Source organism: Nonomuraea sp. NPDC004580, from assembly GCF_040609855.1.
Classification (GTDB): Bacteria; Actinomycetota; Actinomycetes; order Streptosporangiales; family Streptosporangiaceae; genus Nonomuraea; species Nonomuraea salmonea.
On record NZ_JBEXLH010000054.1, the window covers coordinates 1 to 56,402 of the forward strand.

54 protein-coding genes are annotated in these 56,402 nt (G+C 72.5%); 32 read left to right on the forward strand and 22 right to left on the reverse strand.

What is annotated here, in order from left to right; genetic code table 11:
- Positions 1–126: 126 nt before the first annotated feature.
- The 10 genes from ABZW11_RS36020 to ABZW11_RS36065 all read right to left on the reverse strand — a co-directional run bounded on the left by ABZW11_RS36020 (position 127) and on the right by ABZW11_RS36065 (position 7,032).
- Positions 127–1,104: an MsnO8 family LLM class oxidoreductase gene (locus ABZW11_RS36020; RefSeq protein WP_355427346.1), complete on the reverse strand. Its 978-nt coding sequence runs from the start codon at positions 1,102–1,104 to the stop codon at positions 127–129.
- A gap of 29 nt (positions 1,105–1,133) precedes the next feature.
- Positions 1,134–1,889, reverse strand: coding sequence for an aminotransferase class IV (locus ABZW11_RS36025; RefSeq protein ID WP_355427349.1), 756 nt, complete (start codon positions 1,887–1,889; stop codon positions 1,134–1,136).
- 52 nt (positions 1,890–1,941) lie between these two features.
- Positions 1,942–2,070: a hypothetical protein gene (locus ABZW11_RS36030; protein ID WP_355427352.1), complete on the reverse strand. Its 129-nt coding sequence runs from the start codon at positions 2,068–2,070 to the stop codon at positions 1,942–1,944.
- A gap of 3 nt (positions 2,071–2,073) precedes the next feature.
- Positions 2,074–3,237 (reverse strand): methyltransferase domain-containing protein, encoded by a 1,164-nt coding sequence (locus ABZW11_RS36035; protein WP_355427354.1) that lies wholly within the window; start codon positions 3,235–3,237, stop codon positions 2,074–2,076.
- On the reverse strand, positions 3,234–3,368 hold the full coding sequence (locus ABZW11_RS36040; protein WP_355427357.1) for a hypothetical protein: 135 nt from the start codon (positions 3,366–3,368) through the stop codon (positions 3,234–3,236). The genes ABZW11_RS36035 and ABZW11_RS36040 overlap by 4 nt, the downstream gene beginning before the upstream one ends.
- A gap of 86 nt (positions 3,369–3,454) precedes the next feature.
- Complete coding sequence (locus tag ABZW11_RS36045; protein WP_355427360.1) at positions 3,455–4,303, reverse strand: helix-turn-helix transcriptional regulator; 849 nt, start codon at positions 4,301–4,303, stop codon at positions 3,455–3,457.
- Complete coding sequence (locus ABZW11_RS36050; RefSeq protein ID WP_355427363.1) at positions 4,300–4,830, reverse strand: DUF6879 family protein; 531 nt, start codon at positions 4,828–4,830, stop codon at positions 4,300–4,302. Before ABZW11_RS36050 ends, ABZW11_RS36045 begins: the two co-directional genes overlap by 4 nt.
- A complete protein-coding gene (locus ABZW11_RS36055) occupies positions 4,827–5,024 on the reverse strand; it encodes a hypothetical protein (protein WP_355427366.1) in 198 nt (65 codons plus the stop codon). The genes ABZW11_RS36050 and ABZW11_RS36055 overlap by 4 nt, the downstream gene beginning before the upstream one ends.
- Positions 5,025–5,209: 185 nt before the next feature.
- On the reverse strand, positions 5,210–6,175 hold the full coding sequence (locus ABZW11_RS36060; protein ID WP_355427369.1) for an adenylate/guanylate cyclase domain-containing protein: 966 nt from the start codon (positions 6,173–6,175) through the stop codon (positions 5,210–5,212).
- Between the two features lie 29 nt (positions 6,176–6,204).
- Positions 6,205–7,032: a GntR family transcriptional regulator gene (locus ABZW11_RS36065; protein ID WP_355427373.1), complete on the reverse strand. Its 828-nt coding sequence runs from the start codon at positions 7,030–7,032 to the stop codon at positions 6,205–6,207.
- An 88-nt stretch (positions 7,033–7,120) separates the two neighbouring features.
- On the opposite strand from ABZW11_RS36065, the gene ABZW11_RS36070 reads away from it, so the two are divergent.
- From ABZW11_RS36070 to ABZW11_RS36105, 8 genes are read left to right on the forward strand one after another with little or no spacing between them, the layout of a single operon-like run.
- A complete protein-coding gene (locus ABZW11_RS36070) occupies positions 7,121–8,620 on the forward strand; it encodes an ABC transporter substrate-binding protein (RefSeq protein WP_355427376.1) in 1,500 nt (499 codons plus the stop codon).
- Positions 8,617–9,555, forward strand: coding sequence for an ABC transporter permease (locus ABZW11_RS36075; protein WP_355427379.1), 939 nt, complete (start codon positions 8,617–8,619; stop codon positions 9,553–9,555). Before ABZW11_RS36070 ends, ABZW11_RS36075 begins: the two co-directional genes overlap by 4 nt.
- Positions 9,552–10,385 (forward strand): ABC transporter permease, encoded by an 834-nt coding sequence (locus tag ABZW11_RS36080; protein WP_355427382.1) that lies wholly within the window; start codon positions 9,552–9,554, stop codon positions 10,383–10,385. Before ABZW11_RS36075 ends, ABZW11_RS36080 begins: the two co-directional genes overlap by 4 nt.
- The gene (locus ABZW11_RS36085; protein WP_355427385.1) at positions 10,372–11,301 is read left to right on the forward strand and encodes an ABC transporter ATP-binding protein; all 930 of its coding nucleotides are present in this window, start codon (positions 10,372–10,374) and stop codon (positions 11,299–11,301) included. Before ABZW11_RS36080 ends, ABZW11_RS36085 begins: the two co-directional genes overlap by 14 nt.
- Positions 11,302–11,317: 16 nt before the next feature.
- Positions 11,318–12,109, forward strand: a complete 792-nt coding sequence (locus tag ABZW11_RS36090; RefSeq protein ID WP_355427387.1) for an ATP-binding cassette domain-containing protein — start codon at positions 11,318–11,320, stop codon at positions 12,107–12,109.
- A complete protein-coding gene (locus ABZW11_RS36095; RefSeq protein WP_355427390.1) occupies positions 12,100–13,284 on the forward strand; it encodes a M20 family metallopeptidase in 1,185 nt (394 codons plus the stop codon). The genes ABZW11_RS36090 and ABZW11_RS36095 overlap by 10 nt, the downstream gene beginning before the upstream one ends.
- Positions 13,284–14,300 carry a P1 family peptidase gene (locus ABZW11_RS36100; protein WP_355427393.1) on the forward strand — a complete coding sequence of 339 codons (1,017 nt, stop codon included), beginning with the start codon at positions 13,284–13,286 and terminating at the stop codon, positions 14,298–14,300. The genes ABZW11_RS36095 and ABZW11_RS36100 overlap by 1 nt, the downstream gene beginning before the upstream one ends.
- 10 nt (positions 14,301–14,310) lie before the next feature.
- A complete protein-coding gene (locus ABZW11_RS36105; RefSeq protein ID WP_355427396.1) occupies positions 14,311–15,729 on the forward strand; it encodes an aldehyde dehydrogenase family protein in 1,419 nt (472 codons plus the stop codon).
- Positions 15,730–15,820: 91 nt separating this feature from the next.
- On the opposite strand, the gene ABZW11_RS36110 is transcribed toward ABZW11_RS36105, so the two are convergent.
- Together ABZW11_RS36110 and ABZW11_RS36115 are read right to left on the reverse strand one after the other, a co-directional pair.
- The gene (locus ABZW11_RS36110) at positions 15,821–16,582 is read right to left on the reverse strand and encodes an SDR family NAD(P)-dependent oxidoreductase (protein ID WP_355427399.1); all 762 of its coding nucleotides are present in this window, start codon (positions 16,580–16,582) and stop codon (positions 15,821–15,823) included.
- 73 nt (positions 16,583–16,655) lie between these two features.
- Positions 16,656–17,306 carry a helix-turn-helix domain-containing protein gene (locus ABZW11_RS36115; protein WP_355427402.1) on the reverse strand — a complete coding sequence of 217 codons (651 nt, stop codon included), beginning with the start codon at positions 17,304–17,306 and terminating at the stop codon, positions 16,656–16,658.
- Positions 17,307–17,385: 79 nt separating this feature from the next.
- Between ABZW11_RS36115 and ABZW11_RS36120 the strand changes: the two genes are divergently transcribed.
- The 3 genes from ABZW11_RS36120 (at position 17,386) to ABZW11_RS36130 (ending at position 23,127) form a co-directional block, all read left to right on the forward strand.
- Positions 17,386–18,369, forward strand: coding sequence for an NAD(P)-dependent alcohol dehydrogenase (locus ABZW11_RS36120; protein ID WP_355427507.1), 984 nt, complete (start codon positions 17,386–17,388; stop codon positions 18,367–18,369).
- A gap of 127 nt (positions 18,370–18,496) precedes the next feature.
- Entirely contained in the window at positions 18,497–22,615 is a 4,119-nt protein-coding gene (locus tag ABZW11_RS36125; protein WP_355427405.1) for a hypothetical protein, read from the forward strand.
- Between the two features lie 50 nt (positions 22,616–22,665).
- Positions 22,666–23,127 carry a pyridoxamine 5'-phosphate oxidase family protein gene (locus ABZW11_RS36130; RefSeq protein ID WP_355427407.1) on the forward strand — a complete coding sequence of 154 codons (462 nt, stop codon included), beginning with the start codon at positions 22,666–22,668 and terminating at the stop codon, positions 23,125–23,127.
- A gap of 46 nt (positions 23,128–23,173) precedes the next feature.
- Here ABZW11_RS36130 and ABZW11_RS36135 read toward each other — a convergent pair whose 3' ends face one another.
- A complete protein-coding gene (locus tag ABZW11_RS36135; protein ID WP_355427410.1) occupies positions 23,174–24,349 on the reverse strand; it encodes a methyltransferase domain-containing protein in 1,176 nt (391 codons plus the stop codon).
- Positions 24,350–24,468: 119 nt separating this feature from the next.
- Here ABZW11_RS36135 and ABZW11_RS36140 point away from each other — a divergent pair, with 119 nt between their 5' ends.
- Positions 24,469–24,756: a Fe-S cluster assembly protein HesB gene (locus ABZW11_RS36140; protein WP_355427413.1), complete on the forward strand. Its 288-nt coding sequence runs from the start codon at positions 24,469–24,471 to the stop codon at positions 24,754–24,756.
- A gap of 57 nt (positions 24,757–24,813) precedes the next feature.
- Here the strand turns inward: ABZW11_RS36140 and ABZW11_RS36145 are convergent, their stop codons facing one another.
- Complete coding sequence (locus ABZW11_RS36145; RefSeq protein ID WP_355427416.1) at positions 24,814–25,794, reverse strand: acetylxylan esterase; 981 nt, start codon at positions 25,792–25,794, stop codon at positions 24,814–24,816.
- A 136-nt stretch (positions 25,795–25,930) separates the two neighbouring features.
- On the opposite strand from ABZW11_RS36145, the gene ABZW11_RS36150 reads away from it, so the two are divergent.
- The 4 genes from ABZW11_RS36150 (at position 25,931) to ABZW11_RS36165 (ending at position 29,275) form a co-directional block, all read left to right on the forward strand.
- A complete protein-coding gene (locus ABZW11_RS36150) occupies positions 25,931–26,185 on the forward strand; it encodes a hypothetical protein (protein ID WP_355427419.1) in 255 nt (84 codons plus the stop codon).
- A 421-nt stretch (positions 26,186–26,606) separates the two neighbouring features.
- Positions 26,607–27,158 (forward strand): DUF4142 domain-containing protein, encoded by a 552-nt coding sequence (locus ABZW11_RS36155; RefSeq protein ID WP_355427422.1) that lies wholly within the window; start codon positions 26,607–26,609, stop codon positions 27,156–27,158.
- A 254-nt stretch (positions 27,159–27,412) separates the two neighbouring features.
- The gene (locus ABZW11_RS36160) at positions 27,413–28,036 is read left to right on the forward strand and encodes a hypothetical protein (RefSeq protein ID WP_355427425.1); all 624 of its coding nucleotides are present in this window, start codon (positions 27,413–27,415) and stop codon (positions 28,034–28,036) included.
- A 120-nt stretch (positions 28,037–28,156) separates the two neighbouring features.
- The gene (locus tag ABZW11_RS36165) at positions 28,157–29,275 is read left to right on the forward strand and encodes a PRC and DUF2382 domain-containing protein (RefSeq protein WP_355427428.1); all 1,119 of its coding nucleotides are present in this window, start codon (positions 28,157–28,159) and stop codon (positions 29,273–29,275) included.
- Positions 29,276–29,343: 68 nt separating this feature from the next.
- Here ABZW11_RS36165 and ABZW11_RS36170 read toward each other — a convergent pair whose 3' ends face one another.
- A complete protein-coding gene (locus tag ABZW11_RS36170) occupies positions 29,344–31,053 on the reverse strand; it encodes an exo-alpha-sialidase (RefSeq protein ID WP_355427431.1) in 1,710 nt (569 codons plus the stop codon).
- 243 nt (positions 31,054–31,296) lie between these two features.
- Here ABZW11_RS36170 and ABZW11_RS36175 point away from each other — a divergent pair, with 243 nt between their 5' ends.
- The 6 genes from ABZW11_RS36175 (at position 31,297) to ABZW11_RS36200 (ending at position 38,190) form a co-directional block, all read left to right on the forward strand.
- The gene (locus tag ABZW11_RS36175) at positions 31,297–32,193 is read left to right on the forward strand and encodes a hypothetical protein (protein WP_355427434.1); all 897 of its coding nucleotides are present in this window, start codon (positions 31,297–31,299) and stop codon (positions 32,191–32,193) included.
- Positions 32,194–32,262: 69 nt separating this feature from the next.
- The gene (locus tag ABZW11_RS36180) at positions 32,263–32,550 is read left to right on the forward strand and encodes a hypothetical protein (protein WP_355427436.1); all 288 of its coding nucleotides are present in this window, start codon (positions 32,263–32,265) and stop codon (positions 32,548–32,550) included.
- Positions 32,551–32,616: 66 nt separating this feature from the next.
- Positions 32,617–34,017 (forward strand): FAD-binding oxidoreductase, encoded by a 1,401-nt coding sequence (locus ABZW11_RS36185; RefSeq protein WP_355427439.1) that lies wholly within the window; start codon positions 32,617–32,619, stop codon positions 34,015–34,017.
- Between the two features lie 153 nt (positions 34,018–34,170).
- Positions 34,171–35,778 carry an MFS transporter gene (locus ABZW11_RS36190; protein WP_355427442.1) on the forward strand — a complete coding sequence of 536 codons (1,608 nt, stop codon included), beginning with the start codon at positions 34,171–34,173 and terminating at the stop codon, positions 35,776–35,778.
- Positions 35,779–35,805: 27 nt separating this feature from the next.
- Complete coding sequence (locus ABZW11_RS36195; RefSeq protein WP_355427445.1) at positions 35,806–36,939, forward strand: FAD-dependent monooxygenase; 1,134 nt, start codon at positions 35,806–35,808, stop codon at positions 36,937–36,939.
- A gap of 213 nt (positions 36,940–37,152) precedes the next feature.
- A complete protein-coding gene (locus tag ABZW11_RS36200; protein WP_355427448.1) occupies positions 37,153–38,190 on the forward strand; it encodes an acyl-CoA desaturase in 1,038 nt (345 codons plus the stop codon).
- On the opposite strand, the gene ABZW11_RS36205 is transcribed toward ABZW11_RS36200, so the two are convergent.
- Positions 38,180–38,494 (reverse strand): hypothetical protein, encoded by a 315-nt coding sequence (locus ABZW11_RS36205; protein ID WP_355427451.1) that lies wholly within the window; start codon positions 38,492–38,494, stop codon positions 38,180–38,182. The two genes, ABZW11_RS36200 and ABZW11_RS36205, sit on opposite strands and share 11 nt — an antisense overlap.
- 269 nt (positions 38,495–38,763) lie before the next feature.
- Here ABZW11_RS36205 and ABZW11_RS36210 point away from each other — a divergent pair, with 269 nt between their 5' ends.
- The 3 genes from ABZW11_RS36210 to ABZW11_RS36220 all read left to right on the forward strand — a co-directional run bounded on the left by ABZW11_RS36210 (position 38,764) and on the right by ABZW11_RS36220 (position 41,053).
- Positions 38,764–39,315, forward strand: a complete 552-nt coding sequence (locus ABZW11_RS36210) for a hypothetical protein (protein ID WP_355427454.1) — start codon at positions 38,764–38,766, stop codon at positions 39,313–39,315.
- A gap of 90 nt (positions 39,316–39,405) precedes the next feature.
- Entirely contained in the window at positions 39,406–40,065 is a 660-nt protein-coding gene (locus ABZW11_RS36215; protein ID WP_355427457.1) for a copper resistance protein CopC, read from the forward strand.
- Positions 40,055–41,053 (forward strand): hypothetical protein, encoded by a 999-nt coding sequence (locus ABZW11_RS36220; protein WP_355427460.1) that lies wholly within the window; start codon positions 40,055–40,057, stop codon positions 41,051–41,053. The genes ABZW11_RS36215 and ABZW11_RS36220 overlap by 11 nt, the downstream gene beginning before the upstream one ends.
- 31 nt (positions 41,054–41,084) lie before the next feature.
- Here the strand turns inward: ABZW11_RS36220 and ABZW11_RS36225 are convergent, their stop codons facing one another.
- From ABZW11_RS36225 to ABZW11_RS36240, 4 genes are read right to left on the reverse strand one after another with little or no spacing between them, the layout of a single operon-like run.
- Complete coding sequence (locus tag ABZW11_RS36225) at positions 41,085–42,935, reverse strand: hypothetical protein (protein WP_355427463.1); 1,851 nt, start codon at positions 42,933–42,935, stop codon at positions 41,085–41,087.
- 4 nt (positions 42,936–42,939) lie between these two features.
- Positions 42,940–43,542: a pentapeptide repeat-containing protein gene (locus ABZW11_RS36230; protein ID WP_355427465.1), complete on the reverse strand. Its 603-nt coding sequence runs from the start codon at positions 43,540–43,542 to the stop codon at positions 42,940–42,942.
- Positions 43,543–43,570: 28 nt separating this feature from the next.
- Positions 43,571–44,734 (reverse strand): cation:proton antiporter, encoded by a 1,164-nt coding sequence (locus ABZW11_RS36235; protein ID WP_355427468.1) that lies wholly within the window; start codon positions 44,732–44,734, stop codon positions 43,571–43,573.
- Between the two features lie 8 nt (positions 44,735–44,742).
- Positions 44,743–45,225, reverse strand: a complete 483-nt coding sequence (locus ABZW11_RS36240; RefSeq protein WP_345403049.1) for a cation:proton antiporter regulatory subunit — start codon at positions 45,223–45,225, stop codon at positions 44,743–44,745.
- Between the two features lie 226 nt (positions 45,226–45,451).
- Between ABZW11_RS36240 and ABZW11_RS36245 the strand changes: the two genes are divergently transcribed.
- The 3 genes from ABZW11_RS36245 (at position 45,452) to ABZW11_RS36255 (ending at position 47,983) form a co-directional block, all read left to right on the forward strand.
- A complete protein-coding gene (locus ABZW11_RS36245; protein WP_355427471.1) occupies positions 45,452–46,096 on the forward strand; it encodes a response regulator transcription factor in 645 nt (214 codons plus the stop codon).
- Between the two features lie 94 nt (positions 46,097–46,190).
- Positions 46,191–46,748, forward strand: coding sequence for an ATP-binding protein (locus tag ABZW11_RS36250; RefSeq protein WP_355427474.1), 558 nt, complete (start codon positions 46,191–46,193; stop codon positions 46,746–46,748).
- 68 nt (positions 46,749–46,816) lie between these two features.
- Entirely contained in the window at positions 46,817–47,983 is a 1,167-nt protein-coding gene (locus ABZW11_RS36255) for a PAS domain-containing protein (protein ID WP_355427477.1), read from the forward strand.
- Positions 47,984–48,008: 25 nt separating this feature from the next.
- Here ABZW11_RS36255 and ABZW11_RS36260 read toward each other — a convergent pair whose 3' ends face one another.
- The gene (locus tag ABZW11_RS36260) at positions 48,009–49,217 is read right to left on the reverse strand and encodes an acetate kinase (protein WP_355427480.1); all 1,209 of its coding nucleotides are present in this window, start codon (positions 49,215–49,217) and stop codon (positions 48,009–48,011) included.
- Positions 49,193–51,496, reverse strand: a complete 2,304-nt coding sequence (locus ABZW11_RS36265; protein WP_355427483.1) for a phosphoketolase family protein — start codon at positions 51,494–51,496, stop codon at positions 49,193–49,195. The genes ABZW11_RS36260 and ABZW11_RS36265 overlap by 25 nt, the downstream gene beginning before the upstream one ends.
- 197 nt (positions 51,497–51,693) lie before the next feature.
- Between ABZW11_RS36265 and pgi the strand changes: the two genes are divergently transcribed.
- From pgi to ABZW11_RS36285, 4 genes are all read left to right on the forward strand, one after another.
- Positions 51,694–53,325: a glucose-6-phosphate isomerase gene (gene pgi / locus ABZW11_RS36270; protein WP_355427486.1), complete on the forward strand. Its 1,632-nt coding sequence runs from the start codon at positions 51,694–51,696 to the stop codon at positions 53,323–53,325.
- A gap of 1 nt (position 53,326) precedes the next feature.
- Positions 53,327–54,772, forward strand: coding sequence for a glucose-6-phosphate dehydrogenase (gene zwf / locus ABZW11_RS36275; protein ID WP_355427489.1), 1,446 nt, complete (start codon positions 53,327–53,329; stop codon positions 54,770–54,772).
- A 233-nt stretch (positions 54,773–55,005) separates the two neighbouring features.
- Entirely contained in the window at positions 55,006–55,371 is a 366-nt protein-coding gene (locus ABZW11_RS36280; RefSeq protein WP_355427492.1) for a spore germination protein GerW family protein, read from the forward strand.
- Positions 55,372–55,778: 407 nt separating this feature from the next.
- Positions 55,779–56,384, forward strand: coding sequence for a LysE family translocator (locus ABZW11_RS36285; RefSeq protein WP_355427495.1), 606 nt, complete (start codon positions 55,779–55,781; stop codon positions 56,382–56,384).
- Positions 56,385–56,402: the final 18 nt, after the last annotated feature.

The following is a 56,402-nucleotide window of genomic DNA, read 5'->3' on the forward strand; positions in this document are numbered from 1 at the left end:
CCCATGGCGCGGCTCCCGGCGTCCGACTAACCCACGGCCTCAACCGGACCAAGGACACACGACGTCGGCGGGCAACCACTCCCGATTTTCAGCCCAGAACGGGCCTCCCGCTAGGGAGATCGGAGACTAACCCCTGAACAGCGCCGAGAGCCGCCGGTAGGAGTCGAGTCGCCGGCCGAGATCGTAGGTGTTCATCGTCACCAGTACCTCGTCCGCGCCGCTCGCCGCCACCAGCGAGTCCAGCGCCACCGCGACCTCACGCTCGGTGCCGTGGATCTGCCCCTTCAGCGACTGCTCCAGGTACGCCCGCTCCCGCTCGCCCAGCTCCATGGCCGCGACCTCCTCGGCAGGGATCAGCGGCGGGAACGCCCCGCTGGTGCGCGAGCGCGCCGTCGCCCACGCCTCGGGCAGCTGCAGCAGCGCCGCCTCCGCCGCGCTCGCGCCGACCGCCACGTTCGCCGCCACCATCACGTACGGCCGATCCGCCCACGCCGAAGGACGGAACCCGGCGCGGTAGCGGGCGACCGCGTCCAGCATGCGCGAGCCCGCCCCGATCACCATGGGCAGCCCGTGCTCGGCCGCGATCTCCGCGCCCGCCCCCATGGCCAGCACGAACACCTGCGGCCGCAGCCCCTCGGCGGGCAGCGCGTGCACGCCCGGATAGGCGGACTGCCCGCCGGTGAAGAAGCCCAGCAACTCGGCGAGCTGCTCGCCGAACCGGTCGGCGTCGTCCTTGCCGTGCCCCAGCGCCTTGCGGATGCCGCCGGTGAACCCCACGGACCGCCCCAGCCCCATGTCGATCCGGCCGGGGTGCAGCGACTCCAGCACGCCGAACTGCTCGGCCACCACCAGCGGCCGGTGGTTGGGCAGCATCACGCCGCCGGTGCCCACCCGGATCCGCGACGTCGCCGCGGCCACCGCCGCCGCCAGCACGGTCGGCGCCGATCCCGCGACGCCCGGCACGCTGTGGTGCTCCGACACCCAGAACCGGTGGTAGCCGAGCTCCTCGGCCTGCCCGGCGAAGCGCACGGTCGCACGCAGCGCCTCGGCCGGGGTCGAGCCTCTGCGGACGAGCGAACGGTCGAGAATCGAGTACGCGGTCACGTATCGGTGCAACGCCCCCGCGAGCCGGATCAATCCACCGGGTCTCCCGCGATGCCCTCGTAGAAGCCGAGTAGCCGCGCCTCCAGCTCCGCGTCCCTGCGCAGCTTCATGCCGTCCACCTCGCCGACCGGCATCACCCCCCACGAGTTGCACAGGAACACCAGGTCGAACTCCGCCAGGTCGGGCACCCGCAACGGCCGGCGCTCCTGCGGCACCTCCATCCGCTCCAGCAACTGCATGGTGACGCCGTGCAGCATCGGCGCGTCAGGCCACACCAGCCGGCCGCCGGCGAAGCCGCCCACGTTCGTGATCGCGCCCTCGCTGATCAGGCCGTCCTCCGTGGTCAGCAGGGCCTCGTCGAAACCGGCGCGGTTCACCGTACGCAGGATGTGCGGCTGCTGGAAGCCCGACGCCTGCTTGATGTGCGGCAGGTAGCGCTGGTAGACGACGGGCGTGACGCGCAGCGGGCTCGGCAGCGGCGGGTGCGGCGCGGCGGCCGTGGCGATCACCCGAGGCCGGCCCGCCACCTCCACGTAATAGACCCGGACGCTCGCGTCGCGCTCGCCGCCCAGCGCCGCCTTGATCGAGGCCAGCACCTCCGCCCGGCCGGGCCCCGCGCCGAACAGCTCGACGCCGGCCCGCTCCAGCCGCTTGACGTGCAGCTCCAGCCCGCGCACCCGGCGATCGGCGACCTGCATGGAGGTGAAGTGGCCGTAACGGGCCTCCATCCCCAGCAGCGCCTCCTCGCCGATCGGCTCGCCCTCCATCGCGATCCGCCCTGCCATCGGCCACCCCTTCCCTCTCCTCAGATCACGGTACGGCGCTCACAGTAGGGTCTCACCTCCGGTAGAGCGCCACCGCCCAGTCCACCGGCCGGTCGGTGCCCGCTCCCCGCAGCCCCATCCGCACCTTGACCTCGACCCGCTGCCCCTTCCGCACCGTGAACGCGGTTCGCGTGCTGCTCAAGGTTCAGGTGCTGCCCAGCACCTGATCCGGCGTATCCAGCCACACCCGCTGTCCCTCCGGCGTGACCGTCACACCGAAGCGCCGCCAATGCGGCTCGCCCCATCTCACCCACTGCGCGTACGCCTGGAGGACCTCATCCCACACCGGCCGGTCGCCCACCTGCTGCACGCGGTGATCTGCAGATTCGGGCCGCCACGTGGCCACGGCCCACGAGCTCGGATCGTCAGGGTCGGCGACGAACACGCGCACGTACGCGCTGTCCTCGTCGTGTCCTTCGACGCTGTGCGAGCGCAGGCCGGTCAGCGTGCCGATGGCCAGGTCCGCGCCCGCGCCGAGCTGGTCGAGCGCTCGCGGGTCGAGGGCGGTCCGGTAGTGCCGCCGCTCCTTCCCCGGCGGCGGGCTCTGGCATGGGATGGGCCGCTGGGACCGCATCATCATGTAGCCGGCGAACCCCTCGATCGTGCCGGCGGCGGTCCCGTCCTCCTGCACCACCAGCCGCAGCGCGTGGCTGGTGCCGTACCCGGGATGCCATGGCAGCACGATCACGCCGCCCGGCCGGCACTGCTGTACCCACGGATAAGGCACGTCCCGCACGCCGCAGGTGACGTGCACACGGTCGTACGGCGCTCCATCCGGTGCGCCGCGCGCCCCGTCGCCCACGAGCAGGGTCGGCGTGCACCCGGCCGCCGCGAGGTTCTTGCCGGCTTGCTCGGCCACCGCCGGATCCACCTCGATGGAGGTCACCTCCCCGCGGTCGCCGACGAGGTGAGACAGCAGCGCGGCGGTGTAGCCGGTGCCTGTGCCGATCTCCAGCACCCGATGGCCGGGCTCGGGCGCCAGATGGTTGAGCAGGTCCGCGACCGTGCTGGGCGCGGACGCCGAGGACGTGGAGTCGCCGTGCAGCGCGTCGAGGCGGGTCGCGCCGTCGTCGAGCTGGGTGACGATGATGCTGGGTGAGTAGACGGTGTCCCACCACGTGGCAGGGTCGAGATCGCGGTCGATCAGGTACGGTGCCCCTTCCTCCTCGACGACCAAGCCCAGGTCAGGGATGAACAGGTGGCGGGGCACCGCGCGGACCGCGTCCGTGATGGACTCGCTGATGTCTCCGGACCCCTCTGGGTCGAGCCCGGCGATCAGTCGCGCGAGGCGCTCGGGTGTGACGCTCACCTTCCCTTGCCCTTTCCGTCGGCGTGGCCGCCCTGGGGTTTCTGCTGCTGGTCGTTGGTGCTGCCGGTGCCGCCTTCCGTTCCGTCGACCTCCTTGTCCTTGGGGCTGTTGGGATCCTCGTGTCGTCCCACTGGTGTCTCCTCTCGTGATGTGGACCCGTGACTGTTCGTGCACGGAACGCTACGGACCGAGGAGGGCAGAGCTCAACGGAGTTGCTTCAGATTTCTTCTTGATCGTTGAGTGCGCGGCGAATCATGCGGCGTGCCTCCTCGCCGCGCACGGCCAAGGCCATCAACCGATCGAACGCCTTCTCGTAGATCGCTATCTCGTGGCGCTGTCGGAGCGTCAGCTCCGCGGTGTAGGTGGCCACGGTCACCATACGGCTGTCGTAGATGGTGAACGCGTTGTTGCGCGGCACGGTGTACGGCGCCGCCAGCGGCACGATGCCGAGGCTGAGACGCGGCGCACGAGCGGCATCCAGCAGCCGGCGCAGTTGCTCCGCCATCGCCTCGCTGCCGCCGACGGAGGTGTACAGCGCTGCCTCGCCGAGGAGAAACAGGAACCGGCGATGGGCGCGGTCGAGCACCCGCTGGGCCTCCAGCCGGGCTTGTACGCCCTCTTCGATGTCGTCAGGGATGCCGTGGAAATGGACGACCGTCGTCAGGATGCCGCGCGCGTACCCGGACGTCTGGAGTAACCCGGGGATGACCGTGGGCTCCCAGGCCCGGATCACTTGCGTCTTTTCGTAGGCGTCGATGTTGGCGCGCTGGCGACGCCGCGTGCCGGTCTTGAGTGAACGCCTCCAGTCCACGTACTGAGCGTCGATCGAGCGGACGGCCGCGACCAGGTCGCTGATCTCGCTGGGGAATCGGCAGGCGACACACCAGTCCCGGACGTCGTCCTCAGAGGGGACCTGCTTCCCCAGCTCGATCTTCGACACCTTCGACGGCACCCATCCGCACGAGGCGGCGAGCTCGCGCCCGGTCAGTCCGGCATCGCGCCTCAGGTCTCGCAGGCGGATGCCGAGCGCTTGAACGGCTTGCTGACCGAGGAGAGGTTGGTTCACGGGAGACGCGCGGCGAACTCGTCCAGCGGCTGGGCGTGCTTGAGTGCCAGGTCCCGCCATGCCCGATGACGCGCGATGGTCTCCTGATCGGTGACGAGTTCGGCACCGGCGAACGTGTCGTCGGCGTCGTCGAAGTGCAACCAGATCAAGCGGGAGCCGTCGAGCAGCCAGGCGTCGTACGGGTCGAGGCCAAGCTGCTCGGCCGCGTCGCGGCGCAGGTAACGGATGTCCTCTCCGGCCTGCACGCTGAGCCGGGCCACCTCGATGCCGTACCTCGTGTAGTCGGACGGCGGCACGGACACGATGCGGACTCGCTGCCAGGTCTTCCCGGACGTGACGTCACGGCTGATCTTCTCCATCCAAGACCGATGCCACCCGTAGTCGTCCGGCTCGCCGGCCTGCCACTTGCGGAACGGCTCGGCGCCCACGGTGCTGTTGTAGCGCTCGCGGAGCTCGAACCGGAATGCGCTGGTGGTGAAGGCGGCGAGCAGGTTGCCCAGCTCCGCCTCGGACAGAAGCACGGTCATCCCTGGGGGAAGTGTGGCAGGAGGTCTTTGGGGATCTCGATGATGATCTCGTCTGGGGCCAGATCAACGGCATCCCCGAGGGCCTCTGGATCGGTGATCACCTTGCCCTGGACCGCGATCGTGCCGCGGTCCGTCTCGTAGACGGCGGGGCAGGTGCCCTGCTCACTGTTGCTTCCGAGGAACCGCAGGCGCATGGCCGCTCCTTGATCGGATTGCTTGGAGTTTCTCTTCTCAGGCTGAGCGTCCATCGGCATTCGATCCCGGTCAAGTGCGGACACGAGCAACTTCTCGATGCCTGGTCAGGCGACCACGTCTTGACCGGCGACTCCTGCAGCAGGTCCTCCGCGACCGCCCGATCCCTGGTGAGCAGGTGCCGGGGTCAGGGGGTTTCCGCGCGCTGCACGGTGAAGGGGGCCAACTCGCCCAGCCCGCGTACCGACAGCCGGTTCACCTCGAGCAGCCGGAAGGCGCGGTCGCCCTCCAGCTCCTCGGCGAGCTGCGGGTCGGCCAGGATGGTGCCGGGCAGGGACAGCGCGGTCAGGCGGCTGGCCAGGTTGACGGTGGTGCCGAACACGTCGCCCATGCGCCAGATGACCGGCCCCGAGGCCAGCCCCACCCGCAGCTCGGGCATGTCGCGCCCGCGCGCGTGCGTCTCCACCAGCCGCAGCGCGATCTCGGCCGCCACGTGCGCCTTGTCGGAGATGAACAGCACGGAGTCGCCCAGCGTCTTGACCACCCGCCCGCCGGACGAGGTCACGATGTCGGCCGAGCGCCCCTCGAACCTGTCGATCAGCCTGGCCAGCTCGGCGGCGGTGATCTGCCTGCTCAGCCGGGTGAAGGCGACCAGGTCGGCGAAGCCGACGGCCAGGCGTACGGCGCTCATGTCCTGGTCGGCCAGGCGCCCTGCCGCGGCGGCGAGCTGGCGCTGCCAGGCGTAGACGAGCAGCTTGGCGAGGTCGGGCACCACCCGCTCGGCCCGCCGCCGCCAGGCCCGCGGCCGCTCGGCCAGCGGCACCCCGGCCTGGTCGAGCACCTCGGCGCCCAGCTCGGCCTGGGACTCGGCCAGCCGCGCCGTGGCCTGGCCCAGCGCGCGGGCCGTCAGCAGCACGTGCTCCTCGTCGTAGATGCCGGAGGTGACCATGCCGAGCAGGGTCTTGAGCGCCTCGACGTCGGAATCGGTGAACTCGACCGCGTCGTCGGGCACGTTGGGGAAGCCGAGGGCACGCCAGAAGCGCCGCGCACGATAGACCGGCACGCCCGCCATGTCGGCGACCTGACGACTGGTGTATCGGCGCGGCTCGCGCAGAAAAGCATCTGCAACCCCGTCCCGGTCCACGCGCGCCACCTGGGCAAGATAACACTCTGTGGGCCAGATCACTCCAGCAGCGCCCGCAAGGCGCTTGTCTCGCTTTCCGCCACATAAGGGGCGTAGTAGTCGTACATCGCTTTTCTCGACAATTGGGCGGCCAGCGGGCCGTCGCCCGCCCTGATCGCGGTGATGACCTCCTCGTGGTGCCGGATGCTGCGCCGCATCAGGGCCTGCCGGTCGTCGGCGGCGTCGATGCGGGCGGCGATCTGCCGCAGCACGATCTGCCGCACCACGTCGGTGCAGATCTGGATGAGCTTGTTGCCGCTCGCCGCCACCACCGCGTCGTGGAAGGCCACGTCGGCCCGGCCGAACGCCTCGGTGTCCACCGCACCCGAGCCGGTGCCCGACTCGGTGCCGGACCCTGTGCCGGACCCTGTGCCGGACCCGGTGCCGGACCCGGTGCCGGCCGCGGCCCGCATCGACGCCACCGCCTCGGCCATGCCGGCGAGCTGCTCGTCGGTGCGCAGCCGCGCGGCCAGCAGGATCGCCGCGGAGTCGAGCACCATCCTGAACTGCACCAGCTCGCCCAGCGACAGCTCCTCGACCCGGGCCAGCGTGGTCATCGACTTGTGCAGCGCGGCGGGCGAGAACGGCAGCACCTCCGCGCCGTTGGGGTCGCCGGGCCGCGAGCGCACCAGGCCGCGGGCCTGCAGCACGCGCAGCGCCTCGCGCACGGTGGAGCGGCCGACCGACAGCTGCACCATCAGCTCACGCTCGCTCGGCAGCCGCTGGCCGGGTGTCAGTGCGCCGCTCTCGATGGCCTCTTCGATCTGCTCGACGACCCGCTCGTAGGCGCGCACCGCGCGTACGGGCTCGAAGCGCGCACCACCCATGCAAGCCCCCTTGACCCGAGCCGTCGCCGACTGGCAATGTGCGTAGCCTACTGGTCAGACCAGTGCACTAGCCAGGAGGCTGTAAGACATGAGGCGAATCGGGATCTGGCTCGCCGCGGGCGGCCTCCTGCTGGCCACCGCCGCGTGCGGCGGCGGTGGTGACGGTGGCGGCACGAGTGGCGGGGGCTCCAAGGCCCAGTCGTTGTCGGTCGGATTCGTGGCCGAGCCCGCCAACCTCGACTTCACCTCGACCGAGGGCGCCGCGATCCCGCAGGCGCTGCTCGTCAACGTCTACGAGGGCCTGGTCAAGCTCGACCAGAACGGCGAGATCGTCCCGCTGCTGGCCGAGAAGTGGGACGTCTCCGACGACCGCAAGACCTACACCTTCACCCTGCGCAAGGACGTGAAGTTCTCCAGCGGGGCGCCGTTCACGGCCGACGACGTGGTGTTCTCGCTCGACCGCGTCAAGAGCGACTGGAAGCTCAAGATCAAGTCGCAGCTCGACGTGATCGACGACGTCGAGAAGAGGGACGACACCACCGCCGTCGTCACGCTCAAGCGGCCGAGCAACGGCTTCCTCTACGCCATGGCCACCAGGCTCGGCGCCATGTTCAGCCGCACCGGCGTCGCCGACCTGGCCAACAAGCCCGTCGGCACCGGCCCGTACGTGCTGGGCGCCTGGCGGCGCGGCGACTCCATCAGGCTCGACGCCAACGCCTCCTACTGGGGCGCCAAGCCGCCGGTGCCCTCGGTCACGCTGAAGTACTTCAAGGACGCCACGGCGATGAACAACGCGCTGCTGACCGGCGGCATCGACGTCATCTCCAGCGTGCAGGCGCCCGAGTCGCTGCAGCAGTTCGCCGACCCCAACAGATTCGAGACGGTCGAGGGCACCACCAACGGCGAGGTGGTGCTGTCGATGAACAACGGCCGGCCGCCGTTCGACGACAAGAAGGTCAGGCAGGCCGTCCGGCACGCCATCGACCACAAGGCGCTGCTCGACACCGCGTGGGCCGGGCGCGGCCAGCTCATCGGCTCGATGGTGCCGCCCACCGACCCCTGGTACGAGGATCGCACCGGCGACTACCCGTACGACCCGGCCAAGGCCAAGCAGTTGCTGGGCGGCAAGACGTACAACGTCAAGATGCGCATCCCCAACCTGCCGTACGCGGTGAGCAGCGCGCAGGTCGTCAAGTCGCAGCTCGCGCAGGTCGGCATCACGGCCGACATCGAGCCGCTGGAGTTCCCCGCCCGCTGGCTGGACCAGGTGTTCACCAAGGGCGACTACCACCTGTCGATCATCAACCACGTCGAACCCCGCGACATGGGCATCTTCGCCGACAAGTCGTACTACTTCCGCTACGACAACCCCGAGTTCGGCAAGCTGCTCGCCTCCGCCGACGAGGGCACCGAGCAGCAGCAGACCGACGACCTCAAGCAGGCCGCCAAGCTGCTGTCCGACGACGCCGCGGCCGACTTCCTCTTCCTCTTCCCGAACCTGATCGTGGCGAAGAAGGGCGTCACAGGGCTGCCGAAGAACGGTATCTCCGAAGCCTTCGACTTCACCGCGCTCTCCCGGCAACCGTGACGCTTTACCTGCTCAAACGCCTGGCGGTGCTGGTGGCCGGCACCGCCGTGGCCGCCGTCGTGGTGTTCGCGTTCATGGCGCTGCTGCCCGGCGACCCCGCCGAGATCGCGCTGGGCGTCAACGCCACCCCCGAGGCGGTCGCCGAGCTGCGCCGCCAGTACGGCACCGACCGCCCGCCCCTCGTGCAGTTCTTCGACTGGGCCGGCGGCCTGCTCCAGGGCGACTTCGGCACCTCCTACGTGACCAGCTCGCCCATCGGCCCGCAGATCTCCGACCGGCTCGGTGTCACCGCCGTGCTCGTGCTCGGCGGCATGCTGGTGGCGCTGGTGCTGGCGGTGCCCGCGGGCACGTTCGCCGCCGTGCACCACCGCAACCCGCTCGGCGCCGCACTCAGCGCGCTCAGCCAGCTCGGCATCGCCGTCCCGGCGTTCCTCGCGGGCATCCTGCTGGTGTTCGTGTTCGCGGTGCAGGCGCAGGCGCTGCCGTCCGGCGGCTACGTGCCGATCGCCGAGAACCCGGGGGAGTGGCTGCGCAGCCTGCTGCTGCCGTGGCTGTCGCTCGGCCTCGTCCAGGGCGCCGTGCTCACCCGGTACGTGCGCAGCGCCGTCCTCGACGTCATGCGCGAGGACTACCTGCGCACCGCCAGGGCCAAGGGCCGCGGCGCCACCGGCGCGTTGTGGCGGCACGGCCTGCGCAACGCCTCCATCCCCGTCGTCACCGTGCTCGGCCTGCAACTGGCCACGCTGCTCATCGGCGCGGTCGTCGTCGAACGTGTCTTCGTCATCCCCGGGCTCGGCGACCTGCTGCTCAACGGCGTCGCAGGGCGCGACCTGCTGCTCGTCCAAGGCGTGGCGATGGTGCTGGTGGCCGCCGTACTGCTGATCAACTTCGTGGTGGACGTCGCCTACCACCTGCTCGACCCGAGGCTGCGATGAGAGGCCGCTTGAACGCCGGGCTGCTGGTCGGCGGCACGCTCGTCGGGCTCGTCACGCTCGCCGCGCTGGTGTCGTTCGTCTGGACCCCGCACGACCCGACCCTCGTCGACGCCGCCGGCAAGCTGCGCGAGCCGGGCGGCGGCTACCTGCTCGGCGCCGACAAGTTCGGCCGCGACACCTTCAGCCAGCTCATGGTGGGCGCCCGCACCACCCTCTACGTCGGCATCGTCGCGGTCGGCATCGCCGCCGTCCTCGGCACCCCGCTCGGCGTGATCGCCGGGATGACGCCGCGCGGCTGGCTGTCGGAGCTGATCATGCGGGTCAACGACCTCGTCTTCGCCTTCCCCGCGCTGCTGCTGGCCGTCATGCTGGGCGCCGTCTACGGGCCGGGCACGCTGACCGCGATGATCGCGATCGGCGTGGCGACCGTCCCGGCGTTCGCCCGGGTGGCCCGCGCCGCCACACTTCAGGTCATGGTGACCGACTACGTGCTGGCCGCGAGGGCCGCGGGCCGCCGCAGGCCCGCGATCGCCGTCCGCCACGTGCTACCCAACATCGGCTCCATGCTCATCGTGCAGGCGTCGGTGTCCTTCGCGATCGCGATCCTCGCCGAGGCGGCGCTGTCGTTCCTCGGCTTCGGCACCCGGCCGCCCACCCCGTCCTGGGGGCGCATGCTGCAGGAGTCGCAGGAGCTGCTGTTCTCCACCCCGCGCCTGGCCCTGTGGCCCGGCCTCGCCATCGCGGTCGCCGTGCTCGGCTTCAACCTGCTCGGCGACGGCCTGCGCGACTTCCTCGACCCCAAGCTCAGGAGGATCAGTGCTGAGCGTTGAGGGGCTCACCGTCTCCGCCGGCGACGTCGAGCTCGTCCACGACGTGTCGTTCGGCATCGCGCCGGGCGAGCGGGTCGGGCTGATCGGCGAGTCGGGGTCGGGCAAGTCGCTGACCGCGCTGTCGCTCATGGGCCTGCTGCCCGAGGGCGTCACCGCCGCGGGCACCGCAAGGCTCGGCGAGCACGACCTGGTGGGCGTGCCGGAGAGCCGGCTCAAGCGGCTGCGCGGGCGCGAGCTGTCCATGGTCTTCCAGGAGCCGATGACCGCGCTCAACCCGCTGATGCGGATCGGCGCCCAGGTCGCCGAGGTCATGACGCTGCACGGCCGCTCCCGCGACGAGGCCCGCACGCGGGCGCTCGACCTGCTCGGCCGGGTACGCCTGCCCGAGCCCGCCCAGATCGCCCGCGCGTTCCCGCACCAGCTCTCCGGCGGCCAGCGCCAGCGCGTCATGCTCGCCATCGCCCTGGCCAACGACCCCGGGCTGCTCATCTGCGACGAGCCCACCACCGCGCTCGACGTCACCGTGCAGAAGCAGATGCTGGAGCTGATCGCCGAGGTCGCGCCCGCCCTGCTGTTCATCACCCACGACCTCGCCGTCGTCGCCTCGGTCTGCGACCGCGTCATCGTCATGTACGGCGGCCGCGTCGTCGAGTCGGGCCCGCTGCGCGAGGTCTTCGCCCGCCCCCGCCACCGCTACACGCAGGGCCTGCTGGCCGCCTCCAAGCTGACCCCGCGCGGCACCCGCCTGCCCACCATCGCGGGCAGCGTGCCCGCCGCCGGGCGCTTCCCGGCCGGCTGCGTGTTCAGGAACCGCTGCCCGCACGCCACCGCCACCTGCGAGACGGTGCCCGAGCTCGCGGGCGACGGCCACGCGTACGCGTGCTGGCACCCCGCAGAAGACCACGCGGACCACTGACAGGCAGGAGAACGACATGTCTGGCACCCCGCTCATCGAGGTCACCGGCCTCACCCGCGTCTACCGCCGTCCCCGCACCTCGCTGACCAAGCCAGGGGCCGAGGTGCGGGCCCTGCGCGACGTCTCCCTGACCGTGCACCGCGGCGAGCGCTTCGGCATCGTCGGCGAGTCGGGCTCGGGCAAGTCCACCCTGCTCAGGCTGCTGTGCGGGCTCGACAGGCCCACGGCGGGCAGCATCCGCTTCGACGGCCAGGAGATCACCGGCCTGCCCGAGCGGCGGCTGCGCTTCCTGCGCGAGAACCTGCAGATCGTCTTCCAGGACCCGCTCAGCTCGCTCGACCCGCGCATGCGCGTCCGCGACCTCGTCGCCGAGCCGCTCGTCGCGCTCGGCCTGCCCGCCGGCGACCGGGTGAGCGAGCTGCTCGAGGCCGTCGGGCTGAGCGCCGACGCGGCCGAGCGCTACCCGCACCAGTTCTCCGGCGGGCAGCGGCAGCGCATCGCGATCGCCCGCGCGCTCGCGCCCAGGCCCGCGGTGCTCGTCGCCGACGAGCCGGTCAGCGCGCTGGACGTGTCCGTGCGCGGGCAGATACTCAACCTGCTCGCCGACCTCGCCGACGAGCTGGGGCTCACGCTCGTGTTCGTCTCCCACGACCTGTCCGTGGTGCGGCACGTGTGCGCGACCGTGGCCGTGATGAGCAGGGGCGAGATCGTCGAGACCGGGCCCGTGGACGACGTCTGGGCCGCGCCCGCCCACCCGTACACGCGGGCGCTGCTGGAGGCCGTACCGACGCTGGAGGGATGGACATGATCGAGGTCGACGCCGACGGAGTGGTGGCGTTCACGCAGGCGCTGGTGCGGGTCCCCAGCACCAACGACCCGGCGAGGGGCCGCTCGGAGCAGCCCGCCGCCGACCTGGTCGCGGCCAAGATGCGCGAGTGGGGCTGGGACCCCGTCGTGTACGAGGCCGCGCCCGGCCGCCCCAACGTGGTCGCGGTGGTCGAGGGCGGCGGCGGTCCCGGGCCGACGCTGATGTTCGAGGGACACACCGACGTCGTCACCGAGGGCGACCTGTCCGCGTGGACCGTCGACCCGTTCGGCGGTGAGATCCGCGACGGGAAGCTGTGGGGCCGGGGCAGCGCCGACATGAAGTCCGGCCTGGCCGCCACCCTCTACGCCACCCGCGCGCTCCAGCTCGCGGGACCGTTCCCGGGCCGGATCAAGGTGTGCGCGCTGGCCGACGAGGAGGGGCTGATGATCGGCGCGCACCACTTCGTCTCCGAGGGTCTCGCCGCCGACGTGGACGGCGCCATCGTCGCCGAGCCCGAGGCGGGCGAGATCTGCGCCGTCGCCAAGGGCGCGCTGCGGCTGCGGGTGGACCTCACCGGCAAGATGGCGCACGGCGCGATGCCGCAGCACGGCCGCAACCCCATCCAGGCCGCCGGGCCGCTGCTCGTCGGGCTGCGCGCGCTCCAGGACGAGCTGCAGGCCGCGCACCCCGCCCACGAGCACCTCGGCGCGGTGTACGTCACCCCGACCGTGCTCCAGGCCGGCTCCCAGGAGCAGGTCAACGTCATCCCCGCGGTCGCCTCGGTCTTCGTGGACGTGCGCACGATCCCGGGCGTCGAGCACAAGGACGTCGCCGACCGGGTCGCCGCGCTCGCCGCCGCCGACGGCATCACCGCCGAGGTGAGCGTGCTGGTGGACCGGCCGCCGGTGGACGTGCCCGTGACCGACCCGGTGGTCGCCGCGCTCGCCGCCGCCCACCGTACGGTGACGGGCGAGGAGCCCGTCTACGGCGGCGTGCCGGGCACCACCGACGGCACCGTGCTCACCCACTGGGGCGGCGTCCCGTCCGTCGTGTACGGCCCGGGCGGCAAGTGGATCGCCCACCAGGCCGACGAGTACGTCGAGGTCGACGACATCGTGCGCGGCACCCGCGTCTTCGCCGAGGCCGCCAGGCGCTTCCTCACCGGGGACCACTGATGCGGCCAGGACCCGCCAACGGCCTGCCGGACGTGGCGGGGCTGCGGGTCGGGCACGCCACGCGGACCAGCGACGGCCACCGCACCGGCACCACCGTCGTCCTGTGCCCGGAAGAGGGGGCCGTGGCGGGGGTGGACGTGCGCGGGGCCGCGCCGGGCACGCGTGAGACCGAGCTGCTCGACCCGCGCAACCTGGTCGAGCGGGTGCACGCCGTGGTGCTGACCGGCGGCAGCGCGTACGGGCTGGCGGCGGCCTGCGGGGTGGTGGACCGGCTGGCCGACGCCGGGGTGGGCTACCCGGTGGCGGGCGGGGTGGTGCCGATCGTGCCCGCGGCGGTCATCTTCGACCTCGGCAGGGGCGGCGCCTTCCGTGCCACCCCCGGCGCCTCCTTCGGCGCCGCCGCCTACGACGCCGCCCTGGACGGGACCGTTCCCGGCCAGGGGAGCGTGGGCGCGGGCACCGGGGCCGTGGCGGGCGGGCTGGCCGGCGGGGCCGGCATGGCGAGCGCCGTCCTGGACGACGGCACGACCGTGGCCGCGCTCGGCGTGGTCAACGCCGCCGGATCCGTGCTCGACCCGCTCGACGGCACGCTCGCCGGCGTCAGATACGGCCTGCCCGGCGAGTTCGCCCACCTCAGAGCGCCTGATCCGGGCGAGGTGGCCGCGTGGGCTCCCGAGCGGGCTCCGTCGTTCAACACGACGATCGGCGTCGTCGCCACCGACCGCACCCTCACCAAGGCCCAGTGCGGCAAGCTCGCCGGGGTCGCCCACGACGGGCTGGCCAGGGCGATCAGGCCGGCCCACACCATGACCGACGGCGACACCGTCTTCGGCCTGGCCACCTGCGCCGCCCCCGCGCCCGGCCCCGACGACTTCCAGGACATCCTCGCGGCGGCCGCCGACGCCTTCAGCCGCGCGGTGGCCCACGCCGTCCTGTCGGCCACCGGCCGCGACGGCGCACCCGCCTACCTCGACGTCTTCCCGAGCGCCCATGTCCGACGAGATCCAGAAGCCTGAGGAGGCGGTCATGAAGCAGGAGTGGCCCGGCGGGCTGCCCATCGGCGGCGGCTGGGCAGAGACCGCGGACACCAGTCCGGTGATCTTCCCCTACGACGGCAGCGAGGTGGCCGCCGCGCCGCTGGGCACGCCGGAGCTCGCCGCGCGGGCCCTGGACGCCGCGCTCGGCGTGGCGCCGGCGATGGCGGCGCTGCCGTCGCACGCCCGCCGCGCCGCCCTGACCGGCGCCCGCGACGCGCTGCGGGACAGGCGGGAGGAGTTCGAGCGGCTGCTGGTGCTGGAGACCGGCAAACCGCTGGTGGACTGCCGCGTCGAGGTGGACAGGACGCTCGTGACGCTGGAGAGCGCCGCCGAGGAGGTCGCCCGGCTGCACGGCGAGACCGTCCCGCTCGACCTGCTGCCCTCGGGCGAGGGCCTGATCGGGTTCTGGACGCGCCGCCCCATCGGCGTCGTCGTCGGCATCACCGGCTTCAACTACCCGCTCCTCCTCGCCGCCCACAAGATCGCTCCGGCGATCGCGGCCGGCTGCCCGGTGATCGTCAAGCCGGCCCCCGCCACCCCGCTCGCCACGCTCTGGCTGGTGCACCTGCTGCGCGAGTCAGGGCTGCCGCCCGAGGCCGTCCAGCTCGTCACCGGCGACGTCGAGGTGGGCAAGCGGCTGGTGGAGGACCGGCGGATCGGCGCCGTCTCCTTCACCGGCTCGGCCGCCGCCGGCCACGCCATCGCCCGTGCCGCCGCCCCCACCAAGGTCCTGCTGGAGCTGGGCTCGAACGCGGCGCTCGTGGTGGCCGCGGACGCCGACCTCGAGGCCGCCGCCGACGCGGTCGTCAGGGGCGGCTACTACGCCTCGGGTCAGGCGTGCATCTCCGTGCAGCGGGTGCTGGTGGAGGAGGCGGCGGCGGAGGCGTTCACCGCGCTGGTGGCCGAGCGGGTCAAGGGCGTGGAGGTCGGCGACCCGCGCCTGCCCGGCACGCGCGTGGCGCCGCTCATCGACCCGGCCGCCACCGACCGCGTCCTCGACTGGATCACCGCCTCCGGGGCCGAGGTGGTCACCGGCGGGCGCCGCGAGGGGCGGTCCATCGCGCCGACGGTGCTCTCAGGGGTGCCCGACGGGGCCGCCGCCTGGGACGAGGAGATCTTCGGGCCCGTGGTGTGCGTGCGCTCCGTGCCCTCGCTGGAGGCCGCGTTCGACGCCGTCAACGCCTCGCGGTACGGCCTGCACGCCGCCGTCTACACCCGCTCCCTGGCCACGGCGTTCGCCGCCATCGAGCGCATCGAGGCCGGGGGAGTGGTGGTCAACGAGGTGCCGGGGTTCCGGGCGGACAACATGCCCTACGGGGGCGTCAAGGACTCGGGCGCGGGCCGCGAGGGCCCCCGCTTCGCCATCGAGGAACTGACCGTCACCCGGATGGCCATCATCCGCCCCTGACCCACCCCGACCGGGCCGGCTCCTGGGCCGGCTCCTGGGCCCGCTCCCGGCCATCGGGGCGGGCCCGGATTGCCCTGCCTGTGAAGGCGCGTCAGTTGGGCGGGTCGAAGCGGCCGTCCACGGCGGTCCAGCCGCCGTCCACGTACAGGACGGAGCCGGTGACGAAGCTGGCGGCGCCGCTCGCCAGGTAGACCACCGCGCCGGCCAGCTCCTCGGGGGCGGCCCAGCGGCCCAGCGCGCTCTTGGCGGCGTACGCGTCGTACCAGGACGGGTCGTCCTTGATCTGGCGGGTCAGTGGCGTCTCCACGACGCCGGGCGCGATGGCGTTGACCCGCACCCCGCTCGGCCCGAACTCGGCCGCCGCCGTCCGCAGCAGCTGCACCAGCCCGGCCTTCGTGGCCGAGTAGACGCCCTGGCCCGGCTCGGTGACGGAGGCGCGGATGGAGGCGAACCCGATGATCGACCCGCGGCCCCGCTCCACCATGCCCGCACCGAAGGCGCGTACGACGTCGAAGGAGGCCCGCAGGTTGAGCCCCACCACCCGGTCGAACTCCTCGCCGGAGTAGTCGAGCAGCCGCTTGCGCACGTTCGTCGCCGCGGTGAACACCAGCACGTCGGCCGGCTCCTCGGCCGCCAGCGCCCGCACCGCGTCGCCGTCGAGCACGTCGAGCAGCCGGGCGCTGCCGCCGCACCCGTCGGCGGTCTCGGTGGCGGTGGCGAGGTCGCGGTCCGCGCACACCACGTGGGCGCCGTGGGCGGCCAGCGCCAGCGCGGACTCCCTGCCGATGCCGCTCCCCGCCCCGATCACCACCGCCCGCGAACCGTCCAAGCGGAACAACGTGTCATATTTCATACGCCGACCTTAGCCCCCGGCTCGCGGCGCGCCTGCTCGGCAGGTGCCACCGCGGCCCCACTCAGGACAGGGCTCAGGACAGGGAGGGGATGACGTGGTCGAGCGCCAGCGGCGGCGCGGGCGGCAGCGGCGCGGCGTTCTCGGCGCGGAACGCCTGCAGCAGGTACGCCACCAGCCGCCGCGACGCGGCCTGCGCCCGGTCACCGGCGCCGTCGGTCACGGCGCAGTTGGCCTGCAGCAGCAGGAGAAAGTCGGCGAAGACGAAGTCGGCGCGCAGCCGCCCGGCGGCCTTGGCCCGGCGGATGATCTCGTCGAACCCCTGCTCGGCCCGCCGCCGCGCCCGCTCGAAGTCGACCGCCTGCGGGAACGCTGTCAGGAACGCCCCGGTGAACCCGTGGTCGGCCACCTGCATCGCGCACACCTTCTCGACCGCGCTCTGGAAGGCGTGCCACGGGTCGGGGTCGGCCAGCGCCTCCTCGACCGCCGACGCGCACGACGCGAGCTGGTCGGAGAACACCTCGGTGATCAGCGACTCACGGGAGGGGAAGCGCCGGTAGAGCGTGGCGACGCCGACCCCGGCCCGCCGCGCGATGGCCGCCATCGGCACGTCGAGCCCGCGCGTCGAGAACGCCTCCCGCGCCGCGTCGAGTATGCGCTCGCGGTTGTGCTCGGCGTCGGCGCGCAGTTGCGCACGCTCGGCGATTTGAGAGGGATGACCAGGCATGTTTCTCACATTAGCCGAAATGGAGAGTGCCGTCCGTTTCGCTGGCTAGCGTGCGAACGTGAGCACAGTGAACGAGACGATGCGCGCGGTCCTGTTCGACCGATACGGCCCGCCCGAGGTCCTGTACGCGGGCACGCTGCCCAAGCCGGTCCCCGGCCCAGGAGAGGTCCTGGTGCGCGTGCACGCGGTCAGCGTCAACGGCGGCGAACTGCACGGCAGGGCGGGCGAGCTGCGCCTGGTCACGGATCTGATGGGCCGGGGCTTCCCGAAGCGCGTGGGGCTGGACTTCGCCGGCGAGGTCGCCGCGCTCGGCCCCGGCGCCACCGGCCCGAGGGCGGGCGACCGGGTGTGGGGCGCGCTCGGCAGGACGTTCGGCAGCCTCGCCGAGTACGTCGTCGTCCGCCCCCGCCAGATCGCCCTGGTGCCGCAGGGGATCGACCTCGTCGAGGCGGCGGCCCTGCCCGTGGGCGCGGTCGCCATCACCGCCCTGCGCGACAAGGCCGGGCTGCGCCCCGGGGAGCGGCTGCTGGTGCGCGGTGGCAGCGGCGGCGTGGGCCACATCGCCGTACAGCTCGGCAGGGCGTACGGGGCGCACGTCACCGCCCTCGCCGGGGCCCGCACGCTGGACTTCGTCCGCGGCCTCGGCGCGCACGAGGCGTACGACTACGCCACCACGACCCCGTCCGAGCTGGGCCGCTTCGACGTGGTCCTCGACACCGTCGGCACCGAGCACCCGGCTTACCGCGGGCTGCTCGCGTCCGGCGGGCGCATGGTGGCGATCGCGTTCGATCTTCGCCGCCTCGTCCCCTCGCTGGCCTACATCGCCGCCTCCGCCCGCCACGGCCGCGCCCGCGTGCGCGCCTTCAGCGGCCGGCCCACGACCAGGCTCCTCAGCGACCTGGCCGGGCACGTGGCGAAGGGCGAGGTGCGGCCGGCCGTGGACCGGGTCTTCCCGCTGGAGGAGGCCGCCGCCGCGCACCGGGCACTGGAGGCGGGCGGCGTGCGCGGCAAGATCGTCGTCAAAGTCGTCCAGAACCCCGCTCTGGCCCCTGACCAGCGGTGAAACCCACCCCCGGAGAAAAATTGGAGCCCCACGTCGGGCGGGGTTTGACGGGTTGTGAGGAAATGTGGTCATCTCGTGACCAATGTTTCTGATGGGATGAACCGAGATAGGTCGGGGGAAACGCTCAATGCCGCACGCCCTCCTGCGCGTGCTCGCTTCGACGACGATCGCAGGCACGGTCCTGACCGCCGTGCCACAGCCGGCCCAGGCACAGGCCCCGCTCCAGCAGGCCCCGCTCCAGCAGGCCCCGCTTCAGCAGGCCCCGCTCCAGCAGGCACTGTCCGCCGGCGCCAAGCCCGTACAGGCCGTGGAAGAGCCGCCGGCCGCCGTCGTCAACGTCCAGAAGCAGCCCTCGCTGGCGCTGCGACCGGCCGGCGAGCAGCGGGTGGGACCCGCCGCGCCCGAGGTGACCACGCCCGCGGGCCCCGGCCTGGTCGGCCAGGTCACCTCCGGCGCCGCCGCCGTGCAGGAGCAGCAGGGGTTCGGCAAGGGGGCGCCCGACGCGGGCGACGTGCTCCCCGACACCTCGCAGGCCAAGCCGCTGGGCCTGGCCAAGCCGCTGGAGTCGGTGACCAAGGGCTTCGACGGGCTCGGCGCGCTGCTGGGCAAGGCCACGACCAAGGTGCTGCCCCAGACCTCGAAGTCGGCGTCGAAAGCGGTGTCGGGGGTGACCTACCGGCTGTGCGCGGAGAGCGCCGAGGTGCCGGTGTCCTGCTCGATCCGCCAGCCCGTCGGCGTGCCGGTGGCCGCCGACGTCACCGGCGACGACAAGCCCGACCTCGTCGCCGGGCTGGTGCCCGTCGCCAACCCGGGACAGGGCTCGGTGGGCGTCACGTTCGCCGTCAAGCGCCTCGCGGGGCAGAGCCTCAAGGCGCAGGTCTGGGCCGAGTACGACGGCAAGGTCTCGGTCGGCTTCGACGGCCTGCGCCGCGGGTCGTCGCTGTCGGCGTCCGACAAGGGCACGTTCACCGTGGACCTGGCGGGCAAGCGGGTCAAGGCCGTCGTCAAGCGCAAGGAGCCCGGCGCGTCCGCCGCGCTCGTCGCCGGGCTGACCGGCCGCGCCTCCGTGAGCCTGCGCCAGACCCCGGCCACCCCCGAGCTGACCGTGAACGCCACCCTCGGCGAGCCCTCACTCGACGTCGCCGCCTCCGGCCCCGCCAGGCTCGAGGCGCTCGCCGTGAACGGCCGCCGCCTCACCCACGCCGTGCTCGACCGCATGGGCACCCGCGCCGCGGTGCGCGTGTCCGGCGGCAAGGTCAGCTTCACCAGCCCGACCACGGTGGGCCGGGCCGTGCTCGACGACCTCGTCTACCGCGACGGCCGCCTGTCCCGCGTCATCCGCGCCGAGATGGACCGGCTGCCGCCCGCCTTCACCGCCCAGTACCGCTCGGCGAAGAACAAGCAGACGCTCTCCACCGCCACGGCCAAGGGCACCTCCGGCCCGGCCAGCCTCGTCTTCTACGACCGCGCCGCGGGCCAGACCGTGATCAAGGCCGAGCTGAGCGCGCTGCCCGCCAAGGTCCGCGTGGTCAACGACGTGGCCGCGCACCGCGTCACCCACACCTCCAGCGCCCCCATCCGCGATCTCGGCCTGGTGCTGCAGCGCGGCGGCGGCGCGATCTCCAGCCCGCGCGGCAGCCACGTCACGATGATCAAGGACGGCGCCGCCGTCGGCGTGTCGGGGCGGCTGTCGGGGCTGCGCGGGTTCGACGTCACGTACGGGGCCACGCCGCACGCCCACCTCGACGCCGCGTCGGGCGGCGGGCCCTTCGTGGGCGCCGCCAGCATCGACCGCACCCACGTGGCCCGGCTCGAACTGTCCAACACGCCCGCCACCGTGGACGTGACCCTCGACCCCGCCGCCCGCAAGGCGGTCTACCGGGCCGGGGGCGCCATCGGCACGCTGCGGGCCGCGTACGCGAACCTCAAGTCGGGCCCCACCGTGGACGGCACCGTGCTCGGCGTGCGGGACGACGTGCAGGCGTCGTGGGCGCTCGGCGAGCGCTCGACGGTCAAGGTGGAGAGCTCCGGCAAGGTGCGGTCCGTACGGATTTATGCCAATAAAGCGCACGTGACGACGCCGTCCGGCGAGGACGTGCGCGCCGTCGTCGAAGGCGTGCGCAAGCGCGCAGAACTCGTCGCCGACACCAAGGCCCACACCCTCACCTGGGACTCCGACGGACCGGTGACCAAGGTGACCGCACTGGCCAGGGTCAAGGCCGGCAACCGGTACGTTAGGGCCGCCGCCCAGGTCACCGGGGTCCCCGCCAAGTTCGACGCCTCCTGGGACGGCGGCTCCTACCGCTTCCGCGGCGTGTCAGGGCCCGTCGGGTCGGCCGAGGTGGCCTTCACCAACCACGACCGCGCCACGGCCCCCACGGGCCCGCACCTCGCCGCCCACTACGACCAGGCCAACGGTGACCTCGACGCCAGCGTCCGCGTCACCAGGCTGAAGCAGGTCGAGCTGACCCCGGCCGCACAGGGTTTCACCGCCGGCCTGGACGCCGGAGGCCGCACCATGACCGTGGACGCCGACATCCGGCGGGGCGACGACCGGTTCGGCCTCATCGGCACCGTCGGACCCGTGCCCGGCAGGCTCGCCGTCGCCTCCGAGGGAGGCAAGCTCACCTACACCGGCACCCGCCTCGACGTCCGCGCCCGCGCCTGGCTCGGCAAGACCGCCGCGCTCGACCGCATGCGGGCCGCCCCCGCCGTGACCGGCGGCGTGTCGCTGGTGGACGGCGCCTGCGTCCCCGGGCGTCCCGGCTGCTCGCAGGGCGCCTTCTGCGTGGCCCAGCGCGGCTGCTTCGGCCTGCAGGGCTACATCGACGTCAGCGGCCTGCCCGAGCAGGTCTCGGTGGACCTCGGCGGCAAGACCTTCGGCTTCTCCGGGTTCCGGCCCAAGAACCGCACCCTGGACGTCTACCTCGCCAGCAACGTGCTGTCGCCGGTGCCCGTCAAGGCCAGGGCCAGGCTGACCGGGCTGCCGGAGAAGATCACCGGCATGTCGCTCGGGCCCATCACGGTGGCGCAGGGCAACGCCGTGCAGGCCGCGTACCGGATCGAGCCCGCCGCCACGCTCGGCAAGCTGGACGTGCGGGCCGAGGCCGCCGGGCTGCGCGGCCACCTCGCCATCGACCCCGTACCCGCCTCCGTCGCCTTCCAGGGCACGTACGGCGCCAAGACCCGCATCAGGGTCACCAACTCCGCGCCCGTCGAGCACCTCAGCGCCAAGGTCACGCTGCCCGGCAAGGGCACCGGCGAGCTGCGCTTCTCCGACGTGCCCGCCGTCTTCGGCGTGGACGCCGACGCCTCCGCCGCCGGGCTCAGCGTGCCGGCCGTCACCTACAAGGCGATCGGGAACGTCAACACGCTCGACGGCCGGCTCAGCGTCGACGGCGGCCTGATCGACCCGTCGGGGCGGCTCGGCGACGTCGCCTTCGCCGTCCGCGACCTGTCCGCCGACACCACCGTCAGGCTCAACCCCGACCAGTCGCTCGACCTCGTCTCCAAGCCGGTGCCCACCGGGCGCATCACCGTGCGCGGCGGGCTGCGCGTCGACGCCGTGCCCGCGCAGAAGCTCGCCGTGCACAAGGAGGTGCCCTCCACGGGCGGGTTCCTCACGTACCACGTCGGCGGGCGGTTCGGGGTGCGCAAGAGCTCCGTCGAGCAGGTCACGCTGAGCATCTCCCGCATGTCGTGGCTGCGGCTGCGGCCCGGCAGGATCCCGTTCGGGCTCAAGGCGCCGGCCGCGCTCGGATACGTCGCCCCCGGCTTCGAGGGGTCGTACGGCACTCTCAAGATCGCCGCCAAGGGCGTCGACCTGCGGCCGGACGTCAAGCTGGACATCAAGCTGAGCCGCAAGGTCGGCGCCGACGCCTTCCGCGAGTCCGTCCGCATCGGCCCCGCCACCTCGCTCGCCCTGCGCCGCTACGACCAGCGCATGCGGCCCGTCGGGCACAAGCAGGAGGTCAAGGCCGCCGGCATCAGCCTGGCCTGCGTGAGCGTGGACGCCAAACCCGGCTTCGCCGCCGGGGGCCGCGCCGCGAACACGATCACGCTGCGCGGCGCCGACGGGCCCCAGATGGTGTCGCTGCTGGACCCCGGCGGTCAGGTGCCCGACTACGCGGTGGACCTGCTGACGCACTTCATGAGCCCGTTCCCCGGGGCGGAGTGGAAGGTGGCCGGGCTCGACGCCGGCTCCTGCGGCGCTGACCGGCCCGCCTCCCGGACGTCCGACCGCTAGGTTCTCGTCCATAATGGCGGGCTAGATCCCGTCCGACAGGAGAGGTACGCATGTCCACGCCCGCCCCACGCACCCCGCAACAGCGCAAGCAGGACACCCTGCACCGTCTCGAACACGACGTGGACGCCTGGGTGGCCACCGCCAGTGCGGACGGGACGCCGTACATGGTGCCGCTGTCGTTCCTCTGGGACGGCGAGTCGATCGTCGTCGCCACCACCGGCGCCAGCCCCACCGCCCGCAACCTGCTGGCCAACGGCAAGGCGCGGGTGGGCATCGGCCTGGTGCGCGACGTGGTGCTGGTGGAGGGCGCCGCCCGCGCCACGCCGGCCGGCGAGCTGCCCGCCGACGTCGGCGACGCGTTCGCCGCCAAGGCCGGCTTCGACCCCCGCAAGGAGCCCGAGTCGTACTACTACTTCCACATCACGCCCCGCCGCCTCCAGGCGTGGCGCGAAGCCAACGAGCTCGCCGGTCGCACCCTGCTCCGCGACGGCACCTGGACGGTCACTTCCTGAGCACCGGGCCTGACCGGGCACTCCCGCTCAGACCCATGCGATCGCCTCAATACGAGAGGGTCAGGGTGGTGTGGCGCTTGCGGAGGATGAGCGGGCCCGAGACGGCCGCGCCGGCAGGGTGAGCGTTTATGCGCAGGCCCGTCGGTTGCGGGCGGCCCGCGGCCGTCCAGGCGCGCACATGCGCGGTCAGCTCCTCCGCCAGCCGTTCCCCGTCGCGCCCGTGACCGCGGGCGACGGGGTCGCCGTCCAGGGGGAGGAGCGCGATGCCGCCGGGCTCCACGAGCCCGGCGCAGAAGCCGTGGCCGTCGCCCATGAGCGTGCACCAGCGCGGCTCGTGCAGCGCCAGCCACATCGGCACCCCTGTACGGAACGCGACGGCGGCCTCCCACGCCGGACCATCACCCGCCGGGCCCTCCGGCGGTGCGGCGGGTTCGTCCATCACGGCCGTCAGGGGCAGTTCGGTGGGCTCGGTGGCCAGTGCCGCCGACACGTCGCCCAGGTCGCGGGGTGCCGGGAGGGCCAGCAGCACGTCCGGGTTCTGAGCGAGGACGGCCAACACCTCGGGGCCCGCCGACGGGCCGCGCATGCGCATGAAGCCGCAGGGCACCACCGACAGGCTCGTCCAGTGGTCGCCGTCGCGTTCCATCGCGACCGACACCTGCATGCCGTTAAGGTCCAGCGGCACCACCAGGCGCCCGCCGGGGGCGAGCTGGGCCGTCCAGGCGGGAGCGAGGTCCCAGACGCCGACGGTGGCGATCAGGCGGTCGTAGGGGGCCAGCTCGGGGTGCCCCTCGGCGCCGTCCCCGCACACCACCTCGACCCCCGGCAGCCCGGCCGCGTCCAGATGGGCCCGCGCCTCGGCGGCCACGTCGGCGTCGATGTCCAGACACACCACCCGGCCCTCAGGACCGGCGAGCGCGGCCAGGAGCGCCGCGTTGTAGCCGGTGCCCGCCCCGACCTCCAGCACCCGGTCTCCGGGCCGTACGGCGAGCTGGTCGAGCATGGCGGCCATGATGGCGGGCTGGGACGAGGAGCTGGTCGGCCGCCCCTCGGCGTCGCGCCTGGTCACGATGGGTTCGTCGCGGTAGGCGTCCTCGGGCGGAACGTGCGGCACGAACAGGTGACGCGGTACCGCGCGCATGGCCGCCGCGACCCGCTCGCCGACCTCCTGACGCTCTGTGAGCCGCGTCACCATGCTCTCCCGCAGGCCGGTGAGATCCATGGGCTCATTGTCCACCGCGACCCGAGTTCCGGGTAAAGAAAGCCGTCAGAGAGGGTTGAGGCGCGGTGTGGAGGGAAGGGCAGGCAATTCCTGAACGTCGAACGTGAGGAGGAGCCGTAGTGCTCACCCTGACAGCCAACGCAGCCCAGGCGATCCGCGATCTGACCGCGGCGGCGCCCGAGCCTTCCCAGAGCGGGATCCGCATCTCGTCTCAGGGAGAGGGCGCCAGCTCGCTCACCCTTACCCTGGCCACCGCCCCCGAACCGGCGGACGCGGTGGTCGAGTCGGAGGGCGCGCGAGTCTATCTCGACCCCGTGGCGGCGACCGTGCTGGAGGACAAGTCCCTGGACGCCGGAGCCGATGACCAAGGGAGCGTGTCGTTCCTGGTCACCGAGCAGTCCGCCTGAGGCGGCCCCGCCGCGCCCGAGGCGACTTGGGCGCGGCGGGGTCCCCTCCTGACCCGATCAGCCGTCGGACAGCAGCTTGTGCAGGTAGCGCACCTGCTCCTCCGACTGATAGCCGCCCCCGCCCTCGTGGTTGTTCCACGGATAGACGTTGATCTCCTTCGGGCCCTGCCAGTGGTTGTAGGCGGCGAACACCGTGGACGGCGGGCAGACGTCGTCCATCAGCGCCACCGAGTACAGCGCGGGCACCTGGGCGCGGGCGGCGAAGTTCATCCCGTCGAAGTACGCCAGCGTGCGGAACACCTGGTCGGCCGCGTCCCTGCGGGTGGCGAGGTAGCGCACCAGCTCCTGGTACGGGTCGCGCGGCGTGATCTCCACCGCCCGCCTGAAGTGCGACAGGAACGGCACGTCGATGAGCGCCGCCTTGACGCCCTGGTGCAGCGCGGCCGTGGCCTGCGCGATGGCGCCGCCCTGGCTGCCGCCCGCCACCACGATCCTGCTCGCGTCCACCGCGGGATGCCCGGCGGCCGCGTCCACCGCCCGCACGGCGTCGGTGAAGACGCGCCGGTAGTAGTAGTCGGCGGGGTCGAGGATGCCGCGCGTCATCATGCCGGGCGCCTGCGCGCCGGCCGAGCCGTGCGGGTCCCCGGTGACGCCGGGGCTGTTGACGTTGGCGCCGCCGTGGCCGCGCGTCTCCATCACGAACACCGCGTACCCGGCGGCCGGCCACAGCAGGTGGTCCTTCGGGAAACCGCGGCCGCCGCTGTAGCCGATGTAGTGCATCACGCAGGGCAGCGGCCCCTGTGCGCCGCTCGGCAGCAGGAACCAGCCGTTGACGCGGTGCCCGCCCCAGCCGGCGAACGACACGTCGAACACGTCCACGCCCGCCAGAGGCAGGTCGTACGGGACGTACTCGGCGGACAGGTCGTGCTCCCCGGCCTCGGCGAGGGTCGCCGTCCAGAACGCGTCGAAGTCGGCGGGCTCGTCACGGTCGGGGAGGTAGGAACGAAGGTGCTCGAGCGGCAGGTCGAACAGTGGCACGTTGGTGACTCCAGCTGTGTAGAGAGGTTCCTGATATTTCACCCCAAAGCCGAGGAAAGCGCTATCCCGCGTGCTTTTTCCACTGAGGGCGTCATATCTGGGTAGGCGCTGACTTGTGACGGAACATGTTATCCAGGTGCCCTACTCTCACCTTCGCCCCGGTTTGGTCCTCGACGCGCCCGCGGACACGCAGGACTTCCTCGTCCTCTTCGGCGACGACTCCGAGTCCCGCGCCCAGCTGCTCCACGATCACACGGGCCGGCCGGTGCTGCGGATGGGCGGATACATGACCGCGAACGGGACGGTGATCGATGAGCGCGTGTGGACCATCCGCGAGACCGCCCGCCACGGCCCCCGCCTCCACCTCCGCCTCGGCGACTCCCTCCCCTGACCTCTAAGCGGGATTGAAGCCCGGGGGAGGGGTCTCGTCCTCGTCGGCGGTGAGCGGACGGTAGCCCCGCCACCGCGAACACCACCGGCCGCGCCCCCACCATCGCGGTCCCCGCCAGTCCGGCCGGCCCCAGCACCGGCGAGAGCGCCAGCACCCCGGCGCCCGCCACCACCCGCCCTGCCAGCCTGGCGACTGAAGCCACGCAGGGGACGTTAGTGCAATCCACCCCAAAGAGGGGCGAAACGGCGCAGGAGCCTCCGGGTTTCGCGGTGGCCGGGCCGGGCAGACGGTCCGGATGATCAGGAGGTGCGGCGCACGCGGCGGCGGGAGGCGCGCCTGTGGATGCGGGGGTGCCGGGTGGGGCTCTGAACGGCGATTACGCTTTGTGCGTGAGATGTATCACTCCGTCATAGGAAGCCTCATGCGCACACGTCTGACCCTTCCACTCGCCGCCGTGGCCCTCGCCGTCCTGACCGGCTGCTCCGGTCAGCAGCCGCCGCCGCAGAGCGCCGCCGCCGTGCCAGGGCCCACCGGCGAGCAGCCGTCCGAGCAGGACAAGACCTGGATGCGGGCCATCCACCAGGCCAACCTGACGGAGGTCCAGGCGGGGCGGCTGGCCCAGGGCAAGGCCACCACCAAGCCGATCAAGCAGGTCGGCGAGATGCTCGTCAAGGACCACACCGAGCTCGACACCCAGGTCACCCGGACGGCGGAGCAGCTCGGCATCGACCTGCCCACCTCGCCGTCGACGGAGCAGCACGAGCTGCTGGACCGCATCGGGGAGGTCAGCGGGCAGGATTTCGACCAGGACTTCCTGTCCGGGATGATCAAGGCGCACCGCGAGGCGCTGAACGCCACGAAGACCGAGATCTCCAAGGGCTCCGCGCCGGCGGTGGTGGCGCTGGCCAAGACGGCGGCCCCGTCCCTGGAACACCACCTCAAGGCCCTGCGCAAAGCCCAGAGCGGCGGCTGACCGAGCACGACGAACCGCGAAGGAGGCGATGAGCGATGAGCAGGACGGACAGGGGGACGGACGGCACAACGGGCAACGCCACGAGCAGTGGGACGGGCGCCGCCCCGGACGGCACCACGAGCGGGGAAGCGGGTGCCGCGGCGGACAGGGCCACGAGCAGTGGGACAGGCGTCGCGGCTCGTAAGGGACAGGGTGGCGCGGCGCGGAAGGGCGCGCATGGCGGGGCGGATGAGGTCGCGCGAAAGCTTGGGGTCGTGGCCGCAGTGGTGGCGCGGCAGGTGGCGCGGCAGGTGGCGGTGGTGCGGCGGGGGCGGGCGCTGCATCCGCGTGGGCTGCTGCTGCGGGCGACGCTCACCGTGGAGTCAGAGTTGCTCGGAGGGCATGGCGAGCACGAGGTGCCGGTACGCCTGTCCAAGGGTGTGTCGCTGCCGGGCCGGCTGCCCGACGTGCTGGGCCTCGCCGTACGCCTGCCCAACGGCGTGGACCTGCTGCTGTCCACCGGGTACGGGTTCGTCCCGGTGCCCAGGCGTGGCTTCACCTCGGGCCCCTACTCCACGCTCGCCTCCTACTACTGCGGGCGGCAGCGGTGCCGGATCGTGGCCCGGCCGGAGGGCGGACGGCGGGTGCCGGTCGATCCGGCGGAGCTGCCGGGCGTGCTGGAGCGCCGGGACCTGGTGTTCCACCTGTGGGCGGGGGCGCGGTACCTGGGCAGGCTGCGGATTCACACCGCGCTGCCGGACGGTGACCTGACCTTCGACCCGCTCGTCAACAGCGTCCCGTACCTGCGTCCGGCGAGCCGCCTGCAGGTGCTGCGCGGCGCCGCGTACGCGGGGTCGAGGCGCGGCAGGGGCGCGAAGCTGGGCGACGGCGGTGAATGACCCGAGAGCCGTTCCGTGAAATAGGCCGAAACGTGGCCAACATCTGTACGGCTTTGCGGTGATCTGGGGTATTTGTCCCCTTTGAACCAGGACGAACACATCAGGGGGATCGTCGTGGCTATGAACACAGAGATCCGCAACCTGCTCGACTGCCATGTCGTGGGGTCGGACGGACAGTCGATCGGGAAGGTGGGCCAGGTCTACCTCAACGACCGCACCGGCGAGCCCGAGTGGGTGACCGTACGCACGGGGTTCTTCGGCATGAAGCAGACCTTCGTGCCGCTCCAGGGCGCGCGCCGCTCGGGCGAGGAGATCCGGGTCCCCTTCGACAAGGAGATGATCAAGGGGGCGCCGAACATCGACGTGGACGGCCGCCTGTCCCTCGATGAGGAGACCGACCTCTACCGCTACTACGGCATGCAGCCGACGGACGTCCCGCGCCAGCGGCCGGCCGACTTCGGTGACGCCGGCGAGCGGCAGGGCTTCGCCACGGAGAACCGCGAGGGCCTGGCCGCCGGCAGCCCCGGCCTCATGGACGAGCCCGGCACAGGAACCGGCACAGGAACCGGCACAGGAGCCGGCGCGGGGACGGGCGCAGGGCTGGGCATGGGGTCCGGCATGTCCGACATGGACAGGTCCGACAGCCTCGACGAGTCCGACCGCCTCATCGGCGACACGCCCGGCACGACCGACGAGCCCGGCCTGATGCCCGGCGGCAGAACCATGGGCATGAGAGACGACCAGCCCAGAGGCTTCACCGACCAGCCCAGAAGCTTCACCGATGAGCCCAGAGGCTTCGCCGGCGAGACCGGCGGCTTCGCCGAGGACCGCGACATCGACATGACGCGCTCGGAGGAGCAGCTCCACATCGGCAAGGAGAGCAGAGAGTCAGGCCGCGTACGCCTGCACAAGTACGTGGAAACGGAAGACGTCCGGGAATCGGTCCCGCTCTCGCACGAGGAAGTCGTCATAGAGCGCGAGGACATTCGCGACGCCGGATTGTCGGGAACGTACGAGATAGGCGCAGAGGATCGCGAGATGATCCTGCACGAGGAGCGCCCGGTGATCGGTAAGGAGACCGTCCCGGTCGAGCGCATTCACGTGCACAAGCAGGACGTCCAGGACGAGGAGATCGTCGAGGGGCAGATCCGCAGAGAGCGCCTGGAGATCGACGAGGAGGGCCCGGCCAGGGACGACGGGGGATACGGCCGCGGCGACGGGTTCCCGCCGCGGCGGTGAAAGGGAATGCGCCGGGCGGCCGCCGCCCGGCGTTTCCACAAACGTCTCGAAAAAAGCCGGGAAAGGGCTCAGGAATAGAGCTCGATCTCGTTCAGCATGCTGCATTCGGATCCGATCTCCGCGTCGCATTGGGGCGCGGCCGGTAGGACGACCTTGACGTATCGGGCGGTCCGCCCGACCGTCGCGTACCGGAGCGCGTAGTCGGTCCGATCCTTGACGGTGAGCACCGGCGGGCCCCATGTGCGTCCGTCCTGGGAGACGTACACGCGGGCCGAAGCGGGATGTCCTGGCCGGAGGCTGAGCCCGACGCGGCTGATGGTCCGGGGCCGGGAGAAGCGCAGGACGTACCGGCCGGGCCCGGCGGCGACCGCGCTCGACCAGTAGCCGGTGCTGCCGTCGAACGCCCCGCCTGGGCCGGTGCGCGGCCGGTACGGGCTCGTCCACCGCATGGTGGTGGAGACCTGGAGCTCGCCCCGCCGCCGCAGGTCGGCCAGGTCGATCCGGCTGCCGGGGACGGCGACGTCGAAGAGCAGCCGCTTGATCGCGTACCAGCCGCCGTGCTCGAAGCGCCCGTGCGCCGGGCAGGCGGTCTCGTCGAGCAGCCCGCTGGGCCGCACCCCGGGCAGCTTGCAGTTGTCGAACACCTGGATCAGCCGGTGCGGCCCCACGGCGGCGAGCCCGGTGTAGCCGGAGGAGCCGTGCGCGGCCCAGATGCCGTCGCGGTTGTGGTACGTCACCCGCGGCTCCCGCCACGTCTCGCCGAGCCCGTCGGGCGAGACCGCGAGCCAGTTGTCCGGCCGTCCCGCGCTGAGCACGAGCGTGCCGCCGGGCATCAGCAGCAGCCGTGGCGCCACGCCGCGCACCACGCAGTCGAGCCCGGCGAAGCGCAGCTCGCGGGCCGGCGTCCAGGTGTGGCCGCCGTCGGGCGAGCGGCTCTGCCACAGCGTCGCGTACGGCCCGCCGTCGCGCCGCAGCACCGCCACCAGGCTCCCGTCCACCGCCTGCGCGATCGCGGCCTCGGTGAACTGGAAGCCGCCGCCCGGCTCGGCGATGACCCCGCGCCTGACGAAGGTGCGGCCGCCGTCGCCGCTGGCGTACACCTCGGCCTGGTAGGCGTCCACCGGGGCGTAGCGGGAGTACACGGTGATGAGGATCGTGCCGTCGGCGAGCTGCAGCGGCGTGCCGTGCGCGGCGCCGCCGGGCAGCAGGTCGCCCGGCGTGACCAGCGTCGACTCCGAGCGCAGCCAGCTCTCGCCGTCGGAGAGGGCCGACGAGGTGAGCACGCCGAGCCGCGCGGTGTGCGGCCCGGTGCGGTGCGGATAGTACTCGGTGGCGAAGAACCGGCCGTCGAGCAGCTCGACCGGCGACTCGCGCAGCGGCGTGGGACCGGCCGGGCCGAACGTGCGCCCGTCGTCGTCGGAGACGGCCGCCGAGCTGGTGAGGACGACCACCCGGTCCACGTTCGTGGTGAACGTGGTGATGACCTTGCGGGCGGGCCGGCCACGCGGCCCCGTGACGTCGAGCGCCGACACGTTGGGGAATCCGGCGAAGTCGAGCCGCTCGGTGTTCGTGGGCTCCGGCGCGAGGGGCGCGGGATGCGGATGGATCCAGCCCAGTGAGGAAGCAGTATCGATGAGGTAAGCCCCGGACTGGAGGGAGTGTTCCGGTAGCACGCAGTAACCGGGGCCGCCGTCCGCCTTGACGGGCCATCCGGCCGGTACGAGGGCCGCCGACATGCCCATCGACAGGCCCACGACCATGGATCTTGGCACCAGCACGCGCTCGCTCCCCGGCTCTCTTCCACGACCGTCGGCACCCCAGCGAACTTTAGATCATCGACAGCGCGTAACCCGGCATTCACCTGCGGGAAGTCGGCGGTTCACGGCGCTACCCACCTTCGGGCGTGGCCAGACATACCGGATGCGTAAAGTGACAGTTGACATAGAACCGGCTCCTGACGACGATCGGGACGGCACTATTAAGTGTCAATTTACGTAGGTCGGGTCAGGAGGTGGCCCTCAATGAGCATCGAGCCGAGGGCGAGAGTAGCCCCCGAGCGCGTGCTGCCCAGCCCGGCGCCCATGGCGCCGGAGACGGCCGCGCAACAGCGGGTCGTCGAACGGATCTGCGCCAGGGTCGCGCCCGCCGGCGTGGACGTCGGCGTCGCCGAACTGCCCCCCGGCGGACTGCAGGTGTGGATCGACACCCCGGTGCCGGTCGCCGAGCAGGAGTCGTGGGTGCTGTATCACCGGATGGCCCGCGAAGTGGCGCTGGTCGGCTGGCACTGCGAAGCCGACGCCGACCGGCTGCTGGTCCTGGGCTGGAGCGCCGCGTGCCTGCACAATCGCGTACGCCTGCTGCAGAGCGGGCTGCGCAGGCTCGCCGACTTCGGGCACACCGCCCAGCGGGCCGTGCAGCTCGACGGCCGCGACCCCGGCGACGCGCCGGCGACGCGGCTGGTGGAGGAGGTGTGCGCCGCCATCGAGCGGCGGCTGCGCTGGCCGGAGCGGCTGGCGGAACTGGACGGCTTCGAGCGCAGCTCGGGCCTGCCGCACCTGCAACTGCTGCTCGCCCAGGTCGCCGGCCTGGAGGCGAAGGTCGCGGCGGCCTGCGAAGAACACCTCGTCATGGCACGGGTGCTGGCGCGGGCCGTCTGCGAACACCACGCGCGGCACGGGGACCCGGCCCGTGCGCGGCGCGACGTGCTGGCGGAGTCGCGCCGCTGGGTGCACGCCAGCTCCATGATCAGGGGGACGGCCACCGCACGGCCGATCCCCGCAGGCGCGGGCCGGCCCCACATGGGCCTGGCCGAGCGCCGCATCGCCGCGAGCGTCATCAACCACGGCGTGCCGCGGGTGACCCCCGCCGCCGTCATCCCAGGGGTCGCACCCGCCGACCTCGAGGAGGGCGCCCGCTGATCCCGAACCGCTCAACGGCGAGTGGTCGCCCGGAAAAACCCACCCGAATCCGGTAGGAGAGCTCCCGTCATGCGAACCCCCCCGCACCTGCCCGCCCGATCCAGGCATGACCGTACCGACCGGGCCAGGCGCCACCCCTACGGGCTGGACATGCCCGCTCAGGCCGCCCCGCACGGCACGATCGACTTCCCCGCGGACTTCCCCGGCGACTACCCACCCGGCCGCTTCGGCACCCCGTTCGACGCGCCGCCGCCCTCTGAGGCGGACGAGTTCGTCGAGCAGCGGCTGCTCGGCATCAGGGAGATGTCCAACCAGGCCATCGGCTCCATCGACGACCTGCTTCAGCACACCGTCTGAGTCGTGCCCCAGCGGCCCCCGACGCAGGGAGCCGGAAGAGCGAGACAGCACCACTTGAGGAGAGTCATGCAGGACCTTTCGCGCCCGGAGCTGCGGTCGCGTGACGTCGGGGGCCACCAGCCGCGCACCGTGGCGGGCGTCGAGACGCCACGCACCCTGGACGAGGTGCGCACCCTCGTCCGGCAGGCCACGGCGGACCGTCGCCGTCTCTACCCGATCAGCACCGGCAGGAACTGGGGCATGGGCTCGGCCATGCCCGTCACCGACGACAACCTGGTCGTCGACCTCGGCGCGATGAACCGCATCCGCGGTCTCGACCTCGAGGCCGGCTACGCCGTCATCGAGCCCGGCGTCACCCAGCGCCAGCTCGCCGAGGTGCTGCGCGGCACCCCGTGGATGCTGAACGTCACCGCCTCGTGCGCCGACACCTCGGTGATCGGCAACGCGCTCGACCGCGGCGACGGCTGCATCCGCTCCCGCGTCCACGACGTGGCCGGGATCGAGGCCGTGCTCGCCGACGGCAGCGTGGTCACCACCGGCGGGCTCGACCCCGCCGGCCGCTACCACGGCAGGGTCGCGGGGCCCGACCTGACGCAGGCGTTCGTCCAGCACAACCTCGGCATCGTCACGGCGATGGCCGTCTCGCTGGTGCCGCGCCCCGAGACCATCGCGCTCGTGCACGGTCGCATGCCGGCCCACCAGGCCGGGGTGGCGCTCGAGGCGGTCGCCGGCTTCCTGCGCCGCGGGAACCCCGCCGACGGCCTGATGCGCGTCCGCGAGCTGGCGCTCGTCCCGTCCCACGGCGACTGGACGCTGCCCGACGGCGTCGACCCGAGCCTGTTCACCGTGCTCGGGCCGCTCATGGGCGGCGACGCCACCGTCGAGCTGGCCGAGGAGCTGCTGCGCAAGTCGCTCATCGAGGTCGAGGGCGCCGAGGCGCTGCGCGTGGTGGACGCCGCGGAAGTCGGCCCGCACGACCCGCTGTACGCCAGGGCGCTCATGTCGCTGGGCATCCCCACCTGCCTCGGCGTGCACAACGCGCTCGGCGTGACGTCCTGCGACCAGATCGACGACGGCCCGATGGGTTTCCTCGCGCTGCTGCCGCTCATGCCGCTGCAGGCCCGCAGGACCGAGCACCTCGTCGGCGCCCTGCAGAGCGCCGTGGACGCGCACACCACCGCTCTCATGATCGAGTGGAACGTGGTCAGCCCGCACATCGGCAACGGCGTCATGCAGATCTTCTTCGACCGCGGCGCCCCGGGCGCGGCCCACCGCGCCCACCAGCTCCGCAACGACGGCAACTGCGTGCTGCGCGGCAACGGCTGCGCCATCTACCGCTCCGACATCGACCACGCCGCCGCCGACGTCTGGTCCGAGACCAGCACCGCCGGCCTCGGCATGCTGCACCGGCTCAAGACGGCGCTCGACCCGGACGGCCTGCTGTCGCCCGGCCGGTACGGCGCCTGACACCCGCAGCCTGAACCTCGCAGCCCGAACCTCGCAGCCCGAATCTCGCAGCCCGAATCTCGCAGCCTGAACCTCGCAGATCGCGCCGCCCCGGCGCGCGGCCGGAACGCCCCGGGGCGGGAGAAGGCTCGACGCCATCCAAGGAGGACCCACGTGCGTTCGTCACCAGCGGCCGTCAGGCCCACCACCACGAGCCGGCGTCACGGCGTGATGCTGCGGCTCGTCGGTGCGGGTGTCATGTTGACGGTGATGGCCGACACCACGGCCACCACCCTGGCGGTGGGAGTACTGAAGTACACGCCCGCAGGCGCCGGCATGCCGCTCGGTGATTTGGTCTGGCTGACCAGCGCGGCGTTCATCCCGATCGCGGCGTTGCTGGCCACCGCCGGCCGCTGGGCCGACCTGTTCGGCCGGCGGCGCGTGCTGGCGGTCGGGCTCGTGGTGTTCGTGCTGGGCGGCATCGCCACCGTCGCCGTGGAACCCTGGTCGTACGTGCTGGCCGCACGGGCCGTCCAGGGCGCGGGCGCCGCGGCGATGATCCCGGCCAGCCTCGGGCTGCTGCTCGGCGAGCTGCCCGAGTCGCAGCGCAGGGGCGCGATCGCGTTGTGGAGCTCGGCATCGGGGCTCGGCTGCCTGCTCATGCAGGCCGGCGGCGGCTGGCTGGCCGCGGCCGTCGGCTGGCGCGCCCTGTTCCTCCCCAATGTGGTGATCGGCGTGCTCCTGCTGATCGCCTGCATCGGGCTGCCGGCCGGCAAGCGCGGCAACGCCAAGGGCGTGCCGGACGTCCTCGGCGCGTGGCTGCTGGCCGCCGGCATCGCGGTGATCGTGCTCGCCATCTCCAAGGCCATGGCCTGGGGGACGGACGTGCTGTGGCTGGGGCTGGCCGCCCTCGCCCTCATCGGCGGCGCGCTCGCCCAGGCCAGGCACCACCGCCTGCCCGCCATCGACCTGGCGCTGTGGCGACGGCCCAGGTTCGTCTGGGGCTGGCTGGCCACCTGGGGCTTCGGCGCCCTGTCGTACGGGCTGCTCACCGTGCAGCCGCTCTACCTGCTGCACCTCGGCTACCCGATGCTGGAGGTGGCCATGTGGCTGACTCCGACGTCGGTGGCCGTGGTCGTGACGAGCTTCCTGGCCGGAAAGCTGGTCAAGCGGGTCGGCGCGTACGGCCTCATCTACGCCGGGTCGCTGCTCTGCGGCGGCGCCTGCGTGCTCGTGCTGACGCAGGCCGGGCCCACCGTGTGGGGCCTGATCGCCAGCGTCGTGGTCGGCATGGGCGTCGGCGCGCTCGCGCCGGGCACCTCCGTCGCCACCACCCTGGCAGCCCGCCCCCACCAGTACGCCTCCGCGGTCGGCGCGGCCACCATGGCGCGCATGGTGGGCGGGGCCGTCGGCGTCGCCGTCGTGTCGGTCGTGATCGACCACCCGTTCATGACCGGGCCCTTCGCGGGCCTGGCCGGCGCGCTCGCCCTGTGCGTGGCGATCTCGGTGCTGATCGGCGCGCTGGCACTCACCAAGATCACCAGGCAGCGGCCCGACCCGGGCGACGTGATGGTGAAGGTGCCCCGCCGGATGCTGCTCGAACTGCGCATGACCCTCGCCACCGTGGCGGCGGAGGCCGACGCGCTGCTGCCGGTCGAGACCCGCGCTCCCTCCGCGACTCCGTCCGCGCACCCCTCTGCCGCCCCGCACACGGATCATGTCCCGCGGCCGCGTGCGGCCGAACCGGGGCCGTTCGCCGGGACCCGCGGACATACGAACTAGTTCCACCCATCCAGAAGGGCTCTCGTCATGGCTACCACATCGTGCGACGTAGCGATCGTCGGCGCCGGGCTCGGCGGCTGCTTCCTGGCCTTGCTGCTGGGCCGCCGCGGGCAGCGCGTCGTCGTCATCGAGCAGGGACCCTCGGTCCCGAGCGCGGGCGCCGACTTCCTCAAGCCCCCGGGACTGCGGGTGCTCGCCCGGCACGGCCTGGCCGACCTCGTCGGCCGTAACGGCCTGCGGCGCGACACCATCCGCTACTACCACGATGGCGACCCCATCCAGGAGATCCGCTTCCCCGACGGCGGCTTCCTCATCCGCCCCTACCGCGAGCTGGTCGAGCTCATCTACACCTCGTGCGCGATGGCGGGCGTGGAGTTCTGGTTCGACGCCGGCATCGACGACCTCGCCACCGGCGAGGGCCGCCCGGCCGAGCTGACCCTCCACGACGGGCGGCGGTTACACGCGGGCGTGGTCATCGGCGCCGACGGCACGAAGTCCGCCGTCCGGCAGGCCCTCGCCATCGAGCAGTGCACGATGCCGTACGAGCGGCTGCTCATGCGGGTGGCGACCGTGCCGCTCAGCGCCAGCGTCGCGCAGCTCAACCGGCTGTACTTCAGCTCCGACGGCTGGTTCGCCTACCTCTACCCGATCAGCAGGGACGAGGCCCGCGTCTTCGTCGGCCTGCCCCCCGAGGACGACAAGGAGATCTTCCAGGACGGCATCCCCGCGCTGCTCGACGAGCTGAAGAAGTTCGTCACCGACAGCTCCGACACCTTCAACCACCTCCAGGCGGCGACCTGGCAGCGCATCAAGGTGTCGTCGCTGCGGGTGGAGGCGTACCACCGGGGCAACGCCGCGCTGCTCGGCTCGGCCGCGTTCGCCTGCCACCCGATGACCGGCATGGGCATGAGCTACACGCTGCGCGACGCCGAGATCCTCGCAGACGTCATCTGCGCCGCCGGCGGCGACGCCGAGCTGCTCGACCGGCTGCTGTACGCCCGCTACGAGCCGCGCAGGCACGCCCACCGCCAGCTCATCGACTACGGCGACGCGCTGGCCGCGACCTTCCGCGACCGGACGTCCTACCTCGCGGCCTTCCGCCCCGATCTGCACATCCACGGAGAGGCGGGTGCCGTGCCCGATGCGCCGCAGCTCGTCTGAGCCGCGCCCCCGCCGCCCGCCGTTCCCCACCTGGTGAGGTCGTCCAGTGCCGCGCTGAGTGCGGTGGCAGCCCGATACCCGGGCGGCGGGGGCGCACATACGGTAGGGCTGGCCCTACCGTGAAACCGGGTGACAGCCGGGCTTCGCAGGACGCCTATCGACCGGAATGCTGGGAAGAGATCACATTTTCCCCTCGGCATCCCGGAGACGCATGTGACTGTGACGGAGACCTCCCGCCCCGGTTCGGGGCAGCGGGGCAGCGACTACGCGCGGCTGTCGCGGCGTATCGCCCAGGCTGGGCTGCTCGACCGGCGGCCCGGCTACTACGCGGCCAGGATCACCCTGGTGGCCGCGCTGTTCGCGGGCACGTGGGCGCTGTTCGCCGCGCTCGGCGACTCGTGGTGGCAGCTCGCCGTCGCCGTGCTGCTCGCGGCGGCCTTCGGGCAGGTCACGCTGCTGGCCCACGACCTGGCGCACGGGCAGATCTTCCGGTCCCGTCGCACCAGCAGGAACGCCGGGCTGATCGTCGGCAACCTGGCAGTCGGGCTCAGCTACGGCTGGTGGATGGACAAGCACACCCGCCACCACGCCAACCCCAACCACGAGGACCACGACCCCGACGTCTCACCCGACTTCCTCCTGTGGTCGGAGCGGCAGGCCGAGGCCAGCGAGGGGCTGCCCCGGTTCATCGGGCGCTACCAGGCGTGGCTGTTCTTCCCGCTGCTCACCCTCGAAGGCGTCAACCTCAAGGTGTCGAGCTTCCGCGCCCTGCGCAGGCCCACGCTCAAGAACCGCGCGCTCGAAGGGGCGCTGCTCGGCGGGCACGTGCTGACGTACCTGGGGGCGCTGCTGCTGGTGCTGCCGCTGCCCAAGGCGCTGCTCTTCCTCGCCGTGCACCAGGCCTGCTACGGCGTGTACCTCGGCTGCACCTTCGCCCCCAACCACAAGGGCATGCCCGTGCTCACCGCTGAGGACGAGCTGGACTTCCTCCGCAAGCAGGTGCTGACCTCCCGCAACGTCCGCGGCGGGCATCTCGTCACCACCGCGCTCGGCGGGCTGAACTACCAGATCGAGCACCACCTGTTCCCCAGCATGCCCACCGCCAACCTGCGCAGGGCACGGCCCATCGTCCGCGACCACTGCGCCTCGCTCGGGATCGACTACGCCGAATGTGGGTTGCTGGAGTCGTGGGGGCAGGCGCTGCGGCACCTGCACGACGTCGGCCGGCCGCTGCGCCGGGTCAGGACGTGACGATCAGCTCCAGGCCGTCGAAGTCCTCCGTGACCCGGTGACCGGCCTCCACCAGCACCGTGCGCAGCGCGAGCTGCACCGCGTCCCTGATGGTGGAGTACCTGACCAGCTGCTCCGCCGACCTGCCCCAGGTCACCACCACCCCGCGGGCGGGGTCGTGCCACACTACGAGCCCGCCGTCGGCGGCCAGCAGCGACGGCTCGACGCTGAAGCCCGCCGCCGTCAGCTCCTGCCGGACCACGCGTTCGAGGTCCTGGCCTGCGCCCGTGGCGACACTCGTGGCGACATCCGTGGGGGTGTCCATCCGGATCCGCTGCCCGCACCCGCGCGCTCCGAACCTCGGGACCGCGACAAGTGTGTGGAAGGATGTCGCCTGTGTCCCCCGCGACATCCCCGGCCCTGCAACCGGCCCTGCACCCGGTTCTGCAGCCGGTCCCGCAGCCGGCCCGCCCAGCGGCCCGGACCCTGGGCCCGGCCGACGGCGCGCCGGCGATGGGTGCGCGGCCGGCCGGTGCACTGGGGGCCGGTGTACTGGGGGCCGGTGTGCTGAGGGCCGGTGTGCTGAGGGCCGGTGTGCCGAGGGCGGCTGTGGTGCTGCGGCTGGCGCGGGCCGTGGTGTTCGCGACGGTCTGCGGTGCCGTGTCGGTGGGCGGGCACGTGCTGGCCGGGGGAGGGGCGGTGCCGTTCCCGGTCTATCTGGCCGCGGTGCTGGCGACGCTCGGGCTGGCGTACCTCGCCGACGGGCGGGAGCGCGGTCTCAGGGCCGTGCTGGCGGCGACCGCCGGCACCCAGATGCTGCTCCACCAGCTCTTCGACCGCCTGGCGCCGGGCGAGGCGGCCGGGCACGTCCACGGTCATCCGGCCGCCGGCATGCTGCTGGTCCACCTCACGGTCGCAGTGCTGAGCGCCTGGTGGCTGCACCGCGGCGAGAGCGCGCTGTGGCTGATCCTCCGCCTGTACGGCACCCCGTTCCCGGCCGTCCGGCTGCTGGTCACCGCAGCCGCCGTACCCGATGCCCGGCCGCCCGCCCGGCGCCCGGCCACCCCCGAGACCGCGCCCCTTCCGGGCCGTCTCGTCTCCCGCACGATCAGCAGGCGAGGACCGCCCGCCGGCGGGCGTCACTGACGCCCCACGGCACCTTTTCACCCTCGGCCTGTGTCCGGACGTCCGGCGCCACGGGCGCGGTCGTCCGGAAGATCATTCTGGAGACCTGACATGGCATTCACGCCCCATTTCGCTGGGCTGCGTTCTCTCCTCGCCACCCTGCTCCCCGCCCTGTTCGCCGCCCTCTTCGCCGCCCTGCTCATGCTGGGCGTCTCGGCATCGCCCGCGCTGGCCCACGACGCGCTCAAGCGCAGCTCGCCCGCGAAGGACGCCGAGGTCACGGCGCTGGACGAGATCGAGCTCGAGTTCACCGCGAGCGTCAAGTTCCCGTTCGTGGTGCTGCACGACGCGTCCGGCAAGCAGCTCCAGCTCGGCGAGCCCGAGCTCGACGGCCCGCTCGTCACCACCGGTGTCACGCAGCCCCTGGCACCCGGCTCGTACACGATCGGGTGGCGGGTCGTGTCCTCCGACGGACATCCCATAGAGGGCGAAATTCCGTTCAACGTGAAAGGATCAACATCTCCGTCCGCCTCGCCCACGGCGACCGGCGAGACGGCCGCGGCGCCGGCGACGGTAGCCACGGCCGGACCGTCGGGGCAGGCGAACCCCGGTGCGGACACAGCGGCCGACGCCACGACCACCGACGCGGCGCCGGCGGGTGTGCCCGCCTGGATCTGGGGCGTGCTGGCGGTGCTCGTCGTGCTGGGCGTGCTCGTCTGGTTGAAGACTTCGCGCCGCGGCCCCGACCGGGAGGAGCTGGATGCGGATTGAGCAGGCGAGGCAGGTCGCCCGGCAGTGGGTGCTCGAGGAGGGCGCCAAGCTGCCGGGGTTCGGCGGGGCGTTCCTGACCGGGTCGGTCCTGTGGGCCGATCCCGGCGACGAGCTGGCCGTTTCCTCCGACGTGGACGTCATGGTCGTCGCCGACCCCGCCGCTCACATCGGGCACATCGGGAAGTTCCACTACGAAGGGGTGCTGCTGGAGGTCTCCTCCATGGTGGCGCCCCGCTCCGTCCACGACGTGCTCAGCGACTACCACCTGGCCGGCAGCCTCCACCTGCCCGGCCTGCTCGCCGACCCGACCGGACGGCTGAGCGAGATCCACCGCGTCGTGGCCCGCGACTTCGCCGAGCGCCCCTGGGTCCTCGCCCGCTGCACCGACGCCATGGACCGCGTACGCGGCTGGATCAACGGCATCGACGAGTCCGCCTCGGTGCCCGTCCAGGTCACCTCGTGGTTGTTCGGCACCGGCGTCACCACTCACGTGCTGCTGGTGGCCGGGCTGCGCAACCCGACCGTACGCCGCCGCTACGCCGCCGTCCGCGACCTGCTCGCCGAGCACGGGCGGCTCGAATACCACGAGAGCCTGCTCGACCTGCTCGGCTGCGCGCACCTGAGCCGCGCCCAGGTCGAGGGGCACCTCGCGATGCTGGAGAAGGTGTTCGACGCCACCGCGCCGCTGCGGGTGCCCGACTACCGGTTCGACACCGACCTCAGCCCGGTCGCCCGCCCCGCCGCCATCGACGGCACCCGCGAGCTGATCGCCGCCGGCCGGCACAGGGAGGCGGTGTTCTGGCTGGTGGCGACGTACGCGCGGTGCCTGGACAAGCGGGCGCTGGCGGGGCAGCGGGGCTTCGAGGACGGGTTCGTCGAGCTGCTCGCCGACCTCGGCGTGGCGACGCGGGCCGACCGCCGCCGGCGCGCCGACCGGGTGCTGGCCGCCCTGCCCGGCCTCTGGCAGACCGCCACCACGCTCTTCTGATCCGGCGTGCACCGGCGTGAACCGGCAGGGGTCAGGCGCGGCGCAGGGTGCGGGTCAGGCCGGTCGCGATCGTCGTCGCCAGCACCCACCCGGCGGCGATCAGCCCGTACGCCAGCCACTGCGCCCCGCCACCGGGGTTGAACGCCTTCTCCTGCCCGAAGTCGATGATCGGCAGCAGCAGGTCGAGCGTGTAGACCAGCGGGTTGAACTCGGGCGCCTCGCCGCGCTTGAGCGGCGGCGGCCGGTCGAGCCAGAACACCGCCGTGCCGGCGGCGAGCAGCGCCAGCAGCCACCCGGCCGCGCGCAGCGGGCGGAAGCCGTAGCCGACGGTGACGTCCTGCAGGTGGCCCCAGGCGCGGGCGTACCAGGGGAGGGTGGCGCGGCGCTGCTGCTGCCCGGCCAGCATGGTCGCGCGGGCGTCGGCGTCGCCGCCCAGCCGCCGGTACATCGCGGCGAGCTGCTCGTAGGCGTTGGGACGGTAGCCCTCGGGGTCGCGGCGCAGCCAGGCGATGCGCTCGGCGGCCGGCAGCATGGGGTCGAGCACCTCGTACGACGCGCCGTCCATGCGCAGCTCGCCCGGCCAGACCGCGGGGTCGTCGCGGAGGACGCCGATGCGGGCGTGGCCCAGCTCGACCCGGCCGCGCACCGGCGCCGCGGTGCGCATCGCCAGCTCGCGGGTCTCCAGCCGCCAGCCCTTGAGCGCCACGTCGCCGGGCGCGGCGAGGGTGGCGTCGTCGAGGCACAGGCGGCTGCCGATCTGGGCGTTGGTCAGGCGGACCCGGCCCTCGGCGGTGAACCCGTCGCACAGGTTGAGCACCTTGCCGACGGTGATGCCGTTGGCCGACAGGGCCGCGCCGCCGGGGTTGACCAGCCGCGCGCCCTCGAAGTGGGCGGGCCCGCTGACGGAGGCGTCGAGCAGGCTGATCTCGCCCTCGGAGACCAGGCCGTGCCGGCCCACCAGTGCGCCGTCGACGGTCAGGCCGTCGCCGGCCAGCGCCTGCCCGCCGGGGTTGACCAGATGCGCGCCGTCAAGGCTGAGCGTGCGGCCGACGGCGGCGGCCCGCAGCCACACGGCGCCCTCGGTCTCGGTGTGCGCGAGGAACAGGCCGCTCTCCGCCTTGAGCCCGCCGCCGTGCACGGCCAGGCCGCCGGGGTTGCGCAGCTTCGAGCCGCGCAGCGTGAGCGGCCCGCCGACGCGCGCGAACCGCAGGCTGACCTCGCCCTCGACCTCCATGCCCCGGGCGAACAGCCCCACCTGCACGTCGAGGTTGGAGCCGCCGAACGCCAGCCCGCCCGGCGCGCGTAACCTGGCGCCGTCGAAGTTCACCGCCGCGCCGACCCTGGCGGCGGTCAGCACGATCTCGCCGTCGCAGGCGAAGCCGTCCTGCGCGCGCAGGCTGCTGCCGACGTCGAGGTGCTCGGCGTTGATCGCGGCGCCGCCCGGATGGTCGAGCCGCGCGCCACTGAGCGAGAGCGTGCCGTTGATGCGGGCGCCGGGCAGGCGCAGCTCGCCGGTGACGTGGCAGCCGTTGAGCCGCAGGTTGCCCTCGACCTGCGCGTTGGACGCGATGAGGCCGGGCAGCGTGGAGCCGGCCAGGCTGATGAAGCGGGTGCGGGCCTGGTAGAGGTCGGGCACCTCGTCGAAGACGCAGTCGTGCAGCAGGATCGGCAGGTCGAGCTCGGCGAACGCCAGGTGCAGCCGGCCCGTGACGTGGGCGCCCGACAGCCGCAGCGCCGGCTTGGCGCCCGGCTCCGTGCGCTCGGCGAGCAGCAGCTCCGCCAGCACCTCCGCGCGCACCGGCCCGAGCGGGCCCGCGTCGACCCTCGCGCCGCGCGGGATCGCCTCGGCGACGGCCTGCTCTGCCGGGGTCAGCTCGCGCACGGCGTCACCCGCGTACGTCGAAGCCCAGGCCGGCGGCCACGATGGCGGCCTGGGCCGGGTCGATGCGGGTCTCCTTCAGTGTGACCTCGCCGGGCTCCAGCGTGAGCAGATCGCTGCCCCGCAGGTCGCACCGGGTGAGGTCGGCGCCGCGCAGCAGCGCGCCCGACAGGTCGCACGAGCGCAGGGACGCCTTCTCCAGCCGGGCCTCCGACAGGTCGGCCTCGCGCAGGCGCACGCCGTCGAAGGTGCTGCCGCGCAGGTCGGCGCCGTAGAGCGAGGTGTAGGACCAGTCGCCGCCGGTCGCCTTGAGCAGCCCGAACGTGCAGTCGGCGAAGACGGCGCCGGTCAGCTTGCAGCCGGTGAACGTGGCGTCGAAGAACGAGCAGTGCGTGAAGACGCAGCCGGTGAAGCCGGCGTCCTGGTGGACCGAGACGTTGAAGCGGACGTTCTCGAACCGGCACTCCTCGAACGAGCAGCCCTGGTCGGTCAGCTCGGTCATGTCCACCTCCTGGAACAGCACCCGGTGATGGCGCTCGCCGGAGATCTCCCGGCCGTCCCAGTCGGCGGACCTGACCGTCCGCTCCATGGAGCCCTGTCGTTCTGTCATCCGAACACGGTATCGGATGCGGGCGACGTTACGCCGCCCGTTGCGCGATGGCGGTGATCAGCGGCTGCACCAGCTTGGCCGCCAGCGGGCCGAACGCCGCGAGGATGAGCACGTACGCGGCGGCCAGAGCACCCAGGTCGGGGTGCACGCCGGCGCCCACCGCCAGACCGGCGATGACGATGTTGAACTCACCGCGCGGGATCAGGGCGATGCCGGCACGTGCCTGACCGGCCTTGGCGATGCCCGCCCGCCTCGCCGCGTACGCACCGGTCAGCAGCTTGGTGATCATGCTGACCAGGGCGAGCAGCGCCGCGAGGCCCGCCACCGGCAGGATCTTCGCCGGGTCGGTCTGGAAGCCGAAGAAGACGAAGAACACGGCCGCGAACAGGTCGCGCAACGGCGCCAGCAGCGCGTGCGCGTCCTCGGCGAGCTGCCCCGACAGGGCGATGCCGACCAGGAAGGCGCCGACCGCCGCCGAGACCTGCAGCTGCTGGGCGAGGCCCGCGACCAGCAGGGCCAGGCCGACCACCTTGAGCAGCATGACCTCGTTGTTGGGGCTGCGCACGAACGCCTCGATGTAGCGTCCGAACTTCAGCGCCACGACGAGGACGATGCTCACGGTGAGCAGCGCGATGCCGACCGAGATGGCCCCGCTGAGCAGGCTCAGCCCGGCCAGCATGGTCGTCAGGACCGGCAGGTAGATCGCCATCGTCAGGTCTTCGAAGACCAGCAGCGACAGCACGGTGGGCGTCTCCCGGTTACCGATCCACCCCAGGTCGGACAGCACCTTGGCGGTGATGCCCGACGAGGTGGCGTAGGTGACGCCCGCCATGGCGATGGCCGCGACCGGTCCCCAGCCGAGCAGCAGGGCGATGATGGCCCCCGGCGCGGCGTTGAGCACCAGGTCGACGATGCCCGCGCGGAAGTTGCTGGTCATGCTGGTGACCAGCTCGTCCGCGTTGTATTCGAGCCCGAGCGTGAGGAGCAGCAGGACCACGCCCATCTCGGCGCCGGTGGAGATGAACGCCTCGCTCGTCGCCAGCGGCAGCACCCCGCCGGTACCGAACGCCAATCCGGCGATCAGGTACAGAGGGATAGGAGAGATGCCGCCGCGCAACGCTAGCGCGCCGAGGATCCCCAGGCCGAGCAGGACGGCGCCGAACTCCAGGAAGATGACCGCGGTTTCGTGCACCCGCGGCCCTACCCGTTCGCCAGGATGCCGGCCACGTCGGACGTGCTGTCCTCGCTGCCCACCACGACCACGACGTCACCGACGGCGAAGACGAAGCCGGGTCCGGGGCTCGCGAACACCTGCCCGCCTCTGACGACGGCGACGATGGACGCGCTGGTACGGGTGCGCACGCGGGCGTCCCCCATCGGACGCCCCGCGTAGGGGGAGCCGGCCGGAATCGGCAGCTGCACGCTCATCAGGCCCTCGACCTGCTGGTGCAGCTGGTTGAGCCGCTGCACGATGCGAGGCGCGCCGAGGAGCTCGGCGAGGGCGTCGGCCTCCTCGTCGTTGAGCTTCACCGTCTGGCAGACCGCGTCGGGATCGTTCTTGTCGTAGATGACCAGATCCCGGCGGCCGGTGCGATGGGAGACGACACCGACCCGCTGTCCCTTGCGAGTGGTGAAATCGTGCCGTAGCCCGATGCCTGGCAGCGCTGTTTGTTCGACCTCCACCTGTCCCACCCGTATAGATCCGCATATTTCCGGATAACCCTACCAATGGCGTGACCCGCCCTTGCCAGCCCTTCACGTGGCCTTGACCTGGGACTGTCCACGCCGGCCTGGACCTGGGGGAAGGCCGGTGCTCAGCAGAGCATGGGAGACTGGCCCAAGGCGTCGCGGACCAGACGCCCCAGCCCGTGCCGACCCGGCAGCACGCCACGCCAAAAGGGACCTCACCATGCCGCCCCCTCCTCCGATCCGGCTGGTTCTCGTGGAAGACCACGCGATGGTCGCGGAGGCCATCGGTCTCGCCCTCGGCCGCGCGCCCGACATCGAGGTGGTGGCCCAGGCCGGCACCGTCGCGCAGGCGCTCGCCGAGACCGGCAGGTGCCGCCCCGACGTCGTCGTGCTCGACCGGCGGCTGCCCGACGGCGACGGCATCGCGGCCATCGGCCGGCTGACCGCGCTCGCGCCCAAAGCCCGTGTGCTCGTGCTGACCGGCGAGGCGAGCGCCGCCGTGGCGGCGCGGGTGGTGGCCGCCGGTGGCGCAGGGCTGGTGGTGAAGTCGTCCAGGCTCGGCGAGCTGGAGTCGGCGGTGCGCGAGGTGGCCGCGGGCGGGGTGGTGTTCGCGCCCGGGTTGCTGCCCGGCGTGTTCGACCGGCTGACCGGGCGCGCGGGTAACGTGGGGGCGGCGCTGACCGCGCGCGAGCGGGAGACGTTGCTGCTGCTCGCCGAAGGCGTCAGCACCGACGAGCTGAGCGACCGGCTGGGGGTCGCCCGCAACACCGCGCGCAACCACGTCCAGCATGTGCTGGAGAAGCTGGGGGCGCGGTCCAAGCTGGAGGCGGTGGCGTTCGCGCGGCGGGACGGGCTGCTCGACTGATGCGGCTGCACTAGGTCACGTCCCACATACGTACCAGGCGGCCTGGGGTGCCTGCGTCTCGTGACCAGCCGCCGCGCTCCACGAAAGTAGAGGCGTGGAACGTTCGGAGGCCGAGACATACCAGGTGGACACCCCTTTGCCGGAGGAGATGGCCAGCATCACGGAGGCGCGCAGGCTGGCCCGGGAGGCCCTGGAGACGTGCGGCTTCCAGGGACGGCACGAGGACGTCCTGCTGGTGGTGTCCGAACTGGTGACCAACGCGCTCGTGCACGGCGACGGCTCGCCCGTGCTGCGCGTGCGGGGGAGCGCCGACCGGGTGCGGATCGAGGTCGGCGACGCGGGTGCCGGGGTGCCGCGGACGCGCGAACCCGGGCCGGCCAGCGGGTGGGGGCTGCACGTCGTACGGCTGCTGTCGGCCGGGTGGGGCGTCTCACCCGCGGGCCCCGATCGCCTGGGTGGCCGGCCAGGGGGCGGCGGTCTCGGGGGCGGTCACGGTGACGGTCACGGTGACGGTCACGGTGACGGCTTCAGCGGCGGTCTCAGTGGCGGTCTCAGTGGCGGTCTCAGTGGCGGTCTCAGCGGCGGGAAGGTCGTGTGGTGCGAGCTCGTCGCGGGCCTCGCCGACGTCGAAGCGCGCACCTCTGAGGTCTGATCGGCGAAGCATGACCGGCAGGGCATGGTCGGCTTTGGCGTCGCGCGCCGCGCGTGAGAAGGTGCGGTATGCCCGAGCATGACCCGTCGCCGGATGTCATGAGCCAGCTCGTCCAGAGCATTCGCGATCCCGCCATCCTCATGCTCGACCCGCACGGCGTCGTCCTCAGCTGGAACGCCGGCGCCGAGCGCATCACCGGCTACACCGCGGGCGAGGCCGTCGGCGCCCACTTCTCCCTGTCGTACCCGTCCGCCGGGGTCGCCGCCGGCGACCCCGGCCGGGCTTTGGCGGCGGCCGCCTCCGGGGGCCGCTGGGAGGAGGAGTGCTGGCGAGTGCGCAAGGACGGCACCCGCTTCTGGGCCGGCGTCGCCATCACCGCCTTGCGCGACGCGGCGGGCGCCTTACGCGGCTTCGGCGAGGTGACTCACGACCTGACCACCCACCGCACCCCCGCTGGGCCGCCCGGCGAGCGCCTGAGCAAGAGGCCCGCCGCCGCGGCGACCGGCGAGCGCGGCCTGACCGAGCAGCGCGTCCCCGGCACTGCGGCCGGTGAACGTGAGCTGGGCGAGCGGCGCGCTGCCGCCGGGGTGGGCGGCGAGCGTGAGCTGCTGGTGTCGCGGCTGGCGCAGGCGCAGGAGCGGGAGCGGCGGCGGATCGCCTCCGGGGTTCATGACGACACCATCCAGTCCATGGTGGCCGTCGGGATGCGGCTGCGGTCGTGGGGTGCGAGCCTGCCGGCCGAGCAGGCGGCCACCGTTCGGGCGCTCGACGACGACGTCAACGCCGCCGTGCTGCGCCTGCGCGACCTCGCCTTCGCCCTGCGCCCGCCCGCCGACGGCCTGGTGGACAGCCTGGCCGGCTACCTCGAGCGGGTGATGCCCGCCGCGGGCCTCACCCACGAGCTGCGCCACGACCTCGACGCCGAGCCGTCCGACGAGACCGTGCTCGCCGTTTACCGCATCTGCCAGGAGGCGCTGACCAACGTCCGCAGGCACGCCGCCGCCCGGCACGTCACCGTGGAGCTGCGCTCGCTGGGCGCGGGCGTGCACGTACGCGTCCGGGACGACGGCGCGGGCCTGTCCCGGGCCGCCACCGAGCCCGGCCACTTCGGGCTGATCGAGATGCGGGAACGCGCCGAGACGGCCGGTGGATGGTGGACGATCCTCGGCCCTCCGGGGGCGGGCACGACCGTCGAGTTCTGGATCCCCACCCCACCACCAGCCGGCCACGGCTGACCTCCCGCGTCCCTGCCGCCCCCGATCAGGGCTGAGCGGGGGTCTCGCGGCCGTCGATGAGGGCGTTCGCCTGGCGGGCGATCTCCCATTCCTCGTCCGTCGGGATGACCAGCACGGCGACCTCCGCCCCTTCACCCGAGACGGCGCGTTCGGCGTCCGAGGGGGCTTCGTTGCGTTCCCGGTCCAGGGCGATGCCGAGGCGGGCGAGGCCGGTGAGGGATTCGGCGCGGGTGGCGGGGTCGTTCTCGCCGACGCCGCCGGTGAAGACGACGGCGTCCACGCGGCCGAGCAGCGCGTAGTAGGCGCCGACGTACTTGCGGATGCGGCGGGTGTAGATCGCGAGGGCCAGGACTGCGTCCTCGGCCCCGGACCTGGCGCGGGCGCGTACCTCGCGCATGTCGCTCGACCCGGTCAGGGCGAGCAGGCCGCCCGCGTGGCCGAGCGCGTTCTCGGCGCTCTCGGCGTCCGTGCCGTCCACCCGTGCCAGGTAGCCGGGCAGCGCCGGGTCCACGTCGCCTGAGCGGGTGCCCATCACCAGCCCTTCCAGCGGCGTCAGGCCCATCGAGGTGTCGACGCTGCGCCCGCCCGAGATGGCAGTGGCGCTGGCGCCGTTCCCCAGATGCAGCACGATCAGGTTCAGATCGGACAGGTCGCGGCCGAGGAAGGCGGCGGCGCGGCGGGAGACGTACGCGCAGGAGGTGCCGTGGAAGCCGAACCGCCGCACCCCGAGCCGCTCCCGCCACTCGCGCGGCACCGCGTACGTGTACGCCTCGGGCGGCAGCGTCAGCTGGAACGCCGTGTCGAACACCGCCACCTGCGGCACAGAAGGGAACGCCGCCCGCGCCACCCTGACCCCGGCCAGGTTGACCGGATTGTGCAGCGGCGCGAGCGGCGCCAGCTCCTCGATGGCCGCGATCACCCCGTCGTCCACCAGGACGGCCCGGTCGAACCGGGCGCCGCCGTGCACCACCCGATGCCCGACCGCGACGGGATCGAGCGCGGGACCGGCGGCCGCGAACGCCTCCATCATCGCCGCCAGCCCCTCGTCGTGACCCGGAAAGGGCCGCTCCCGCACGTACGGGGGGCCGTCGCCGTGACGGTGGGTGAGCCGGCCGCGCTCCTCGCCGATGCGCTCCACCAGCCCCCTGGCCGGGCGCTCCCGGCTGTCCACGTCCACCAGCTCGTACTTGATGGACGAGGAGCCGGTGTTCAGGACGAGAATGTGTCCGGCCATGTCCACGACCTGATCTCCGCCGGATCCTCGCCGTGCTCCCGCGTGTACGCGCGGGCCCGCAGCCGCTCGTCGCTCATCAGCTGGCGCAGGTGGGCCGCCTTGCTGCCGAGGCCGGGCACCCGGTCGATGACGTCCATGACCAGGTGGAAGCGGTCGATGTCGTTGAGCATGCACATGTCGAACGGCGTCGTCGTCGTGCCCTCCTCCTTGTAGCCGCGCACGTGGATGTTGTCGTGCCCGTGGCGGCGGTAGGTGAGCTGGTGGATCAGCGACGGGTAGCCGTGGAAGTTGAAGATCACCGGCCGGTCCACGGTGAACAGCGTGTCGAACTCGGCGTCCGGCATGCCGTGCGGATGCTCGGACTCCGGCTGCAGGCGCATCAGGTCCACCACGTTGACGACGCGGACCTTCAGCTCGGGCAGGTGCTCGCGCAGCAGCGCGGCCGCGGCCAGCGTCTCCAGGGTCGGCACGTCGCCCGCGCAGGCCAGCACGACGTCGGGTTCGCTGCCCTCGTCGCTGGAGGCCCACGGCAGGATGCCCAGGCCGCGCGTGCTGTGCGCGATAGCCTCGTCCATCGTGAACAGGTCGAGCACCGGCTGCTTGCCCGCCACGATCACGTTGACGTAGTCGCGCGAGCGCAGGCAGTGGTCGCCCACCGACAGCAGCGTGTTGGCGTCCGGCGGCAGGTAGACCCGCACCACCGACGCCTTCTTGTTGATGACGACGTCGAGGAAGCCCGGGTCCTGGTGGCTGAAGCCGTTGTGGTCCTGCCGCCACACGTGCGACGACAGCAGGTACGTCAGTGACGCCACCGGCCGCCGCCACGGGATCTTCTGCGACGACTCCAGCCACTTGGCGTGCTGGTTGAACATGGCGTCCACGATGTGGATGAACGCCTCGTAGCAGTTAAACAGCCCATGCCTGCCGGTCAGCAGGTAGCCCTCCAGCCAGCCCTGGCACAGGTGCTCGCTCAGCACCTCCATGACGCGGCCGCCGGCGCAGAGGTTCTCGTCGGTGGGCAGCGTCTCGGCGTTCCACGCCCGGTCGGTCACCTCGAACACCGACGACAGCCGGTTCGACGCCGTCTCGTCCGGCCCCATGAGCCGGAACGTCTTCGGGTTGGCCGCGATCACGTCGCGCAGCAGCCCGCCGAGCACCCGCGTCGGCTCGCTCGACTGCGTGGCCGGCGCCTTGACCTCGACCGCGAGGCGGCGGAAGTCGGGCAGCCGCAGCGGTTCGAGCAGCTCGCCGCCGTTGGTGTGCGGGTTGGCGCTCATCCTGCGCTCGCCGCGCGGCACCGTCTCCAGGATCGCCCCGACCGGCTTTCCGTCCGCGCCGAACAGCTCCTCCGGCCGGTACGACCGCATCCACTCCTCCAGGAGGGCCAGGTGCGTGGCGTTCTCGCGGACCTTGGCCAGCGGCACCTGGTGCGACCGCCACGTGCCTTCGACCGGCAGCCCGTCGACCTCGCGCGGACCCGTCCAGCCCTTCGGCGTGCGCAGGATGATCATCGGCAGCCGGCCGGCGTCGCCCGCCTTGTACGCGGCCAGCTCGTCGAACGCGGTGTCCAGCGTGCCCGCCATCTCCTCGTGGTCGGGGCCCACCAGGTGGGGGCGGTAACCGTACCCCTCCATGAGTTTGATCAGCTCGTCCGTCGGGATGCGGGCGAGGACCGTCGGGTTGGCGATCTTGTAGCCGTTCAGGTGCAGGATGGGCAGCACCGTCCCGTCGCGGCGGCGGTCGAGGAACTTGTTGGAGTGCCAGCTCCCGGCCAGCGGGCCCGTCTCGGCCTCGCCGTCGCCGATGATGCAGGTCACGACCAGGTCGGGGTTGTCGAAGGCGGCGCCGTACGCGTGCGCCAGCGCGTACCCCAGCTCGCCGCCCTCGTGGATCGAGCCGGGCGTCTCCGGCGCGACGTGGCTCGGCACCCCGCCGGGGAAGGAGAACTGCCTGAACAGCCGGCGCATCCCCATGACGTCCTGCGACACGTCGGGATAGCGCTCGGAGTACGACCCCTCCAGCCAGGCGTGCGCCACCGCGGCGGGACCGCCGTGACCTGGCCCCGCGATGTAGATCATGTCCTGGTCCCGCTCGCGGATCACCCGGTTGAGGTGGGCGAAGCAGAAGTTCAGGCCCGGCGTCGTCCCCCAGTGGCCGAGCAGCCGCGGCTTGATGTGCTCCGGCCGCAGCGGCTCGGTGAGCAGTGGATTGTCCAGCAGGTAGATCTGCCCGACGGACAGGTAGTTCGCCGCCCGCCAGTACGCGTCGATTCGGTCCATGCCCCTGCTGCTTCCACCACAGGATTGCCGCAATCCCCCCGGAAGGCGAATTCCACTGAGCTGCTAAAGACTCCGCTCCGCCATGCGCGGAATCAACCGCGCGGGGTACACGGTTACGGGACGATGGGACCAGGCATGATCGGCTTGGCGCCACGAGGCTTGGCGACACGGCGTTTGGCGACACGAGGAGGCAAAGCGTGAACGGCGACATCACCCAGAGCCAGGAGTGGGCGGCCCTGGGCAAGCACCACGAAGAGCTGGCGGGCAGGCACCTGCGCGAGCTGTTCGCGGACGACCCGGGCCGGGCCGGGCGCATGACGGTGACCGCCGGCGACCTCTATCTCGACTACGCCAAGCACCGCGCGACACAGGAGACGTTCGACCTGCTCACGGCGCTGGCCGAGCGGGCCGGGCTGCGCGAGCGCATCGACGCCATGTTCGGCGGCGACCACATCAACGTCAGCGAGGACCGCGCGGTCCTCCACGTCGCGCTGCGCCTGCCGCGCAGCGCCGAGCTCGTCGTCGACGGGCAGGACGTCGTGGCCGACGTGCACGCCGTGCTCGACAAGATGAGCGGCTTCGCCGACCGGGTCAGGTCCAAGGAGTGGAAGGGCGCCACCGGCAGGCCCATCGAGACCGTCGTCAACATCGGCATCGGCGGCTCCGACCTCGGCCCCGCGATGGCCTACGAGGCGCTGCGCGACTACGCCGACGCCGGCATCACCGCCCGCTTCGTCTCCAACATCGACCCGGCCGACATCACCGGCAACCTCGCCGGCCTCGACCCGGCCACCACGCTGTTCGTGGTCAGCTCCAAGACCTTCACCACGCTCGAGACCCTCACCAACGCCAGGGTCGCGCGCCGCTGGCTGGTCGAGGCACTCGGCGAGGAGGCCGTGGCCAAGCACTTCGTGGCCGTCTCCACCAACGCGGCGAAGGTCGAGGAGTTCGGCATCGACACCGCCAACATGTTCGGCTTCTGGGACTGGGTGGGCGGCCGCTACTCCTACGACGGCGCCATCGGCCTGTCCCTGATGATCGCCATCGGGCCCGAGCGCTTCCGCGAGATGCTCGACGGCTTCCACACCATCGACGAGCACTTCCGCACCGCGCCGTTCAAGGAGAACATGCCGGTGCTGATGGCCCTGCTCGGCATCTGGTACACCGACTTCTTCGGCGCCGAGACCCGCGCCGTGCTGCCCTACAGCCAGCGGCTGCACCGCTTCCCCGCCTACCTCCAGCAGCTCACGATGGAGTCCAACGGCAAGTCCGTACGCGCCGACGGCACCCCCGTCACCGCCACCACGGGCGAGATCTTCTGGGGCGAGCCCGGCACCAACGGCCAGCACGCCTTCTACCAGCTGCTCCACCAGGGCACCCGGCTCGTGCCCGCCGACTTCATCGGCTTCGCCGAGCCCCACGAAGACCGCGAGGGCATGCACGACCAGCTCACCGCCAACCTGCTGGCCCAGACCTCCGCGCTGGCCTTCGGCAAGACCGCCGACGAGATCGCGGCCGAGGGCACCGCGCCCGAGATCGTGCCCCACAAGGTGATGCCGGGCAACCGGCCGACCTCCACGATCCTCGCGCCCAAGCTCACCCCGTCCACGCTCGGCCAGCTCGTCGCCCTCTACGAGCACATCGTGTTCGTAGAGGGCACCATCTGGGGCATCGACTCCTTCGACCAGTGGGGGGTCGAGCTGGGCAAGAAGATGGCGCTCGACCTCGCGCCCGCGCTGATCTCCGACGCCCCGCCCACCTCCTTCCCCGACCCCTCCACCGAACAACTCATCCGCCGCTACCGCGCGCTGCGGGGAAGGCGCGTCTGACGTGAACGCCACGGGGGAGCCCCCGACACCGGCCACGCCCGCCCCTCCCGCCGCGGCGGGAGGGGCGCCAGGCCAGGAGTCCGGTGCGGCGGGGGCGCTGGTGTTGTTCGGCATCACCGGCGACCTCGCCCGCAAGATGCTGCTGCCGGCCCTCTACCGCCTGACCGCCGACGGCCGGCTCGACCTGCCGATCATCGGCGTCGCCAGGACCGACCTCGACCTCGACGGGCTGCGCGAGCACGCCCGCGAGGCGTGCGGTGGGCCGCGCGACGCCGCGTTCGACAGGCTGGCCGGCAACCTGCGGCTCGTCGCCGGCGACTACCGCGACCCCGGCACCTTCACCCGGCTGGCCGACGAGGTCCGGGGCAAGGGCTTCCTCGTCCACTACCTCGCCGTGCCGCCCGCCCTGTTCGCCCCCGTCGCCGAGGGACTGGCCGGGGCGGGCCTCAACCACGACGCGCGGCTGGTCGTGGAGAAACCGTTCGGCCACGACCTCGGCTCCGCCCGCGCGCTCAACGACCAGCTGCTCCAGCACTTCGACGAAGACCACCTGCGCCGGGTCGACCACTTCCTCGGCAAGGAGCCGGTCGAGGACCTCCTGGTCTTCAGGTTCGCCAACATGCTGCTGGAGCCCATCTGGAACCGCTCCTACATCCGCAGCATCCAGATCACCATGGCCGAAGAGTTCGACGTACGTGACCGGGGCGTCTTCTACGACGCCAACGGCACCGTGCGCGACGTCGTGCAAAACCACCTGCTGCAGCTCCTCGCCCTCCTCGCGATGGACCCGCCGCCGTCCACCGACGCCCGGGCCCAGCTCGACGAGAAGTGGCGGGTGCTGCGGGCGGTGCAGACCATCGACCCGGCCGACGTCGTACGCGGCCAATACACCGGCTACCTCGACACCGGCGGCGTGCGCCCCGGCTCCACCACCGAGACCTACGTCGCCCTGCGCGCCTACATCGACAACTGGCGCTGGGCCGGCGTGCCCTGGTGCATCCGCTCCGGCAAGGCGCTGCCCACCACCGATCTCGAAGTCGTCGCCGAGCTGCGCCGCCCGCCGGTCACCATGTTCAGCGACGCCCACGCACCCGGCAGCCCCAACCTCATCCGCTTCCGCCTGCAGCCCGACGCGGGCGTCACCTTCGACCTCCTGGCCAAGGAGCCCGGTAAGCAGAACACCCGCCCGGTGCCGGTCAGCGTCGACTTCACCAAAGAGCTCGGCCCGATGGACGCCGCCTACGAACGCATCCTCGCCGACGCGGTCAGCGGCGACCCCCGCAGGTTCGCCAGGTTCGACCTGGTGGAGGAGTCCTGGCGCATCGTCCAGCCCCTCCTCGACCTGCCGGAGCCGCCCTTGCCGTACGAACCCGGCACCTGGGGCCCCGCGCCGGCGGCGGACATCGCCCCGGGCGGCTGGCACGAGATCTCCACCACCTTCGACTGACCCACGACTTCGACCGAACCACGACGGGGGCGCGCGCACGGGCACACCTCGCGAGGGCCGTCCGCGCGAGGGCCGTCCGCGCGAGGGCCGTCCGCGCGAGGGCCGTGCCGTGCCGCGCCTCCTGACACGTGCCGGTGCCCCTGGCGGGTGCCGTCCGGTAACCCCCGAGGGGCGGCCGCCCGGCGGTGAGCAGCGTGTTCGACGGGGCGACGTCCGGGGGCGACGATGGGGTCATGGACCTCATGGAACTGGTCGAGAAGTCGAAGGACGCCGCGACGGTCAGCCGGGTCTTCGGTGAGCCCGTCCGGCACGGCGACATCGTCGTCATCCCGGTCGCCAGGGTCGCTCAGGGCGGCGGCGGAGGGCAGGGCCAGGGCACGGGTGAGAAGGGCGACGAAGGCGGCGGCAGCGGCGGCGGCAGCGGCGGCGGCTTCGGCTACAGCGCCACCCCTGCCGGTGTCTTCGTCCTGAAGGACGGCGAGGCCCTGTGGCGCCCCGCGATCGACGTCAACCGCATCGTCATCGGCGGACAGTTCGTCGCAGTCGTCCTGCTGTGGACCCTGCGCTCGATCCTCAAACGCCGCCGTCGCAAGCGCTGACCCAACACCCCGCCGCCGACCCCTCATGAACGCCGGGTTCGCGGTGACAGTCCTGCACTGCCACCGCGACCGGCCGAAACCGGCCCCGCTCACACAAGCGACCTCCGGCCCCCACGCCTCCCACTGCGCACCTCAGCCACAGGCGCCGAAGACCGGCGAGGCCCCCTCCCGCTTCGAGGCCGGCGATGCCGGTCGCCTTGCCGAGGGTCGGTGAGCTCGGTTTCGTTGTTCGGGGGCTCGGTGAGGTGGGTCCCGTCGCCTCCCGGCGGTGTGAAGCCGGCCTCCGTGATCGAGAGCTGGACAGGCGGGCTTCGTTGGCCCGAGATGGGTGAATGAGGATCGGCAGCGGGTGGGGGCTGGTGGAGGGGAGGTCGTAGGGTGAGCGGGTGACAGCTTTGGGACAGGTTATGGCTTTTGGTGGCGTGGTGGTGCTCGGGGCGATGTCGCCAGGGCCCGACTTCGCGGTGGTCGTGCGGCGTTCGGCCGTTTCCGGTCGCGTGCACGGGATGGCCGCCGCTTCTGGAATCGCCGTGGGTGTCTTCGCCTGGGTGGTCGCCGCAGCCACGGGGGTGGCCGCGCTGCTCGCGGCGTCCGCCGCCGCCTTCACCGTCGTCAAGGTGGTCGGCGCGGCCTATCTGCTCTATCTCGGCGTACGGTCGCTGCTCGCGGCCTGGCGCGGTGGCGGCACCCTGCGGCTGGACGTCCCGGATGCGGGCACGCGGGGGCCGGGGGCCGCGTTCATGGAGGGCTTCCTGACCAACGTCCTCAACCCGAAGGCCGCCCTGTTCTTCGTGGCGCTGGTGCCGCAGTTCCTCGGAGCGGGGGCGCCGGTGGTGGCGCTTTCAGCGGCGGCGCTGGTCGGGACGGTCGCCTGGTTCCTGGTGGTGGCCAACGTGGTGGGAGCCCTGCGCAAACTGTTCGCCCGTCCGAACGTACGCCGCGCAGTGGACGCCCTGACCGGCGTGGCCCTGGTGGCCCTGGGCCTCAAACTCGCCACCTCGACCCGCCCCTGACCATCGCCCGCCTGAGCG

What these genes read in the sequence shown, in the direction of transcription:
- ABZW11_RS36025 (WP_355427349.1), bottom strand. Translation starts at nt 1,889, where the DNA reads ATGGCAGGGCGGATCGCGATGGAGGGCGAGCCGATCGGCGAGGAGGCG.
- ABZW11_RS36050 (WP_355427363.1), bottom strand. Translation starts at nt 4,830, where the DNA reads ATGACCGTGCTTCTGTCCGAGGCGGAGCTGGGCAACCTGCTCGCCGCC.
- ABZW11_RS36055 (WP_355427366.1), bottom strand. Translation starts at nt 5,024, where the DNA reads ATGCGCCTGCGGTTCCTCGGAAGCAACAGTGAGCAGGGCACCTGCCCC.
- ABZW11_RS36065 (WP_355427373.1), bottom strand. Translation starts at nt 7,032, where the DNA reads ATGGGTGGTGCGCGCTTCGAGCCCGTACGCGCGGTGCGCGCCTACGAG.
- ABZW11_RS36070 (WP_355427376.1), top strand. Translation starts at nt 7,121, where the DNA reads ATGAGGCGAATCGGGATCTGGCTCGCCGCGGGCGGCCTCCTGCTGGCC.
- ABZW11_RS36080 (WP_355427382.1), top strand. Translation starts at nt 9,552, where the DNA reads ATGAGAGGCCGCTTGAACGCCGGGCTGCTGGTCGGCGGCACGCTCGTC.
- ABZW11_RS36090 (WP_355427387.1), top strand. Translation starts at nt 11,318, where the DNA reads ATGTCTGGCACCCCGCTCATCGAGGTCACCGGCCTCACCCGCGTCTAC.
- ABZW11_RS36095 (WP_355427390.1), top strand. Translation starts at nt 12,100, where the DNA reads ATGGACATGATCGAGGTCGACGCCGACGGAGTGGTGGCGTTCACGCAG.
- ABZW11_RS36100 (WP_355427393.1), top strand. Translation starts at nt 13,284, where the DNA reads ATGCGGCCAGGACCCGCCAACGGCCTGCCGGACGTGGCGGGGCTGCGG.
- ABZW11_RS36105 (WP_355427396.1), top strand. Translation starts at nt 14,311, where the DNA reads ATGAAGCAGGAGTGGCCCGGCGGGCTGCCCATCGGCGGCGGCTGGGCA.
- ABZW11_RS36110 (WP_355427399.1), bottom strand. Translation starts at nt 16,582, where the DNA reads ATGAAATATGACACGTTGTTCCGCTTGGACGGTTCGCGGGCGGTGGTG.
- ABZW11_RS36115 (WP_355427402.1), bottom strand. Translation starts at nt 17,306, where the DNA reads ATGCCTGGTCATCCCTCTCAAATCGCCGAGCGTGCGCAACTGCGCGCC.
- ABZW11_RS36120 (WP_355427507.1), top strand. Translation starts at nt 17,386, where the DNA reads ATGCGCGCGGTCCTGTTCGACCGATACGGCCCGCCCGAGGTCCTGTAC.
- ABZW11_RS36125 (WP_355427405.1), top strand. Translation starts at nt 18,497, where the DNA reads ATGCCGCACGCCCTCCTGCGCGTGCTCGCTTCGACGACGATCGCAGGC.
- ABZW11_RS36130 (WP_355427407.1), top strand. Translation starts at nt 22,666, where the DNA reads ATGTCCACGCCCGCCCCACGCACCCCGCAACAGCGCAAGCAGGACACC.
- ABZW11_RS36135 (WP_355427410.1), bottom strand. Translation starts at nt 24,349, where the DNA reads ATGGATCTCACCGGCCTGCGGGAGAGCATGGTGACGCGGCTCACAGAG.
- ABZW11_RS36155 (WP_355427422.1), top strand. Translation starts at nt 26,607, where the DNA reads ATGCGCACACGTCTGACCCTTCCACTCGCCGCCGTGGCCCTCGCCGTC.
- ABZW11_RS36165 (WP_355427428.1), top strand. Translation starts at nt 28,157, where the DNA reads ATGAACACAGAGATCCGCAACCTGCTCGACTGCCATGTCGTGGGGTCG.
- ABZW11_RS36175 (WP_355427434.1), top strand. Translation starts at nt 31,297, where the DNA reads ATGAGCATCGAGCCGAGGGCGAGAGTAGCCCCCGAGCGCGTGCTGCCC.
- ABZW11_RS36180 (WP_355427436.1), top strand. Translation starts at nt 32,263, where the DNA reads ATGCGAACCCCCCCGCACCTGCCCGCCCGATCCAGGCATGACCGTACC.
- ABZW11_RS36185 (WP_355427439.1), top strand. Translation starts at nt 32,617, where the DNA reads ATGCAGGACCTTTCGCGCCCGGAGCTGCGGTCGCGTGACGTCGGGGGC.
- ABZW11_RS36195 (WP_355427445.1), top strand. Translation starts at nt 35,806, where the DNA reads ATGGCTACCACATCGTGCGACGTAGCGATCGTCGGCGCCGGGCTCGGC.
- ABZW11_RS36205 (WP_355427451.1), bottom strand. Translation starts at nt 38,494, where the DNA reads ATGGACACCCCCACGGATGTCGCCACGAGTGTCGCCACGGGCGCAGGC.
- ABZW11_RS36215 (WP_355427457.1), top strand. Translation starts at nt 39,406, where the DNA reads ATGGCATTCACGCCCCATTTCGCTGGGCTGCGTTCTCTCCTCGCCACC.
- ABZW11_RS36220 (WP_355427460.1), top strand. Translation starts at nt 40,055, where the DNA reads ATGCGGATTGAGCAGGCGAGGCAGGTCGCCCGGCAGTGGGTGCTCGAG.
- ABZW11_RS36230 (WP_355427465.1), bottom strand. Translation starts at nt 43,542, where the DNA reads ATGACAGAACGACAGGGCTCCATGGAGCGGACGGTCAGGTCCGCCGAC.
- ABZW11_RS36245 (WP_355427471.1), top strand. Translation starts at nt 45,452, where the DNA reads ATGCCGCCCCCTCCTCCGATCCGGCTGGTTCTCGTGGAAGACCACGCG.
- ABZW11_RS36255 (WP_355427477.1), top strand. Translation starts at nt 46,817, where the DNA reads ATGCCCGAGCATGACCCGTCGCCGGATGTCATGAGCCAGCTCGTCCAG.
- ABZW11_RS36260 (WP_355427480.1), bottom strand. Translation starts at nt 49,217, where the DNA reads ATGGCCGGACACATTCTCGTCCTGAACACCGGCTCCTCGTCCATCAAG.
- ABZW11_RS36265 (WP_355427483.1), bottom strand. Translation starts at nt 51,496, where the DNA reads ATGGACCGAATCGACGCGTACTGGCGGGCGGCGAACTACCTGTCCGTC.
- ABZW11_RS36280 (WP_355427492.1), top strand. Translation starts at nt 55,006, where the DNA reads ATGGACCTCATGGAACTGGTCGAGAAGTCGAAGGACGCCGCGACGGTC.
- ABZW11_RS36285 (WP_355427495.1), top strand. Translation starts at nt 55,779, where the DNA reads ATGGCTTTTGGTGGCGTGGTGGTGCTCGGGGCGATGTCGCCAGGGCCC.